Annotated in this window: 37 protein-coding genes and 2 pseudogenes (2 of these 39 only partly in view); 24 read left to right on the plus strand and 15 right to left on the minus strand. The window is 69.3% G+C overall.

Annotated elements, in window-relative coordinates; translation table 11 throughout:
• Window positions 1-2,417: the 3' portion of an Eco57I restriction-modification methylase domain-containing protein gene (locus ACFQ9Z_RS09210; RefSeq protein ID WP_383013265.1), read on the plus strand. 1,912 nt of this gene lie to the left of the window's left edge; the window shows 2,417 of its 4,329 coding nt (coding positions 1,913-4,329); its start codon lies off the left edge, out of view; it ends in the stop codon at window positions 2,415-2,417.
• Between the two features lie 83 nt (window positions 2,418-2,500).
• Here the strand turns inward: ACFQ9Z_RS09210 and ACFQ9Z_RS09215 are convergent, their stop codons facing one another.
• Window positions 2,501-2,707, minus strand: a complete 207-nt coding sequence (locus ACFQ9Z_RS09215) for a DUF397 domain-containing protein (protein WP_383013268.1) — start codon at window positions 2,705-2,707, stop codon at window positions 2,501-2,503.
• Window positions 2,704-3,525, minus strand: a complete 822-nt coding sequence (locus tag ACFQ9Z_RS09220) for a helix-turn-helix transcriptional regulator (RefSeq protein ID WP_383013271.1) — start codon at window positions 3,523-3,525, stop codon at window positions 2,704-2,706. The genes ACFQ9Z_RS09215 and ACFQ9Z_RS09220 overlap by 4 nt, the downstream gene beginning before the upstream one ends.
• A gap of 254 nt (window positions 3,526-3,779) precedes the next feature.
• On the opposite strand from ACFQ9Z_RS09220, the gene ACFQ9Z_RS09225 reads away from it, so the two are divergent.
• Both ACFQ9Z_RS09225 and ACFQ9Z_RS09230 read left to right on the plus strand, forming a co-directional pair.
• A complete protein-coding gene (locus ACFQ9Z_RS09225; protein ID WP_383013274.1) occupies window positions 3,780-4,307 on the plus strand; it encodes an ATP-binding protein in 528 nt (175 codons plus the stop codon).
• A gap of 234 nt (window positions 4,308-4,541) precedes the next feature.
• A pseudogene (locus ACFQ9Z_RS09230) lies at window positions 4,542-4,956 on the plus strand (IS5/IS1182 family transposase); the annotation flags it as partial.
• Between the two features lie 51 nt (window positions 4,957-5,007).
• On the opposite strand, the gene ACFQ9Z_RS09235 reads toward ACFQ9Z_RS09230, so the two are convergent.
• Window positions 5,008-5,811, minus strand: coding sequence for a hypothetical protein (locus ACFQ9Z_RS09235; RefSeq protein WP_383013277.1), 804 nt, complete (start codon window positions 5,809-5,811; stop codon window positions 5,008-5,010).
• Between the two features lie 447 nt (window positions 5,812-6,258).
• Between ACFQ9Z_RS09235 and ACFQ9Z_RS09240 the strand changes: the two genes are divergently transcribed.
• Window positions 6,259-8,163: a hypothetical protein gene (locus tag ACFQ9Z_RS09240; RefSeq protein WP_383013280.1), complete on the plus strand. Its 1,905-nt coding sequence runs from the start codon at window positions 6,259-6,261 to the stop codon at window positions 8,161-8,163.
• 25 nt (window positions 8,164-8,188) lie between these two features.
• Here ACFQ9Z_RS09240 and ACFQ9Z_RS09245 read toward each other — a convergent pair whose 3' ends face one another.
• The 3 genes from ACFQ9Z_RS09245 to ACFQ9Z_RS09255 form a co-directional block, all read right to left on the minus strand.
• Entirely contained in the window at window positions 8,189-8,905 is a 717-nt protein-coding gene (locus ACFQ9Z_RS09245; protein ID WP_383013283.1) for a hypothetical protein, read from the minus strand.
• Between the two features lie 110 nt (window positions 8,906-9,015).
• Complete coding sequence (locus ACFQ9Z_RS09250; RefSeq protein ID WP_383013286.1) at window positions 9,016-11,031, minus strand: serine/threonine-protein kinase; 2,016 nt, start codon at window positions 11,029-11,031, stop codon at window positions 9,016-9,018.
• 177 nt (window positions 11,032-11,208) lie between these two features.
• The gene (locus ACFQ9Z_RS09255; RefSeq protein ID WP_383013289.1) at window positions 11,209-11,577 is read right to left on the minus strand and encodes a hypothetical protein; all 369 of its coding nucleotides are present in this window, start codon (window positions 11,575-11,577) and stop codon (window positions 11,209-11,211) included.
• A gap of 225 nt (window positions 11,578-11,802) precedes the next feature.
• Here ACFQ9Z_RS09255 and ACFQ9Z_RS09260 point away from each other — a divergent pair, with 225 nt between their 5' ends.
• Together ACFQ9Z_RS09260 and ACFQ9Z_RS09265 are read left to right on the plus strand one after the other, a co-directional pair.
• A complete protein-coding gene (locus tag ACFQ9Z_RS09260; RefSeq protein WP_383013292.1) occupies window positions 11,803-12,615 on the plus strand; it encodes a hypothetical protein in 813 nt (270 codons plus the stop codon).
• Window positions 12,599-13,354, plus strand: coding sequence for a hypothetical protein (locus ACFQ9Z_RS09265; RefSeq protein WP_383013295.1), 756 nt, complete (start codon window positions 12,599-12,601; stop codon window positions 13,352-13,354). Before ACFQ9Z_RS09260 ends, ACFQ9Z_RS09265 begins: the two co-directional genes overlap by 17 nt.
• Here the strand turns inward: ACFQ9Z_RS09265 and ACFQ9Z_RS09270 are convergent.
• The 4 genes from ACFQ9Z_RS09270 to ACFQ9Z_RS09285 all read right to left on the minus strand — a co-directional run bounded on the left by ACFQ9Z_RS09270 (window position 13,339) and on the right by ACFQ9Z_RS09285 (window position 20,191).
• Window positions 13,339-16,014, minus strand: a complete 2,676-nt coding sequence (locus ACFQ9Z_RS09270) for an ADP-ribosylglycohydrolase family protein (protein ID WP_383013298.1) — start codon at window positions 16,012-16,014, stop codon at window positions 13,339-13,341. The two genes, ACFQ9Z_RS09265 and ACFQ9Z_RS09270, sit on opposite strands and share 16 nt — an antisense overlap.
• A 131-nt stretch (window positions 16,015-16,145) precedes the next feature.
• The gene (locus tag ACFQ9Z_RS09275) at window positions 16,146-16,988 is read right to left on the minus strand and encodes a hypothetical protein (RefSeq protein ID WP_383013301.1); all 843 of its coding nucleotides are present in this window, start codon (window positions 16,986-16,988) and stop codon (window positions 16,146-16,148) included.
• A 13-nt stretch (window positions 16,989-17,001) separates the two neighbouring features.
• Window positions 17,002-17,601: a hypothetical protein gene (locus ACFQ9Z_RS09280; RefSeq protein ID WP_383013304.1), complete on the minus strand. Its 600-nt coding sequence runs from the start codon at window positions 17,599-17,601 to the stop codon at window positions 17,002-17,004.
• Window positions 17,602-17,644: 43 nt separating this feature from the next.
• Window positions 17,645-20,191 carry a DUF262 domain-containing protein gene (locus ACFQ9Z_RS09285; RefSeq protein WP_383013307.1) on the minus strand — a complete coding sequence of 849 codons (2,547 nt, stop codon included), beginning with the start codon at window positions 20,189-20,191 and terminating at the stop codon, window positions 17,645-17,647.
• Between the two features lie 571 nt (window positions 20,192-20,762).
• Between ACFQ9Z_RS09285 and ACFQ9Z_RS09290 the strand changes: the two genes are divergently transcribed.
• Window positions 20,763-26,681: an AAA domain-containing protein gene (locus ACFQ9Z_RS09290; protein WP_383013310.1), complete on the plus strand. Its 5,919-nt coding sequence runs from the start codon at window positions 20,763-20,765 to the stop codon at window positions 26,679-26,681.
• A gap of 64 nt (window positions 26,682-26,745) precedes the next feature.
• Here the strand turns inward: ACFQ9Z_RS09290 and ACFQ9Z_RS09295 are convergent, their stop codons facing one another.
• On the minus strand, window positions 26,746-28,917 hold the full coding sequence (locus ACFQ9Z_RS09295; RefSeq protein ID WP_383013313.1) for a UvrD-helicase domain-containing protein: 2,172 nt from the start codon (window positions 28,915-28,917) through the stop codon (window positions 26,746-26,748).
• 57 nt (window positions 28,918-28,974) lie between these two features.
• Here ACFQ9Z_RS09295 and drmA point away from each other — a divergent pair, with 57 nt between their 5' ends.
• From drmA to ACFQ9Z_RS09320, 5 genes are all read left to right on the plus strand, one after another.
• Window positions 28,975-32,925: a DISARM system helicase DrmA gene (gene drmA, locus ACFQ9Z_RS09300; RefSeq protein WP_383013316.1), complete on the plus strand. Its 3,951-nt coding sequence runs from the start codon at window positions 28,975-28,977 to the stop codon at window positions 32,923-32,925.
• On the plus strand, window positions 32,922-34,817 hold the full coding sequence (drmB, locus tag ACFQ9Z_RS09305; protein ID WP_383013319.1) for a DrmB family protein: 1,896 nt from the start codon (window positions 32,922-32,924) through the stop codon (window positions 34,815-34,817). The genes drmA and drmB overlap by 4 nt, the downstream gene beginning before the upstream one ends.
• Entirely contained in the window at window positions 34,814-35,578 is a 765-nt protein-coding gene (gene drmC / locus ACFQ9Z_RS09310; RefSeq protein WP_383013322.1) for a DISARM system phospholipase D-like protein DrmC, read from the plus strand. Before drmB ends, drmC begins: the two co-directional genes overlap by 4 nt.
• A 377-nt stretch (window positions 35,579-35,955) precedes the next feature.
• Complete coding sequence (gene fusA / locus ACFQ9Z_RS09315; RefSeq protein ID WP_383013325.1) at window positions 35,956-38,025, plus strand: elongation factor G; 2,070 nt, start codon at window positions 35,956-35,958, stop codon at window positions 38,023-38,025.
• A gap of 318 nt (window positions 38,026-38,343) precedes the next feature.
• Window positions 38,344-39,177 carry a class II glutamine amidotransferase gene (locus ACFQ9Z_RS09320; RefSeq protein WP_383013328.1) on the plus strand — a complete coding sequence of 278 codons (834 nt, stop codon included), beginning with the start codon at window positions 38,344-38,346 and terminating at the stop codon, window positions 39,175-39,177.
• Window positions 39,178-39,264: 87 nt separating this feature from the next.
• On the opposite strand, the gene ACFQ9Z_RS09325 is transcribed toward ACFQ9Z_RS09320, so the two are convergent.
• Window positions 39,265-40,572: an ROK family protein gene (locus tag ACFQ9Z_RS09325; protein WP_383013331.1), complete on the minus strand. Its 1,308-nt coding sequence runs from the start codon at window positions 40,570-40,572 to the stop codon at window positions 39,265-39,267.
• Between the two features lie 196 nt (window positions 40,573-40,768).
• On the opposite strand from ACFQ9Z_RS09325, the gene ACFQ9Z_RS09330 reads away from it, so the two are divergent.
• From ACFQ9Z_RS09330 to ACFQ9Z_RS09380, 11 genes are all read left to right on the plus strand, one after another.
• The gene (locus tag ACFQ9Z_RS09330; protein ID WP_383013334.1) at window positions 40,769-42,085 is read left to right on the plus strand and encodes an ABC transporter substrate-binding protein; all 1,317 of its coding nucleotides are present in this window, start codon (window positions 40,769-40,771) and stop codon (window positions 42,083-42,085) included.
• A gap of 6 nt (window positions 42,086-42,091) precedes the next feature.
• Entirely contained in the window at window positions 42,092-43,078 is a 987-nt protein-coding gene (locus ACFQ9Z_RS09335; RefSeq protein ID WP_383013337.1) for a carbohydrate ABC transporter permease, read from the plus strand.
• A gap of 28 nt (window positions 43,079-43,106) precedes the next feature.
• A complete protein-coding gene (locus ACFQ9Z_RS09340) occupies window positions 43,107-43,946 on the plus strand; it encodes a carbohydrate ABC transporter permease (RefSeq protein WP_383014429.1) in 840 nt (279 codons plus the stop codon).
• Complete coding sequence (locus ACFQ9Z_RS09345) at window positions 43,943-45,340, plus strand: GH1 family beta-glucosidase (protein WP_383013340.1); 1,398 nt, start codon at window positions 43,943-43,945, stop codon at window positions 45,338-45,340. Before ACFQ9Z_RS09340 ends, ACFQ9Z_RS09345 begins: the two co-directional genes overlap by 4 nt.
• Window positions 45,341-45,620: 280 nt before the next feature.
• Window positions 45,621-47,498 (plus strand): discoidin domain-containing protein, encoded by a 1,878-nt coding sequence (locus ACFQ9Z_RS09350; RefSeq protein WP_383013343.1) that lies wholly within the window; start codon window positions 45,621-45,623, stop codon window positions 47,496-47,498.
• Between the two features lie 248 nt (window positions 47,499-47,746).
• On the plus strand, window positions 47,747-49,006 hold the full coding sequence (locus ACFQ9Z_RS09355) for an Ig-like domain-containing protein (RefSeq protein ID WP_383014432.1): 1,260 nt from the start codon (window positions 47,747-47,749) through the stop codon (window positions 49,004-49,006).
• Window positions 49,007-49,238: 232 nt separating this feature from the next.
• Window positions 49,239-49,700 (plus strand): hypothetical protein, encoded by a 462-nt coding sequence (locus ACFQ9Z_RS09360; protein ID WP_383013346.1) that lies wholly within the window; start codon window positions 49,239-49,241, stop codon window positions 49,698-49,700.
• Between the two features lie 11 nt (window positions 49,701-49,711).
• Entirely contained in the window at window positions 49,712-52,021 is a 2,310-nt protein-coding gene (locus ACFQ9Z_RS09365) for a hypothetical protein (RefSeq protein WP_383013349.1), read from the plus strand.
• Window positions 52,018-52,557 carry a hypothetical protein gene (locus ACFQ9Z_RS09370; RefSeq protein WP_383013352.1) on the plus strand — a complete coding sequence of 180 codons (540 nt, stop codon included), beginning with the start codon at window positions 52,018-52,020 and terminating at the stop codon, window positions 52,555-52,557. Before ACFQ9Z_RS09365 ends, ACFQ9Z_RS09370 begins: the two co-directional genes overlap by 4 nt.
• Before the next feature lie 100 nt (window positions 52,558-52,657).
• Window positions 52,658-53,209, plus strand: a complete 552-nt coding sequence (locus tag ACFQ9Z_RS09375; RefSeq protein ID WP_383013355.1) for a hypothetical protein — start codon at window positions 52,658-52,660, stop codon at window positions 53,207-53,209.
• A 26-nt stretch (window positions 53,210-53,235) separates the two neighbouring features.
• Window positions 53,236-53,778 carry a hypothetical protein gene (locus ACFQ9Z_RS09380; protein ID WP_383013358.1) on the plus strand — a complete coding sequence of 181 codons (543 nt, stop codon included), beginning with the start codon at window positions 53,236-53,238 and terminating at the stop codon, window positions 53,776-53,778.
• Between the two features lie 366 nt (window positions 53,779-54,144).
• On the opposite strand, the pseudogene ACFQ9Z_RS09385 reads toward ACFQ9Z_RS09380, so the two are convergent.
• Window positions 54,145-55,197: pseudogene (locus tag ACFQ9Z_RS09385) on the minus strand (McrB family protein); the annotation flags it as partial.
• Here ACFQ9Z_RS09385 and ACFQ9Z_RS09390 point away from each other — a divergent pair.
• A complete protein-coding gene (locus ACFQ9Z_RS09390) occupies window positions 55,195-55,620 on the plus strand; it encodes a tellurium resistance protein (RefSeq protein ID WP_383014489.1) in 426 nt (141 codons plus the stop codon). The pseudogene ACFQ9Z_RS09385 and the gene ACFQ9Z_RS09390 sit on opposite strands and share 3 nt — an antisense overlap.
• A gap of 50 nt (window positions 55,621-55,670) precedes the next feature.
• Here the strand turns inward: ACFQ9Z_RS09390 and ACFQ9Z_RS09395 are convergent, their stop codons facing one another.
• Window positions 55,671-56,912 (minus strand): McrC family protein, encoded by a 1,242-nt coding sequence (locus ACFQ9Z_RS09395; protein WP_383013361.1) that lies wholly within the window; start codon window positions 56,910-56,912, stop codon window positions 55,671-55,673.
• Window positions 56,905-57,671 carry the final stretch of an AAA family ATPase gene (locus ACFQ9Z_RS09400; RefSeq protein ID WP_383013364.1) on the minus strand. Its footprint extends 1,339 nt past the window's final position, so the window shows 767 of its 2,106 coding nt (coding positions 1,340-2,106); its start codon lies off the right edge, out of view; its stop codon occupies window positions 56,905-56,907. Before ACFQ9Z_RS09400 ends, ACFQ9Z_RS09395 begins: the two co-directional genes overlap by 8 nt.

A 57,671-nucleotide genomic window follows, 5' to 3' on the forward strand; every position in this document is an offset into this window, starting at 1 on the left:
ACCTGAAGGTTGCCGACATAGCGATGGGTTCGGCGGCGTTCCTGGTGGCGGCCTGCCGTTACCTGGGCGACCGCCTGATAGAGGCCTGGGAGAACGAGGGCCGCGCGGACGCGATGGTCTACCGGGCGGGTCGCGCCGTGGAGGCCGTGACCGCCGCCGACGCGGAACAGGACCCGGTGGTCGTCGAGGCCCGCCGCCAGATCATCGAGCACTGCTTGTACGGGGTGGACATCAACCCTATGGCGGTGGAGATGGCCAAGCTGTCGCTGTGGCTGGTGTCGATGGACCCGGAGCGGCCGTTCACGTTCCTGGACGACCGCCTGGTGTGCGGCGACTCGCTGCTGGGCGTGCACAGCATGGAGCAGATCCAGGGCGTCCACATGAAGCCGGTGGAGCAGACCGACATCCTGGCCGAGCAGGCCCGGCAGTTGGTGGACCAGCTGACCCGGGAGCGGCTGGCCATTACGGCGATCAAGGGTGTGGACCTGCCGGCGCTGCAGAGGAAGCGGGAGCGTCTGGAGGAGGTCGACCGGCACTCGCGGCGACTGCGGCTGGTGGGTGACCTTATTGCGGGGGCGGCGATTGCCACTTGCGCTTCGGGGCGGGTGCCTTGGTACGCGGAGGAGGGTGGCGAGCGGGTCCGGGACCTGTTTCCGCAGGCGGCGTGGATCGTCCAGCGGATCATGGAGGACGGGGTCGAGGACGACTCCGAGGTGGTGCGGGAGGCTCGGGCCAGGGCGGAAGAGTGGCTGGGGGCTGAGCTGCCGGAGGGGGCGCTGCAGAGGCGGGCAGTGCATTGGCCGTTGGTGTTTCCGGAGGTGTTCTCGCTGAGGGGTGGTTTCGATGCGATCGTGGGGAATCCTCCGTTCCTTGGTGGGAAGAAGCTCACCGGAGCGCTTGGCGACGCATATCGGGAATATCAAGTCGACTATCTGGCCTCCGGCAGAAGAGGAAGTGCTGACCTCGCGGCCTACTTCGAGCTGCGCGCACACGAACTGCTCAACGGGCGGGGGCAAAGTGGTCTGGTCGCCACTAATACCCTCGCTCAGGGGGATACGCGTGAAGTGGGCCTGGATCAGCTTGTCGGACGAGGTGTGAGTATTCGCCGGGCAGTGAAGAGTGAACCATGGCCGTCGAGCTCTGCGGTTCTGGAGTATTGTGCGGTCTGGACCAGTAAGGCGCGCGTAGAAGAAAACGCGGTCTATGTGCTTGGAGGCCTCCCGGTTCCACATGGAATTTCGACCGGACTGAACCCTAGGACCAGGGTGGCGTCGTGGGTGAAGCCGCTTGGAGTGAACAAGGGGATCTGCTTTCAGGGGGCAATTCTCCTCAGTGACAATTTTTCCCTCCCGGAGACTGAAGCCGCCGAATGGATCGCGGAAGATCAACGATACGCTGATGTCCTCTTGTCGTATCTCAACGGCAAGGACTTGAATGGATCCCCTGTGCAGAAGGCCAGTCGATGGGCGATCAACTTCCAGGATTGGCCGGAGTCGCGAGCTCGGGAGTACCCGAGGGCCTTCAATCGCGTTCTTTCGCAGGTCAAGCCTGAGTTTGAGAAGAAGGATCCGAAATCTTATGCCGGCCTGATGGACAGATGGTGGCAGTACTGGCGACCGCGAGGAGATCTGGCGCATGCCATCGGCGGTCTGGACGAATGTGTTGTGATCACTCTCGTCAGCAAGGTGGTGATGCCGGTCTTGGCGCGTGCGAGGCAAGTTTTCGGAAACGTCATCGGTGTGTTTGCCACGGACGACCCCGCCTTTCTCGCCATCCTGAGCAGCTCCCCCCACTACTGGTGGACGATCGACCGAGCTTCCACCCTCGAAACGCGAATCCGTTACACGCCGACCGATGTGTTCGAGACTCTCGTCCGCCCTGCGCCCACGACTCGCCTCCGTACTGCTGGCAGCCGCCTCGACGCATATCGCCGTGACCTCATGCTCGCTCGCGACATGGGACTTACGGACACCTACAACCTGGTTCACGACCCTGACTGCCAGGACGAGGACATCATCGAACTCCGCTGTATCCACGAGGAGATCGACAAGGCAACCGTCGAAGCATACGGCTGGCACGACCTGCTGGACAGCTCCGGCCAGACTCCGCCCGTCGATCCGACGTACAAGACGTACCCGCTCGACCATGACTTCCATGAGAGCGACCAGGGCACGCGCTACACCATCGGTCTACTCGCTCGAACCGAGATCATCGACCGACTGCGCCAGTTGAACCACCAGGCGTACGCCGATGAGGTTCACCTCGGTCTGCACAAGGGCGTGACAGAGAAGAAGGCGCGGGAGAAGCACCCCGATCTACCCCCGCCGTCCCCGGAGGCCATCCGGAAGGGCAAGGAGGAACGGGGCGAGCGAGGTGGTTCGGATTTCGGTGAGGGCGCCGAGGGCGCCCTCTTCTGAGCCGGCGGCATGACAACGGGCTCGCTCGCGACACCCCAAGGGCCGCGAGCGAGCCCGTTATTCCGCTCAAACCCTACTCGGTCCTACTCCACCGCGAGCGCCACGAACGTCGCCCACTCGGTCCGGCCGACTCGCAGCACAGGACTGCCGCCTGCGAGCTTCGAGTCCCTTACGTATACGGCGTCCACACCGGTGGCAGCCTCTACGCAGTTGCCGCCCCCCGAGCCGCTGTAGCTGCTCTTGAACCACCGCAGTTCGTCTACGTCCTCGGCTACCTGCTCCATGCTCATGTCTCTCCAACCAACCGTTCGATGAGCCGCGCAGACTCTACGCCGTTCAGGGCCTGCGTTCGCAGCTTGCCATACCGCATGCCCAAGGCGCTGACCTCTGCGGAGTCGCTGACGAGGCAGCTGGCCTCTTGAGACTCGATGTACCCGAGGCGCCGATGGTCCCGCGTTTCCAGCATCACGAACGGTCCATTCAGTCCGACGTGGAAGCCTGGACGTGCAGGCATGACTTGAACCTCGACGTTGCGCAACCGGCCGACGTCCAGCAGGCGCTGCCACTGTCCGCGCATGACCTCCCTGTCGTCCACGGGGTTTCGCAACGCCTCCTCGCTGATGATGAACGACAGCTCAGCCAGCGGCACCCGTGCCAGAAGCTTCTGCCGACTCAACCGCCCGTCCGTGTGTTGGTCGACGATCTCCTCATTCAGCGGTGGGCAATGCCCGGCGAACACGGCCCGCGCGTACGCCTCTGTCTGCAACAACCCCGGGATCAGCAGCGGCTCATATTCGAACCGGCTCACCACCTCCGCCTCGATCACCGCGAAGTTGCGGAAGAACCGCGGCAGCTTCGCCCGGTCCACCTCGTCCTGGAGTACCTCCAGAACCCCACGCGCCTCCAGCACCCGGTCAGCCGCCACCGTGAACGCCGCCTTCGCCGGCCGTCGTCCCTGTTCGACCGAGGCCACTTGCTCCAGCGAGTATCCGATCGCGTCCCCGAGCTGCTGCTGGTTCAACCCGGCGCGCTTGCGGAGGTGTTGCAGCAATACCCCATACGCCGCCCACACGCCCGGCAGGTCGGGCCCGTCCTCCTTCGCCTTCACCGCCCGCCTGTTCCGCGTATCCCGTACCGTCGTCACACGCCCACGCCCTTCCGTCCCGAAGCAGACCCCGCCCACACCACCGGGGCCATGCCCAACGCGGGCCGAAGAAACTGGGACACGGCCCGGTGCCCGTACAACGGTCGTACAAGCCCCGTACAACTACCGCCTCCCCGCCCCGCCCCCTCCGTACGACGCCCTCGACGTACGGCCGTAACCCCTGGTCACCGGCCCGCTCGCCCCTCCAGGCTGCCCACGTGACACAGCACCGCATCACCGACGAGACACGGTCCGACGCCCCCACCCGCCACCTGACCCTGCGCTTCAGCGGCACCAGACGCGGCGCCCGCCTGGCCCGCCAACTTGCCGTCCAGCAGTTCACCGAGCGGACCGGCCTACCGTACGACTCCGACCCCGCGCAAACCGTCGCCCTCGTGACGGCCGAACTCGCCTCCAACGCGGTCCGACACGGCAGCCTCCCCGGCCGCGACTTCCGCCTGACCCTGCTGCACCTGCCCCAGGCCTTCCGCATCGAGGTGACCGACACCCGCCCGGAACGCCGCCCCAGCCGCAAGAACAGCGAGCCAACGTCACCCGATGCCCCCTCGGGACGCGGACTGCTGCTCGTGGAGGCCTGCGCAGAGCGCTGGGGCTGGGAACACCGGGACGCGTACACAAAGACCGTCTGGGCCACGGTGACGCTCCAACCGCCGTTCCCACCCCAGACCCCAGCGGAAGGACTCGACCGAGCGAGGCCAGCCGGCGCTCGGGCATCACAGACGTAGGGGGAGCAGGTCTGCCACATGTCCCAGAGTGCTGGGATATCTCGGTCGAAGGCCGCGCACGACGGGATCACGGCGCGCCGGTGTCCATGCGCCGTGACTCAGCCCCGCACGTGAGGAGCCTCTGAGTCTTCTCGGTTCGGCCGACGATCGGTGACCGCGGCGGGGCGTGCGGCCAGCCGCAACGCACGACCCTCCCGTGCCGTCGAGGGAGGTGTTCGCCCTCAACCCAATAGCATGGGAGCGTCGTTGAGCCCTCACCCCGCAGCACTCGATCTGCCGCACCCTCTGTGCGAGTGGGTCACCATGCTCGTCGTCACCGGCAAGGCTGGCCGGCGCTGCACGTTTCCGCCGCACCACGTGCGCCGGTCGCCCTTGTACATGCGCCGTCAGGCACCCTCGCCCCTATCGCGACCGACTTCGGAGTCTCTGTCGGCGCCCCACCTGCGTCACCGCGTCGTCGGCCTACTCGCCGACCGCGCCCCGGCCTTGCTGAAGACCCCTGCGCGAAAGCGACCCGGACTCCGCGCTCCTGGACGGCACCCTCGCCGTATGCGACCGCGTCGCGGACAGCCGCGCCGGCGACTCCGCCCAGCACCGCCGGCACGGAGGGACAGTGCAGGTCATCACCGTCCCCACCGGCAAGACGCTGACGTCCGGTGCCAAAGCCGGCCTCAGCCTGGAGAGACAGCACTGGAAAGGCTCACTCTTCGGCGAGGGAATCGTCGACTTCCACGAATTCCGCCTGCACAACCCGGTGCGTCGGCTTCGTCAACTCCAGGCTGGACAGGTGCTTCTTCAGCCTCTTGGCCATGGGAAGGTAGGTCGCGAGAGTGAGCCCGCCGGAAAGAACGGCACCGACGACGGGGATGGCCTTGGAGACGGTCTTCGCGAAGGTCTGCTTCGTCATCTGAACGCCGAGGTAGCCGGCGACCTTTTTCACTATCGGGTAGACGACGCCCTGGGTGAGCGCCTTCTGGGGCAGCTTCTTGGCCACCTGCTTCGACATCGCCCCCGCGACCTTTCCCACGGCGGCGTTCGCCGACTGGGTGCCGAACATCACGCCGAGGAAGAGCGTGAACACTCCCTTGGTCGCGTCGTCGAGGTCGTCGCTGTCACCGGAGAACAGGTCGGGCCAGCTGTAGAGGTAGGCGAGCTTCTGCGCGATACGCAGCATGTGGCCGAAGTACTGGGCCACATCGGCGGGCACGGTGGCGGGGAGGGCCATGAAGCCGGGTATCCCGGCAGCAGCCGAGAGAGCGCTGGCCTTGGTGGTCTCGTAGCCGATTGAGTCGTTGGCCGCTTTGTCCAGAACCTCAAGAGGGATCCCCGCCGCTGCGGGGGTCTCTTCGATTGCCCTGAGGATGTCGTCTTCGGAGCAATAGCGAGCCAGCGCCTTACGGAGGTAGGCCTCCCTATTGATGCGCACGCCCGGCAGCTTCGCCGCACTCACCAGCACTACGGAGAAGCGGGACTCGGGGTTTTCGCTCTCTTTACTCGTGGTCACAGCAAGAACCTACAGTCTCCAGAGGGCTGCCATCTCCCCGTTTCGGTATTCTTGGCCGCGCAGTTGACGCTCCGCTCTGCCTTCCAGTCATCAAGCTGCGTCGGCTCAGTTCAGGCCCTATGTGGGTGACGGGCCGACCGCAACGGGCAGGGCTCCTTGCCGGGGAGTGCCGGTCGGCCGCTTGTTCTGCCGCACTCGACCTCCCGCGTGTGCTCGTTGGGCGGGTCGTGACCCGAGCCGGTGGTGGGACCGGACACTCGGCCCCGCCACCGGCACACCCGCGATCGCGGGGGCGAAAGACGGCGTCAACGTTGGCTCGTCATAGTGAGAGTCTATTGTGAACTGAGTGCAAGCACCAGATACTGGCGACGTTCGTGTCATCAGAGCCCGGCCGGTCCCACACTGCCCGGGCGCTTCCTGCGAGGTCCCGTGCTCGACCACCGTCTCGTGCAGACAGCCGTGATCGGCAGCAGCAGCTCCGACCATCCGGTGATCCTCCCCATGGAAGCCGCGGAGCTGGAAGCCTGGCGCAGGCGCCACCCCCGCTACACCTACTGGTGTGGCTATGAACTCGGCGGCTGCGGCGGCAAGTTGATGGACCGGCTCTACCACGACAAGGTATGTCACTTCGCCCATGTGGCCGGTGGCCCCACCTGCGGCCGTGCTGCCACCGGCGAGTCCAGCGCCGACCACCTGTTCATCAAGCGGGGCCTGCGCGACCTGCTGAGCAAGCAGGGGCAGCGGGGCGATGTGCGGACCCATGACCTGGGTTCGGGACCCGGCGGCGCGGTGGACCTGCACCTGCCCGCTGCCCGCCGCAGGCTCCGTTTCCAGCTAGCGCGCCTCGACTACCGGAGCTGGCGCACGGCGAACCTCGCCCTCAGCGGCGATGCCGACGGGGTCGACTGGCTCTTCGGTACCGACGGCCCACTCACTGAGGAACTCCTCGCCCGCAACGGCTACAGCCTGCGCTTCCGCCTGGAGACCGTGGGCGGTGAGCGTCGCGTGTTCATCGGCACGCGGACCTACGACGAACGATCCGTCCGCTGGAGCCCCCTGGAGGAGTGCCGGATCGGGGAGGCCGGCCTGCTGACACCGCCCGCGGAGGCCATATGCGGGCCGGCCCGGCGTCCGGAGCCGTTCGCGTTTCCCGTGGATGTCTCCATGGTCTTCGCCCTGGACCCGGAATCTCCCGTCCCCAGCGACTCGCAGTTCGCCGCCGAGGGGCGCCGCCTGGTCATGGCGGACGTCAAGCCTCTCGGCAGTCCCATCGTACGAGCGGTGCTGTCCCTGCCGGCCGACAGCGCACTGCCTCCGGCGCAGTACGTCTACCGGGCAGTCGACCGCGCACGTCTACTGGTTCGTGAAGGCGCCGGCGGATGGGCTGTCCACCTGGACCACTTCGTGCGTCTCGACGCACACCAGGCGGCCCGCACGGGCCTGGCCCGGGTCCTCCCCGAAGCCCCTGAGGCGAAGCCGGTCACGGCCCCTCGGGCGCGGCGGACGGTTCAGCAGCCGTCCGTCGCGGCCACGAGGGCACAGCCCCCGGCGGCGGACCAGCAGCGTCGGGCGAAGAAGGGGGTGACGCTCACCCGAGACCAGGCCATCGTCCGTGTCCGCGAACTCCTGAGGGCTGCCGCACCGAGAGGCCGCACACAGCGCTGGTCCGCCCTCGCCGCGCAACTCGGTGAGCCACTCACCAGCATGTCCGCTTCCGAGCGCATCGACTTCCTGGTCGAGGTCGACAGCCCTCTCTGGGACACCAAGGCAGTACTGTCGGTGCTGCTTCGCGACGATGACGGCCTCTTGTCCTGCCTGCCCGCTGTTCTGGAGAAGCTCGGAGTACGGGGTGCCGAGGGCCTGTCGGCCGATTCACCGGCCCTGCGCGCCTGGGCGAATCAGGAGAGGGAACGGGCCATCGCGCTGTACGCGAAGCCGCCCCGCCCCGTGTCGAGCCGACCGCCTGTCACCAGTCCGGTGCGCACGCTGACCGCGCAGCAGTGGAGGGAGGTGGGCGCGTCAATCAGACGCGTCCAACAGCAAAAGACCAAGCAGAACCGGATGAAGGCCCAGGTCCCAACTGCCGAGGAAAGACGGCAGGTCCGTGACTCGGTCGTCCGCATCGAGAACAGGATGTCCGTTCTCGGTAAGGCGTTCAAGGCGAGCAAACAGACACGCCGGACGATGCGCGTCGCCCGCGCGTGGCTGGCCCTCACCGCTCCTGGCGCGGTGATTCTTGTCTACCGCTCGCCGCAGGAGGCACAGGCGCTCAGGAAGAGCGCAGCCGAGCTGCAGGCCGAACTGAACGGAATCATGGTGGAGCTGCTGTCAGTGAAGGACAAGTCCCGGTGATCGCCTCGCAGGCACCCTGAGGACGCTATGCCAGTTGCTTGCCGCGGGCGAACAACGCGGCCTCGATCTGGTCCGGAAGGACGCCTGCTCGCTGGGCTCGCTCGTGGGCGAAGGACAGATACCGGCCGTAGCAGGGTGTTGTCCATCCGCTCGCGCGCCACTTCTCGCCGGTGTCCTCGGCCCGCAGAGCCAGTGCGACGAAGCGGTCCAGTATCAGCGGACGCCATGCCGCCGCGCTCCGCTCGTGACCGGCGAAGTAGAGCACCTTCGTAAAGAATGCCGGGCCCAGATGTTTGATCCGCTGGTCGTTGTTGAAGGCGTAGTACGCCGCGACGGGGCCCTCTTCGCGGAGTGTGCCCAGGGCGGCTTCCAGGCGTGCGTCGATGTCCTCGGCGGAGGCCGCCGCGAAGATGTGAGCGCGACGCGCGACCGACCGGGCCTTGGTTCCCGTGCCCCAGACGAGGGCGGCGGTCAGCAGGTGCCGACGGCCTTCGACGGTGTCCGAGCGGCGGGCGACAGCGAACACCGTGTTGCGGTCGACCCTCCGTCGATCGGCCACCGCAGGGCAGGCGTCGAGTTCCGGCGGCCACCAGTCGGAGCTGGGCAGATGAGTCAGCCAACGAGCCCGGTCGAAAGGGATCGCCTGGCTGAGCACCCCGTCACGGCCGGGCACGGAGAACCCTGGCGGTATGGATTCCGCGTCGGCCGACGCCTGGTGGCAGTCCGCAGCGCTCTTCCGCATGTACTGCTCCTCAGTCACCTGATTGCCGGGTGAATCCTATGCCTCAGTCCCACACGGGCAGCCAAAAACGGCATCTACTGCGAGGTCGAGGGTCAACTCCGGCGTATCGCTCAGGCCGGGCAGGCGGCCCGTGTGGTGGCGTTGCCCCAACGCATCATCAAGTAGTGGTTTCCGCCGATCTGCGCCACGGCGTAGCGCGTGTACGGCCACGTGTCACCCGCGCTCTCCCGTTGGGTCACGAGAGCCCGGCACGCCTCGCCGGCGGCCATGGCCGCCCATGACTCGGCCTTGCCCTCGGTCCACGGTGCGTAGTCGGACCAGACGTACATCACGGAGTTGCCCGGGTTGAAGCCCACCTTGATCTCCGCGTTGCCGAGCACGCGGTCGGTCCCGAGGACCTGGCGCATGGAGTTGCTCCGCTGGATGATCGTTCGCGCGAGGTGGTCCGCGACCCGGATCTCGTCGCCGTCGGTGCTGGGGATCATCGCCTGCCCGAGGCCGTCCTCGTCCGGTGCCCAGTCCTGCGCGTTGCCGTACGCGTCCTGCCCGCCGCCGTCGTCGGCCGCCACCTGGCACTTGGAGTTGGTGACGAAGTCGTCCTGCCAGGTGACCTCGGGGTCCTGGCCCGGTTCCTCCTTCACCATCACGTACCGGCGGTACCGAAGGTCCGGGTGCAGACGCAGTACGACATCCCGCGCCGTCAGGCACATGTTCCTGGCGATCTCCGTCTCCGCGTACATCGCGCCCTGCTCGTCGGAGCTGAGCGTGTACGAGAGGTAGACCTCTCGGCGCGACTCGTGGAAACGCACGGCCTCCGGGGAGAAGTCGGCGCCGTCACTCAGCTCCTGGGCGACGACACCCTCGTCGTGCAGGACCGCGCGCGCCACGTCGTGCTCGCCCGCGCCCTGAGCCGCTCGCGCCTGGCGCCAGCTCTCCGCGGTCGCCTCGTCGCCGCTCGCGGCCCGCTGCTTCGCCGCCGCGCCGCTCTTCACCGTCTTCGCGGACGGTTGCGCCGATCCGGCCGACGAGGACGACGATGCGGAGGCCGCCGCCGACGACGCGTGCGTGTCGGTCTCCGTGTTCCCGGGCAGCAGCGCCGCCACCCCTCCGGCCAGGCCACCGATGACACCCGCCGCGAGGACCAGGCCGCCGACCAGCCGCTTCCTCGACCGCTTCCGGTCCGCGGTCAGGTGCCATGACGGATCGTCCCCGGCCGGCACGTCCCATACGGCCGCGACCATGTCCACGGCCGTCGCCGGTCCCGAGCCGGCGCCCCCCACCTGGGTCGCCTCGGAGGCCAACCGGACCGCGCACTCGTGTGCGGCTTCGGCGGCCGCCGGGCGGTCACCGGGTTCCCGGGACAGCGCCTTCTCCACGATCTCGCGCAGGGCGGTGGGGACGCCGTCCAGATCCGCCTCACCCGACATCACGCGGAAGGCCACCACGTCGGGTGCACCCGCTCCGAACGGCAGCCGCCCGGTGGCCGCGTAGGCCACGAGTGCTCCCCAGGCGAACACGTCGCCCGCCGGGCCCGCGGTGCCCTGACGGTACTGCTCGGGGCTGATCCAGCCGGGGGTACCGGTCATCACCCCGGTCCGGGTGACGCTGGTGCCGTCGGCGGCGTGGGCGATGCCGAAGTCCAGCACACGGGGCCCGGAAGGGGTGAGGAGGACGTTCTGCGGCTTCACGTCGCGGTGCACCACTCCCACGGCGTGAATGGCGGCCAGCGCCTGCGCCGTGGCGGCGGCGAAGGCGTACAGGCTTCCCTCGTCGAGGGGCCCGCGCGCGCTCACATGCTGGTTCAGCGTCGGTCCCGGCACGTAGGCGGTGGCCAGCCACGGCGTCTGCGCGTCCGGATCGGCGGCGAGCAGCGGGACGAGGTGCGGCCCGGTGACCCGGGAGGACAGTTCCACCTCGCGCCTGAACCGGGCCCGAAACTCGGGATCCTGGGCATGCTCGGGGTGGACCACCTTGACCGCCACCCGCATTCCGTCGGAGGTGACTCCGGCGTGGACGGTGCCCATGCCTCCGGCGCCGAGACGGCCGACGATGCGGTACGGGCCTATGCGGGTGGGATCGCCGGGGCGGGCGGGCTGGACTCTTCCACCGGAGCCGTTCTCGCTCACGCACACTTCCTTGAACTGTTGGTCTGCCCCAGCGGGTCAGCGGACTGATGGGAAATCAGAGAAATCGGAGGTCCAAAGACGCGGCGAGCACAGCAGGGGCGGATTCACCGGCGCGGCAGGTCGGCCACGGTGGGCAGGCAGGGCTGTAATGCTTCTGTGTGCTGACGGGGTGAGGGGTCAACGACGGCTGTGATGCGCCGCGAGGGCCCTCAGCTCGTTGACCCAGAGCTCCACGTCGTCGCCGGTGCGTCGATACGGAGCACGGCGGGCCAGTTTGAAGAAGCCGCCGGACGGCATGCGCGTCTCCTGCCGCACCACCAGCGCCGACAGCATGGGCAACGAACCGTCTGGATTGCCGCGAGCGGAGGCGTCTTCCAGCAGGTGAGGCATCGGCCCCTCGTGGGCCGGCACCGGATGGTCGAGCCGCTGGAGTTCATCGCTCAACTGGCCGTACTGCAGGGGCTCCGCCCCCTTACGTGCTCCGTCCCGCAGAATCCCGATGAGAGCGTCCAGCGCCTGTTCGTATGCGTGGCTGCCCTTCCGCATGGGCGGTCCCCTCCCCGTGGGCCATGTGCTGCTGGGCGAGCCTATGCCTCCCGCGCGCCGATGGACAGCCTGAGCGTCGATTCAGGTGGCGAATCGTTGTGAACTCAGCGCACGACAGACCATACTGATGGCCTTTGGCAACGGTTGCCTCGTGGGGGTGGCGGGCTACCCGGTCATCGGGCGACCGAGCAGGTCGTCGCATCAGCAGAGTGGGAGGGCTTGGGCATGGGTGGGAACGACGCCGCCAGAGTGAGGTTCCTCGAGTTGGGGTGCAGTCTCGAAGACGCCGACACTCTGGTTCGTGCGGGCATCGACCCGGACATCGTCGGAACCCGTGCCTGTGACGCCGTTCCCTTCGCCTCCGCTGCCGTCCATCACGGTCTGGCTGACCCCAACGGCTGGCTGGAGGCCGCAGGTGGCGATCCGGACGAAGCATGGAAAGCCTGGGCGATGGACTCCGTGGAGGGTCCTATGGGCGCAGGGGATGACGAGGGTGACGGAGAAGAGTACGACGAGGGCGACGGCGGCTGTCGCGTCTATGGCTGGGTGAGTGCCTACATCAGCAGCGTCGGCCCGGGTGAGTACACCATCGAGCTGTACGACGATCTGGGGCTGCCGGGCAATGCCACCTACGTGGACACTCTGACCTTCTCCCTGCCCGTGACCGCTGTGGCCGGTTCTCCGGGGGACCGGGACGCCTGCGTCATCAAGGCGGCCACCGAAGAACTCGCCGCCTACGGATGCATTCCGGGATCCGATTTCCTCGGCAGGGACGGCAGCTTCAGCGTCCAGGTGCAGGCCAGCGATCGCGCCTTGGAATGGCTCGAGGACCAGCGGTCGGTGGCGGAGAAGCTTGAACTGCTGCTCGCGGGGCTGCACGGTCTGCTGGACGATCCGGCGGCTGTTCGCGCAGGCCGCGACCGGCCCGGCATCGAGGTCATCGCGGAGCCCCGCCCCGGCGGGCCGGGCTCCGGAAGGCGCTCGCACATCGATCGTCGACTGGAACGACCGCGAATTGTTCTTGCAGGAGGTCGCTGACCAGCAGCCTGACCAAGTCCTGATCGAGCGGTATCACGGCGGCTGGGCCAAGCGCCTTGACGGAGCACGCGACCTGAAGCATCCCGGTCTGCGCGGTCTGAAGCATGTGCGGGCGGAGGCGGCGCGGCGCGATGACGAACTGAGCGGCTTCACCGCGCTGTTCCGCTCTCGCCACCAGGTGCATCGTCACCAGGTCCAGGCCGACTGGGCGGAGGAACTCGGCCGCCGGGTGAAGGCGTGGGAGCGGGACATCAGGGCCGTGCGGGAAGAACAGGCCTGCTTTCCCCACCTCAAGCGGTGGGGAAAGCAGCTGTGCGAGGTTCTGCTGAACGATGAGCAGTACCTGGCGGCTCAGACGCCCTCGGCTCAGGACCGTCGGGGCGCGGACCTCGCCCGCAGCATGTTCGGCCCCGACTGCCCCGTGCAGTCCGTCTACATCCGGCGCGCCCTCGCCAAGGCGCGGGCCAGGCGGACCGAACTCCTCCTCGAGCGGCAGCGGGAGCAGTGGAAGGCCGCCGTTCCAGCCTGGGCGGCCCGGCTGGCCGTCTCGGCGGACTTCCAGCAGGGCACGACCGCGGAACGCGCCATGCACGCCAGCAACCTCCTGTACGCGCACGACCCCGCGGCCGACACACCCGAACTCGTCCGCCTGCTGCGCACCGCGGCTGCCGCTCTCCTGCCATCTGATGGCCAGAGGGCCGCCGACAGGGCCGCTGCCGCTGGTCACCACCCGGGATAGCGGTCCCACCAATGCGGGTCCCAGCCGGCGGTGTACTCGCCGCCGCTGGGGGAGTCGGTGAGCTGGGCGACGAGGTCGCGGGCAAGGGTGTCGAGGACCCAGGCCAGTTCGTGGCGGCTGATCAGATCGACGGGCAACGCCTCCGCGCCGTGCAGCGCTCCGAGCAGCGCCCCGGCCACGCAGGCGACCGAGTCGCCGTCCGGCGCTCCGGCGGCGAAGCGCAGCGCGGCGCCCACCTCGGCTCGGTCGGGGAAGGAAGCGGCGACATACAGGCCGCCGAGCAGTGCCGAGGGCGCCGTGGCGTCCGGTGCGAGCCGCGCGAGCCGTCCAGGGTCCGCGGGGTGATCGTCTGCCTGCGAGAGTGCCGCTTCGAGCTGCTCGAGTTCACTGTCGGTCAGGGCGTCGGTGCGGGTGAGGGCGCGGACGCCGTCCCTCAACGCCTGCCGCACCTGCGGTCGCTCGCCGGCCGCGGTCAGGCAGTAGCTGACCAGCACGGCAGCGTGGGCCGCCGCGGAGTGCGCGACCGGGTCGCCGTGGGTGAGGGCGGCGAACTGGCGGGTCTGTCCTGCCCAGTACGCCCGGTCGGTACCGGCGACGGCCACAGCGACAGGCAGGGTACGGGTGAGGGCGTGGCAGCCGCGGCTGGCCGTGGGCCTCTCCACCATGCCGTGCTCCGTCTTGGCCAGGGCGGCCACCGTCGCCGGTGCCGAACCGCGCCGCTCGGCCAGCACGGGAACCTGGGCGAGCCAGCCGTCGGGCTTGTCGTCGGGCCAGGACCACCGCTTCGCCTTCAGCCCCTGCAAGGCCGCCCACCGGCAGTAGGCGTGCCACACCACCCCCTTCGGAGCACATATCCCCTTGTGCTTGCCGCGCACGAAGGCACGGATCACGCCCTCGGTGGTGAAGCAGGCCAGCTGGGTGCTAACTCCTGCCCGCAGCGTGCCGTCGGCCGGCAGCTTGCCCCGAGCGGCGCCCAGCGTGTCACCCAGAGCCAGACCGAGCAGCAACCCGCGCACTCGGGACATCGCTTTCTTCTCCTTCAGGAATTCCCTGGCCCACTTCCGCTCTCCGACCGTGCCCTCCACTCCCTCGTGGCCGGTGGCCCGGTCCTTCTCCCGGCTCCGCGCAGAGCTACCGCCGGAGCGGCTGCCCGCGGCCAGGTCGAGCACCGCATTGAGCAACTCGGGATGCGCCGACAGCTGCCAACCGTGCACCAGTACGTCGCGCAGGTCGCACAGCGCGGTCTCGGCGTCGGCGCCGGTGGCCAGGTGGCTGTAGAGCGCGGCGACGGCTGGTGTGCGGCTCTGTCCGGCAACGCAGTGGAGCAGGACCCGCTTGCCCTCCTGACGCAGTCGCAGTACCTGACGGGCGGCCTGGTCCAGCGCGTAGTGGAGGTTGGCGTTCTCTCCCTCGCTGTCCACCAGCCAGACGCGCAAGTGTTCCACGTCTGCGCCGGCCAGGATCGGGTCGGAGCCGATACGGCACAGAGAGACCACGGCGTCGACCGGGACCGCCTCCGTACCCTGGGCCAGGGCCAGATTGCCCAGCACCACCCCCGCGTCGTGCGGGTGGGGGACAGCGAAGCCGCGGGGGGTGGAGGACGAGACGGGCATGCGCGCGGCAGAGGGCCAGCCCGCGGCGTCGTCGCTCCCGCCGCGGGCGGTGAGCACGGCCAGCCGGACAAGGTCGCCCCCGGTGAGGCCGGGCCAGCCGTGCACGTCCCGCTGCCACTCCAGCGGGATGCCGGAACACCCCCATCGCGCGCCGAGCAGGGCGCCGGCGATCGCCGCGACGGTGTCCGTGTCGGTGCCGGCCCGGACCGCCGCTTCCAGGGCGAGACGTAGGTGCTGCGCGGGGAAGCTTCCCTCGGCGGGGTTCAGCTCGGGGACCGCGGTGCGGGTGACGGCCGACCAGGCGGCCTGCAGAGCATGGATCACCCAGCCGTTGTGGGAGAAGTGGTGCGGTGGGTGGGCCTCCGCCTCGTCCAGCCGCTGCGCCCACACGCCCCGACGCTCCGCGGGGAGGAGGTCCAGGCCGGCGCGGACGCCGTCGAACGTCCCGTCGAGCACCGCGGTGCGGATACCCGAGCACCACAGCACACAGGCGTCGGCGCAGTCGGGGTCCGGGTGGGTGAGCGCGCTGACGGCGACGGCAGCCTCGGCCATCGCGGCGGCATCACCGAGGTGGGCCAGGGCGACGATCCCGGTGCGCATCAGCGAGCCGTTGCCAGCGCTGCGGTCGTTGCCGGCGCTGAAGCGCCGCGCGGCCTCCGCCATCGCCGCACCCGGTGTCTCGGCCCCTCCGTCGACTGCGTTCAGAACAGCACTGGTCTGGGAGCCGACATCAGAGGCCCCCTCGCTCAGCCAGCGTTGGAAGTTGCGGGCGATCGCGTCGAGAGACTGGGACGTACGCAGATCGGCGCCGGTCGCCGCCACCTCAGCGATGCAAGCCTGCATCTGGGTGTCGTCGGAGTACTCGCCGGGCTCGTACGGTCCCAGCCCGCCACCGATCATCTGCGGCTGCTGGTCTGCGCGCAGCGTCGCCTGGAACTCGTACGGCACGCCGAGTGCGTCGCCCACGGCCGCACCGAGCAGCACACCGGCGGCACGATCGGTGCCCCGGGCGTCCAGGCTGGGGTTCGGTATGTTTCTGCTGGACATGGGACTCCGTACGGTCGGCGGCACGTGGCAGGCGCCTAGAAGGCGAACGGCCAGTCAGGATTGATGGGGCGTCAGCTTGGCACGATGACTTCGTTATCGTCAAGTAGACGATAGTTGAAGCTCTCGGCCGGTCAGAGGCCGGCGAAGTCGGGTGCCCAAGTGAGCCGCAGACCGACACTTCCGGCCAGTGCGGCCCAACGGGCCAAGGACGGGGGCCTCTCGAGGACCAGAACCGGAAGTAGAACGGTATTGGGGTGCATACTCCGCAATTGGTGGGCGTAGTCGAGGACTTGTCCAATGCCCAAGCGGATCTGCTGTTCCTCACGTGCTCCGGTCAGGCTCTTGACCTCGGCGACGAACACATCTTCACCGCGAGACCATCCGGCGTCGAACTGGGGGGCGCCGGGAGCGTGGGCACGTGCCTCGACGCCCTGGCGCGACAGGTGCGCGATGAGCGCACCGACTGTCCCTTCGTGTGCGGTCGTCGCCTTGTCGAGACTGCTGAGGTCCAGCGACAGATCACCGGACGGGCGTCGGCCCGTGTGCCGTACGCGCAGAGAGGCGCCGAGAATGCCGCCGCCCTCGGTCGTATCGGCTGCGACGGGACGTACGCGTCCGGCACGCGCCTTTCTCAGCTCCAGGCACGGCGCGGGACGTCCCTTGAGTAACTTGGAGAAGCCGTCCGCGTCCACGACACAGACGTGCCGCCCCCGGCTGCGTTCGGCTTCGGCGTCCACGAGCGTACTGCTGTAGGCGCGACGGTCGTCGGTCACGACCTTGCTGGCCAGATCGCCGTAGACGACGAGGGTGACCTTCCGTGAGAAGTCGGTCTTGGTGACCGCACCTCGCTGCCCGGCTCTCTTGGCGCAGGTGGCTCTGACCGTCCACACGCCGTCGACGAGAACCCGGCCCGTGAAGCAGACCGTGTGGCCCTTGAGTCCGTGCACCGTACCCCTGCATGCCTCGTCCAGCACAGGCATCCCTCCCTCAGTCGTCGTCCGGCGACAGCCAGTCGATGTGCCGCAGTACGGGCACGATCTTGAAGCACGTGAAGGCCACCACAGGTGTCTCGTCATCCGCTGCGGGAAAGAACAAGGCGTGCTGCAGTGGCTTCTCGTGCTGCGGATCGTCGAGGTCCACCAGAGGCAGATTCGGGCGGACGACGGCGGGCCCCAGGCTCACGCCCTCCCGGGCGGTCAGCTCCCGGAGCCGGGTCAGCCCCACCTGGTCGGCGAGATCCGCTGTCGTCAGGGACTTCTTGACCCGCGGCCTGTCCTGGCTGTCCACGTAGGTGGGGAACACCATGATGCGCAGTTCCCCTCGCCGCTCGGTGGTGTAGATCCCCGAGCGCAGCCTGTTGTGCAGGTTGGAGAGGGCTGCGGGCATCTCCGGAACAACCGTGGGCTTGTAGAGCACGACATCCCGCTCGCCGTTCGCCCAGTGGTTGTCATGCACCGTCAGCACGGGCTGTCCGGGCAGCCGTAGCTCCCATTCGATGGCGCTTGCCCGGGAGATCACACCCGAGCAGGTTGCGCCTGTCTTCTCCCTGCGCGCCCCGTCGCTGCGGGCCAGCGCGAGGCCGTTCATTAACCGCACGAGTGATCTCCCCCTACCGGTGTGTCCGACCACATCAGTCCCGCCGAGCCAGATCCAGTGCCGCCACCCCCACGAACCAGTCCAGCACCTCGCAGATCTCGTCACCGTGCTCGGCGAAGACCGTCACCGGGAAGGACGGGCGCAGCTCCAGCTTCGCCTCGGGCAGGTCGACACCGTCGATCTTGTTCAGGCGGTTCAGCAGTTCCCGGCGCTGTTCCGTGTCGTCGAAGGGCGTGCGGGACTTCAGGTGCTGGAAGACCACCTCGACCGTGCCGCTCACCGGGTAGATCGCGACCGGCCAGAGCAGATGGGGGCTGCGGCTCGTCCCTGCGTCCAGCATCGGGAAGCAACTGGTCTCGTCATGACGGCCATAGTTGACGTAACCGCCCTGCCGGCGCCAGAAGTCGAGCGCCCCCATGACACCGGGGCGCGCGTCCGGCCAGTGCTCCTGCAACTGGGTGCGGAAGCGCTCGGCCGCCGCCGCGTCCTCCCCCTCGGGGAGCGCATCGTGCGCGGCGGGCTGTGTCACGTCCTTGCCCAGCAGCGTCGCCAGCTCCGCCGCGGTCAGGCGTTGCGAGCGGTGCGCCCGGCCCCAGGTGTCGAAGCGCACGCCCTCGCTCGTCAACAGCTCCTGCGGCGGCTGCCGGTCGTCGCCGTCCGCCCAGCGGAAGGAAGGGGAGATCTTGCCTTCCGAGGTGAGCACTCGGTAGGCGCCGATCACCGTCGAGTTGCCGCCCAGGTATGCTCCGACGGCCACCGGGTGGCTGCCGATCAGCTCGGCGACGTCGCCGTACGTGGTCCACGTGCCGCTCGGCATCGCCACCAGCGCGGCTCGCAGCTCGGCCCAGCCCGGGGACTCCTCACCGGCCGGCTTGACCCCGCCGATCGGGCCGGGCCACAGGTCCACCGCGCGCTCGGACAGGCGGTCGGCACGCGCCAGGATCTCCGCCTTGCCCCAGCGCTGCGCCGAGGCGATCTCGAGGTTCATGCGCAGGGCGCTGGAGTCGAGGATCTGCTGCTTGCGCTCGAAGGGGTGGTTGGACAGCTTGCCGTTGTCGCCGGTCAGCGTGAGGTTGCCGAGGGTGTGCACCAACAGGTCGTGCAGTTCCTGCGGAGTCTGGTTCGGTTCCGTCTCCTCGGAGAGGAGGTCGAACCACGCCGGAGCGGGTCGCTGCGGCAGGACGTGCTCCACGCTGAGGGACGCCTTGGCGAAGTCCACCGGCTCGGAGGGACGGTAGCTCTCCTCCAGACGGCGGAGGATGTAACTGCGCTGCGGAGGACGGCCGCTCCAGTAGAACGGCTTGGTGCGGATCGCCTCGCGCAGTTCCTCGTCGCTCGGCCAGCGACGGCGACGGCCGGAGAGGAACCGCCGTACCGCCTCGGCGGCGGGCCGGTCGGTCTCCAGCTCCTTCGGGGCCTCCATGAAGATGCGGTTGAGGTTGGTGGTCGGCGTCTGGCAGATCAGGCGCCGCACCAGGTAGGACTCGACGTAGCCGAGCGCCTGCGCCGCGTCGTCCGGAGTCGTCCGGCCGGCCGCGAGCAGGTCCAGCAGGTGCAGTGCGAGCGGGTAGTGCGTCTGGCCACCCCAGGAGGCCAGACGCTCCAGGACCGCGTGCAGGGCGGGGGACTGCTCACGGGCGGGCTCGACGATGCGCAGGAACCTCCCGGCGCGCTCGGCCAGCTGCTCGATCTCGCGCTGCAGCGCGTCCTCGTCGCCGGCCAGCGGCTGGAGTCGTTTCTGCTGTTCCCGGTAGATCTCGCTCTGCTTGGTCTTGTGGTGGCCGCGGACCACCAGGTCGAGCCAGACCAGCAGTTCGAGGTTCTTCGGGCCCAGGCTCTGCTGCATGGGCAGCCACAGTTCCTGGTAGATCCGTTCGCCTCGCTTGGGCAGCAGCATGAAGACGTAGTTGCGCAGCAGGTCGCTCTGGCTGAGCCCGACACCCGTGTTGTTGATCGACTCGAAGATCCGGTAGACGTTGTCACCGGACTCGGCGGTGATCTCCACGATGGACAGCAGATCCTTGAGAGCCGTCTCGACCGTGGCGGTCCATCGCTCGTCGCCCGCCTCATGACCCTCGGCGAGCGCGCCGCGGAAGAACCGGTAGGCGGCCCCGACGTTGTCGCTGCCGCCGGCCTCGGCCCGGGACTGGACGCAGGCGGTGTACGCCTCGCGGTCCGCCTGCGTGGGAAGCAGACGGTAGTGGTCCGCACCCTCGTGGAACTCGTTGACCAGTATCTGGCGGTGCACCCGGTCCACGCCACGCGCGTCACCCGTCTCCTTCAGATGGTCCCGCAGCGCCGTGAAGGCCAGCATCAGAGTGGTCAGCCGCTGCTGCCCGTCCACCACCAGCCATCTCTGCACCCCGCCCGCCTGGATCTGGCCCGGTGCGAGCACCACGGAACCCAGGAAGTGCGGCGCCGCCGCCTCACCGGCCAGGTGCTGTTCGACGAGTTCCCCGACGTCCTCCCACAGCCGCTGGAGCTGTTCTCTGCCCCAGCTGTACGTGCGCTGGTAGAGCGGGACCTGAAACTGCTTGTCACCTTGGACGAGCTTGAGGAAGGTGATCTCCTGGGCGCGCATGCGCTTCCTCTCCTGTGGGCGTTTCCGGCCGGGTGCACCTGCCTGTTCCGTCCATGCCCGGGTTGGCACCGTCCGGTCGGCGACTCTTCGACGAATCTATGCCTTTTCAGGCGTTGTTGTCGGTCGATGTCAAAGCCCTGCGGCTGGAGATGCGCGGCGTGGTCTCGTTGAGCCATCGCGCCGCCAGTCGGGGCGAGACATCGACCACTTGCATGTGCATGGCGCGATCACTTCCCTGCGGGGGCGGGCAGCCCATGCCCACACTGGTGGTACCTGGGCATCATGGCGGCCAAATGTGAACTTAGTCAACACGTCTTGCGTGTCTGGCTGCGGGCCGTGGTGGGGGAGTTGGTGTCGGTACTGCCGCTTGATCGCTTGCCGGTGGCGATGTGTGCCGAGTGAGGCGCAATGCGAGGTGCGGTTGTCAGGGTTGCTGATACTCTCCCGGCGTGTGCTCAGTTCACATATGAGTCGGCGCGTCAGGGGGGCGCCCAGTGGCCGGCTTGGGGGTGACTGAGCGGGATTCACTGAGCGGGCCCCCAGGGGCCCCAGCGGCAGCGGGGTGGGGCGTGTGAGCCAGGACGACATCGGGCTGAGGAACGGCTCGCGGCCGGTCGGTTCGGTTTTCCAGTACGACGACGGCCTGTACGTACGAGTGGACGAGGTCGTGCCGTACGAACTGGCCGACGATGACGACAGTCACGGGTACCGGCCGGGTGACGACCTGGTGCGCTGCACTCTGCACCTCAGCAACGGAACCGGTCGGCCCGTCGACACGGACGGCATCACACTGCTGGTGCGCGGTGGGCCCTTCGGCAAGACCGCTCGAAAGGTGCAGGACTATCGCAGCAACGTGCTCGACGGCGAATTCGAGGGCACCCTGCGTACGGGCCGCAGAGCCTCCGCGACGTGGGCGTACAGCATTCCGGCCGGCACTGCCGGCGATCTGGACATTGAGGTCCGTTTCGCGGCCCCGCACGACCGCGAGAGCGTCACGTTCACCACCGCCGTGGCAACCTCCCTCGGCACTGGCGTGCCCGACACCCGCAGCACACCCGTGATGCATGATCAGTCCGCGTTGTTCGGTGTGCAGCAGCCGTCCCTGTTCACGAGTGAGGACCCCAGGACACCGCCCGTGGTTGACGACATCGCCGGCTTCCCCGGCAGAGCCGGCCAGCACGGCACCGGCTTGGTCCAGCTCAACGCCGTCCCGTCCCAGCCGGCCGGCCAGGAGCGCCGGGTCGCGCCGGCGCATGCGCCGCAACCGTCCGCCGATGAGCTCGACACCACACGGGTCCGGCAGATCTTCCGGTTCCTAGCCGAGGCGGAGGAGTCGAAGACGCGCCCCGTGCGGACCCTGGACGGCGCGGCCGGCACCGTGTGGTTCGACGAACTGCCGGACGACGACGGCATCGAGGTGATGATCGACGGCGTACTCGACGCCGACGAGCCGGCCTGGCTGACCGTCACCCGCCCCGAACGGGAGGACGCGCCGCACCTTGAACCGCTGCTCGCGCCCTGGGTGGACGAGACCCGCATCCGCGACTTCAAGCAGACCCGTGCCCCGCTCCTGCGCCGTCGCATAGAACCCGAGTTTCCCGACTGGACCCAGGGCATCCCGCTCGACAAGACCTACCACGAGCTGGACGAGCATCCTCACCGCGAAAAGATCGAGAAACTCTACGCCACCTGGGAGCAGGATTGGCTCGCGTGGGCAGAGCGGCGCCGCGTGATTGACCCCGTAGTCAGGCTGTACGACCGGCTGCACAAGATGCACGAGGACGCCGCCAACCTCGGTGAGGCCTACGAGCTCGTACTCGGACTGGGCCGACTGACCTGGCAGACGTCCTCGGGGCAGCGGGTGGAACGGCACCTTGTCACCCACCGGGCAACCCTCCGACTCGACCCGTCCACCGGCACGCTCACCGCCGCCCCGGACCCGACCGGCGCCGGCCTCGAGCTCGAGGAGGGCATGCTCGAGGGAGCGCAGCACGTGCCCGGCCCCGTACGGGAGCAGATCGTCGAGGTACTGGAGGGCGCCTCGGACGTCACGGACCCCGAACACCTCGACGCCGTTCACACCGCACTGCGTAGCTGGGTCAACGCCGCGCACAGCGCGGGCAGCTACGCGCCGACCGTGGAGCGTGCCAAACCGCGCAGTCTCGACGTCCCGCAGGTTGGTCTCACCCCCGCACTCGTCCTGCGGGAGCGCAGCCGCCGCTCGACCATGGACGCGCTCAAGGCCATTGCCCGGCAGATCGACGCGGGCGTCCCGCCCACCGCTCTGCTCAGCTACATCGCGGGCCGGGACGGCGCGCTCACCGCAGCGGACCTCGCGGCCGCCGAGGACGACAGCGCCGCGGCCACCGGCGGTGAGATGTACTTCGCGCTGCCCGCCAACGAGGAGCAGCGCACGATCGCAGAACGCCTGCGGGCGAACCGGCTCGTCGTCGTTCAGGGGCCGCCCGGCACCGGCAAGACGCACACCATCGCCAACCTGGTCACGGACCTGCTCGCCCAGGGCAAGCGGGTCCTCATCACCAGTCACACCCCTCGCGCCCTCCGCGTGCTGCGCGACAAACTGCCGGAGTCCATCCGTGACCTGTGCGTCAGCCGCACCGAGGACGGCGCGGCCGCCCAGCGCGAGCTCGAGGCCTCCGTACACAGGATCCTGAGCGAGTACGCGGGTTACGATGCGAAGGCCGCAAAGAAGCAGATCCAGTCGTTGCAGTCGCGCCTTACCAAAGCCCGCACCGCCCAACAGGCCATGCTGCGGGACCTCGCGGTGCTGCGCGAGCAGGAGACCCACCGGTTCGAGGCAGAGATCGGTGACTACAGCGGCAGCCTCCAGGAGATCGCCGAGCGTCTCACCCAGGAGGCACGGCAGTACGAGTGGCTCGGCCCCGTCCCGCAGGAGCAGCCCACGCTGACGGCGGACGACGCCGTGCGCCTGCTGCACTCGACCCGCGCCTACACCCCCCACCACCAAGCCCTCGCCGCTGAGGTGCCAGGCCGCTCCGAACTGCCGGGCCCCAGTGACTTCGAGGAAGCGGTGCGGGTCGTGCGGTCCGCCGAGGACGCGCACGCCGCCGCACGCCAGGACCCGCTCTGCGCGGGGTACGACACGGCCGTGCGGAGCCTGACCGAGTCCGAACAGCAGCGACTGTCCTCGGCGCTCGACGCCTTCGCCACCGCCCGCGCCGCCTCGCTCGCCGCCCCCGCCGGTGACTGGGCCGCGGCACTCCTGAAGCAGGTGACGGAAGGCCAGGACTGGCAGGTACGCAGCCGCCGGGCCGCCGTCGCCGAGGCCCTGGCAGCCGTCGACGCCTCGCTCGCCACGCTGGGCGCGGCCATGGTCAGCGGTCTCGAGCAATACGATCCAGCCACGGCGCTGGCCCAGGCCACAGCGCTGCACGACGGTCTGAGCCAGGGCCAGAAGCTTCGCGGGCCTCTCGGTATCCGCTCGAAGCTGGCGAAGGCGGTCGGCACGTTCGCGGAGACCGTACGGGTCGACGGACGGACCGCGGAGGACGCCGCGACGGCGGCCGTCGTCCTCGCCCGCGTGCAGCTCGAACTGCGTCTGGCGCAGGTCGAGGCCGAGTGGGGCACCATCGCCACCGCCTGGCAAGGGCACGGGCCGCGCCTCGCCCGGCTGCGTCAGGACGCGGAGGTGCTCGACTCGTTGCTCGCCGTCGCCGCCGCGCGCACCGATCTCTTGGCCGCCGCGGCCACCTCGCCGGCGCTCGCGGTCGCCGGCTGGCACGACAAGTCCGTCGAGAACGCGGTACGCGTCCTCCTGCGCGCGGCGACCACACTCCGCGCGGCCGAACAGTCCCGCAAGGTCATCGCGGACAGCGAGGAACTGCTCCGGGTGTGGAGCGACCGGCGCGGCGTCGCACCGGCGGTCGCCCGCGCCCTCGAAGCCGTGCGCCACCGTGACACCGACGGCTACCGCTCGTTCAGCGACGAAATGACGGAGGTGCGCGAGGCCGCCCGGCTGCGTGCCGAACAGGACACGGCGCTGAGTCGTGTCCGTGAGGCCTTCCCGGCGCTCGCCGACCGCATCACCGACACCCACGAGGACACCGTCTGGGATACCAGGCTGCCCTCACTCAGCGACGCATGGGCCTGGTCCGCGTGGCGTGATCGCATGGAGCGGCTCACCGACCCCGATGCCGAACGCGCCCTGCGTAAGCGACTGACGGAGGCCGACGACGAAGCGCGCATCGTGCTCGCCCGACTCGCCGCCGCCCGCGCCTGGCATCGCTGCCTCGGACTGCTCACCGGCGACCAGTCCCGCGCGCTCAGCGCCTACCAGCAGGCCGCCCGACGCGTCAAGGGCAAGTACCAGCACCGCTACCGGCGCGACGCCCAGGCAGCCCTGCGCAAGGCACAGACGGCCGTTCCGGCCTGGATCATGCCGCTGCACCAGGTCGCCGAGACCGTACCCATGGACCGGCCCGGCATGTTCGACGTCGTCATAGTCGACGAAGCCAGCCAGTCCGGTCTGGAGGCCATGCTGCTGAGCTGGCTCGCCGACCGGATGGTCGTGGTGGGCGACAGCAAGCAGGTCAGCCCGTCCAATGTGGGCCTCAAGCAGGACGAGTACTTCCACCTCAGGGACCGCCTGCTCACCGCGCTGGAACCGGACGTGCGCAGCCTGTTCGGCCCCGACTCCAGCTTCTTCGACCTCACCGAGGCGCTGTCGGCAGGCCGCGGCACGCTCATGCTCAAGGAGCACTTCCGGTGCATGCCGGAGATCATCTCCTTCTCCAACGAGCTCTGCTACAACCGCAATCTGCTGCCCCTGCGGCAGTACGGTGCCGATCGACTGCCCCCGGTTCGCACCGTGCACGTCGAGAACGGGGAAGCGCTCGGTGCCAATTCGCGGCTGGCCAACCTTGCCGAGGCCGAGGCACTCGTCGACGCGGTCGTGCGCTGCTGTGCCGACCCCGCCTATGACGGAAAGACCATGGGCGTCATCAGCCTGCGCGCCAGCAAGGCACATCTGGTGGAACTGGAGAACCTGCTCGCCGAGCGCCTCGACTACGAGCAGCGCGAGGAACGGCGCATCCGGGTCGGTGATGCCGAGGACTTCCAGGGCGACGAACGCCACATCATGTTCGTCTCCTGCCTCAACTCGGCTACGTCCGCCGCCGGAACGGTCCCGGGCGGCTTCAACGGCAAGACCTATGAGCAGCGGATCAACGTGGCGGCATCCAGGGCCCAGGACCAGGTGTGGGTGTTCCACAGCGCACGGGTCGAGCAATTCCACGAGAACGACCTGCGCCGGCGCTGGCTCGATCACCTCACCCGGCCCACGGAGGAGGACACGGCCGCGTTCGAGGGCGAGGTCCTGCCCGACGTGCGGCACGAGGCGTTCGACAGTCTGTTCCAGCAGCAGGTGTACCTGGAGCTGACGTCGCGGGACTATCGGGTCCGGCCGGGATACAGGGTGGGTCGCCACACGATCGACCTGGTCGTGGAGGGGGGTACGCGCCGGCTCGCTGTCGCCTGCGACGGTGACGCCTTCACCGAGGGTGAGAACGCCTCAACGGCGGCGGCCCGCCAGCGCGACCTGGAACGGGTCGACTGGACGTTCGTCCGGATCCGCGGCAGCCGTTTCCACCTCGACCGTGAGCAGGCGCTGGCACCACTGTGGGCCGAGTTGGAACGGCTGGGCATCGAGCCGGTCGGGGAGGAAACGCAAGAGCCGTGCACCGCGGTCGGCGTCGAACACACAGGCGGGACGGAAACGGTCGGCGAGGGCTTCACGATCGAGCAGCCGATCGACCCCGGCGACGAGACGAGCCTTGTGGGAGCGGCGACCGAGAGGGCTCACCTGTCCGGTGGTGAGCACCTGGCGAAGCCTGCGGACCCGCGCGAGTCGCTGCGCGGCCCGGTCGGGGAAGCGACGGCCATGACAACGCAACCACGCACGCCGCCGTCGGAAACCGCGGCCGCCGCCGTACGCTCCGCCGGCATGACCCGGACGGCCGATCTCGAGGGGCGGCAGACACCGGCGCGGGGACCGCTGGCGGTCCGGGGGATCCCTGCCGCGGCCTTCCAGCGACTCGTCCGAGAGGTGCAGCAGTTGCGGGCGGCCATCGACGCTCCCGACGAGATACCTGACGGCGCGGACGCGGCCCAACTTGTTTTCCTCAAGAAGACCCTTGCCGACCAGCGCGACCGGCGCACGAAGCGCCTCACCTTCGTACGCACCTTCCTCGACGCCGTCAACGTCGAGCGGGAGGCAGCCACCCCGGACGTCGTGATACCGGGCGCGCTGCTGGTCCTGGAGTTCGACGGTGAGGTCGATGACGACACCCTGTACACCATCGCCGAACTGCCCACCGAGGAGGCGGACATCGTCTCTCCGTCGTCTCCCCTCGGGCACGCGCTGATGTGGCAGCCCGCAGGACGTGAGATCTCGTACGACGCGTCCAAGGGCAGGACGCGCAAGGTGGTGGTCCGGGACATCCGGGTCTGAGTACATGCAAGAGCCGGCCCTGTCGCCCGCACCGCATGGTGCGGGCGACAGGGCCCTCTGCGGCTCAGTCGGCGACCGGGTCCAGCAGGCGGCTGCGCTCTCCGCTCCAGGAGAGCGCCAGCGCGTCACGCGCCCTCGTACAGGCCACGAACAGCAGACAGTGCTCGGCCAGCAGATCGGAACGGTGTTGTACGGCGTCCTCGTCGGCGGGCGTCACCTGCGGAGCGAAGGGAAGGACACTCGACGTGACGCCCAGCACGGCCACGCAGCGAAATTCCAGTCCCTTCATCGCGTGCATCGTCGCGACCCGCACGCCCGACACCCCGGGGCCCGGGTCGTCCTTGACCGCGACCGCCGGGACGCCCTCCCGGCGCAGCCGGGCGATGACGGCGTCGACCAGGGTGTTGAACCGGGCGCACACCGCCACCTCGGACGGCTTGACCCCGTCTTGCTCCACCCAGACCCGGACCTGTTCCACGAGTGCGCGCAGCTCGTCGTCCTGGCTTGCATAGCCCCGGGCCACCGGCACGCGGCCGTGCAGTTCGGACCGGTAGCCACGCAGCGAGTCGCGGCCGCCGTCATCGTCGTCGTCCTCCCCGAGCCGGCCCACCGGCTGACCGTCGAGAAGCGAAGCCGACCAGCGCAGAATCTCCTCGGTGCTGCGGTAGTTGATGCGCAGCCGGGACGTACGCCCACGCACGTCGATACCCAACGAGCGAAGGGAGACCCGGGAGTCGTAGATGCGCTGATGCGGATCGCCGACGATGAACAGGTCGTCGGACTGCGGGGCGACGCAGGCCCGCAGTACCCGCCACTGGGCCGGGTGCAGATCCTGCGCCTCGTCCACCACGACGTGACGGTAACGCGGTCCATGATCGGTCAGGATCCGGGCGGCTTGGTCGCACAGCATGGTGTATGTCGCGGAGTCGCGGGACGCCAGGTCCCCGGTGAACCGTTCGATCACCCGCCACAGCCGCGCCCGTTGCACCCGACCCACCTGGGTGCCGCGCCCTCTGCGCACACACCGCAGGTACTCCTCGGGCGTCCGCAGGCCCTGAGCCAGAACGACACCTCGGAACTCCTGCGAGAGGAAGCGCTCGGACCACGGCAGGTCCTCGCGCGCGGCGGCGCGCGTCCAGGCACTCTTCTCGGCCGCCGCCGACAGCGGCTTCGGCGAGGTCCCCCGCGCTTCGCGTATGACCCGGGCGGCCAGCGAGTCCACGGTCGTGACGTCAACACGTTCCAGGAGGTGCGCGTCGGTGTCGCCGAGCAGGAGGGCCAGGCTGTCGCGTAGGGCGGCCGCCATGGCGTTGGTGAAGGTGGTGAGCAGGATGCGCTCGCCCTCGCGTCCGGTGCGCAGCAGGTGCCGTACCCGGTGAAGTGCGACGACCGTCTTCCCCGTGCCGGGGCCACCCGTCACCTGGGCCGGTCCGTTGAAGCCGGGGTGGTATGCGTACCGGCGCTGTGCGGGGTGCAGGAAGACGCGCCAGCGGGTGAAATCCTCAGTGAGGATGCGTTCCAGCTCACCGGGGCCGGTGACCTCCACAATGCGGTTGGGGGTGTTGAGGATCGCCTCGCTGAGGGTGACGGCCGGCCGGTCCTGCGCCGTGCGCACCGTCTGACCGCGCGGAGCGATCAGCTGCTCCCAGACATCCTCGGGCGAGTAGTCGGCCGCCAGATACTCCAACACCTCGTACTGGTCGGCGGGCATCATCGGCGGCGCCATGACGGTCAGGTCGTCGGTGGTGACGCATACGCGTGCCAGCCGCAGAACCTGCTCGTCGATGCCCAGGTCGCGCAGCACGGTGTCGGAGTGCTCGGAGAAGAGGCGTGCCGGGGTCTGGTCCGCCTTCGTCTCGAAATAGGTCTCCATCTGCTCGAGCGCCTCGATATTGCGCACTTCCAAACCGCCTGTGGCGCCGTTGACCGAGTACGCCCGCTTGCACGCCCAGTTGATCGCCTCGTCGTGCGGAGCGACTCTCAACAGCGTGTACAGCTCGCTCCCGTCGTCCGGGGCGAGCAGGACGCCTCGGTAGAACCGGGTGATCCGGATCGTACGGATCCGGGGGTCGCGCGCCCCTTCGAGCTTCTCCAGGTGCATCCCCTTGCTGGCATGGAGCTGATGCACGGTCAGGCTCCGGAACATCTGGATGGCATCGTTGACCTCCTTCTGGACCGGTCTCTGCAGGGAGATCAAATCCGCAACGAAGTCGTCGGAGAGGGCGAGACGGGGCATGGGCGTCCTCGGGGCGCGGTGGGCGGTGAGCGAGCAACAGCGTAGAGAGTGATCGGGGTGCTGAGCGAGAGAGCCCCTCGATCATTGTGTGAACTCAGTCAACGCTCTATATTTTGCGGTGTTGTCACGACCTCGGCGTACCCGTGTTTCAACGGCCCGTCCGAAAGGACCCACCGCATGCCGGCCCAGCCTGTCCAGGCCGCTGTCCCGCACCCGCTGGACGAAGTCCCCCAGACGTTCCGCGCGGGAGACTCCTATGCGGTCCGGGACGCCCTGGTGACATACATCCGCCGGGATTTGCTGGGCCCTTGGGACGGAGAGACGGAGACCCTGCCGAGCGCCTCCTCGGGGCCACGCGACCGGTACCTCGTGGGCATGCTCGGTCCACGTCCCCAGGCGGTCACCGCTGACCGGATCGCCCGTGCGGCTGCCCAGAGCGCGGACGGTGAGTCGGGCGACGAGCAGGAAGGGGACGACAGTGAGCTGCAGGACCGGCTGAGCCCCCAAGCCGCCGGGCACATATGGGCGTCGTCCATGGGACTGTCCTTCACCGTCCCGGCCTCCGTTGGCACGCTCAGCGCCGTGGTCCGCTGGGGCCGCTACACGCAGTCGCAAGAAGGCACCGACCGAGGGACGACCCGCAGGGTCTGGTCGCGTGAGCCCGTGGAACTGCTTGTGGACATCGATGTGACCGGGGGCGCTGACCGAGTCGTCGAACTCGACGGCGACGCCGTGGTGCTCGACGTCCAAGTACGTCGGCACACCGGCAGCACGGGAGCCGAGGATCTGCGCATAGTCGAGCTGGCCCTGGTGAACAGGCAACCGGACAGCCGGGAAGCCCGTGACGCCCACTGGCTGTTCCAGACCGAGATCGACGTCACCGCGTTCCCCGACGACCAGGCTGCCGTCTTCCTACCGGTCGATGATCCTCTCGATCCCGCGGGCCGCGCCAACACACCCGAGGAGCCGGAGGAGCGGCGGCTGCGACTGCTCTACCGGGACAGCCTCAGCCACGCCAAGGGGCGCAACGTGGCCGTGCACGCACACGTCCGCTCCGGTGAGCGCAACGCCCACAAGCTGACCACGGTCTGGCTGCCGGAGTACGACGTGCGGGCCACTACCGCGCCGTCGCTGCGGGAACAAGAACTGCTCCAGGGTCTCGAGCTGGGTATGGACGAACTGGCCGAGCTCGCCGTGCCCAGCCGCCGGACGGAACTCAGCGCGGTCCTGGCCCCGTTGGCCGACGGGTACGGGACCTGGCTGGAACAGCAGCGCTGTGCCGCACGCTCGCTCCCCGACGACCTGCGGGCATCGGCCGAGGTGGCAATCGAGCAGGCGCTGGAGATCTGTGACCGCATCACACTTGGCATAGACAGGCTCGTGGCCGACGAGACTGCCCTGACGGCCTTCCGGTTCGCCAACCGGGCCATGGCCCTGCAGCGACGCAACACCGCGATCGCGGCCGCCCGCGCCGGCCGCGAGAACGACCCCGTCTCCTACCGGGAGGCCCAGGACGAGATCCACCGCAGGGGCAAAGCGGCGGCCAGCTGGCGCCCCTTCCAGCTGGCCTTCGTCCTGCTGAACATCGCCTCCCTCACCCAACCCGGACATCCGCACCGCGGCACCGGCCGCTCAGCACTCGTGGACCTGCTGTTCTTCCCGACCGGTGGTGGCAAGACCGAGGCCTATCTGGGCCTGGCCGCCTACACCTTCGCGCTGCGACGTCTGCAGGGCACGATCGGCTCGGGAACCGAGGCCCGCAGTGGCGAAGCGGGCGTCGGTGTCCTCATGCGCTACACCCTGCGGCTACTGACCGCTCAGCAGTTCCAGCGCGCGGCCGCTCTGGTGAGTGCCTGCGAGGTGCTGCGGCGCGAAGAGTTCGCAGAGGACCGGCGCTGGGGCTCGACTCCGTTCCGCATCGGGCTCTGGGTGGGCACCTCTGTCTCGCCGAACTGGTTCGAGGAGGCGAAGGAACAGATCGCCGAGGCCAAGGAGAACGCCAGCGACAAGCACGCTCGCGTCCTCCAGGTCCTCACCTGCCCGTGGTGCGGCAGCGGACTGACCGCCCGCTCGAACATGGAGTACGACGAAGGACGCCGCCGCGTCCTTGTGTACTGCCCACGCGGGGAGGGGGACGACCGCTGTCCCTTCTCCCGCCGCGACGCGCTCGGTGAGGGAATCCCCGTGCTCACCGTCGACGAGGAGATCTACCGGCTGGCCCCCTCGCTGCTGATCGCCACCGTGGACAAGTTCGCCCAGCTTCCCTGGAACGGTTACGCGGGCCTGCTGTTCGGCAGGGTCACCGAACTTTGTCCTCGGCACGGATACCGTCATGAGGATCTGGACGCGAGGACCGGGTGCGGTGCCCGACACCATGCGAGGGCCGGCCTGCCCGCCGTCACAGCTCAGCCTGTGACCCGCCTGCGGCCACCGGACCTGATCATCCAGGATGAGCTCCACCTGATCTCCGGAGCCCTCGGCACCACCGTGGGCCTCTTCGAAGCCGCTGTCGACCAGCTCTGCACGTGGACCTTGACCGACGCTCACGGACAACGCCAGGAGACCGGTCCCAAGATCGTCGCATCCACGGCCACCACCAAGCGGGCCGCCGACCAGGTGCGAGGCGTTTTCGGCCGCGAGGTCGCCGTTTTTCCGCCCCAGGTTCTGGACGTCGGTGACACGTTCTTCTCCCGTCAGGTGGAGCTGAGCCGCGAGAACCCGGGCCGCCGTTACCTGGGTGTCTGCGCCCACGGCACGCGGCTCAAAGCGGCCGAGATCCGCGTGGCGGAGATCCTGCTGCTCGCCGGGCAGCAGCTCTTCGACGACTACGGCAGGCCGGCGGACCCCTACATGACCCTCGTCGGATACTTCAACGCCACCCGCGAACTCGCCGGCATGCGGCGGTACATGGATGACGACATCACCACCCGGGTGCGGGCCAACGGCAGTCGCAAGGGGCAGGACACGCTGTCCGACCGCATCGTGAGCAAAGCGGGGATGCTCAGCATCCAGGAGCTGACCTCACGCATCTCGTCGGCCGACATCGGCGCTGCCCTGAAGCGCCTGGAGCTGGAGTTCGACCCCGAACGCGACACCTCCGTGCGCCGGCGGGCCCTCCTGAAGGAATACGCGGCCGCGATGAGGGAGAAGCGGGAACCCCGCGCCTCCATGACGCCGACCATGCGGCAGGCGGTCGACGTCGTCCTGGCGACCTCCATGCTGCAGGTGGGTGTCGACGTCTCCCGCTTCGGCCTGATGCTGGTCGTGGGCCAGCCCAAGAACACCGCCGAGTACATCCAGGCCTCTTCACGAGTCGGCCGTGATGCTGCGCGCCCGGGCCTGGTGGTGACCCTCTACAACTGGTCGCGACCCCGTGACCTCGCGCACTACGAGGATTTCGAGCACTACCACGAGACGTTCTACCGCCAGGTCGAAGCCCTTTCCGTCACCCCGTACACCCGTCGCGCCCTTGACAGGGGCGTGGCCGCCACGTACGTGGCCGCGCTGCGGCATGCTGCCCATGACACGTCCCGCAATCTCGACGCACACCAGGTCGACCTCGACGGGCCGCTCGCGCAGGACGTCGAGCGGAGGCTTCTGGAGCGAGCCGAACGGGTAGGACGCGACCAGGCCCGCCAGTACCTGAGCGAACGGCTGGACCGGCTGAAGGACGAGTGGCGCCGTAAGCGCGACGAGAGCAGCTCGGCCCTCGGCTACCGTAAGGAGAAACGCAAGACGACCGTGGTGAACGGATTGCTGAGGCGGGCGGACGGATCCCGGTGGACCGAGCTCACCGTGGGCATGTCGATGCGTGAGACGGAGAACGAGATCAACCTGCTCCTGCCCGGCGGCGGGGCGTTCCTGGAAGAGCCGTCGGGTGGCGGCCCCGATTGGGCTTTCGGCACGTCCGCGACCGAGTCCCAGACCGACCCCGACACGGTGTCCACCGTCGACAGTGACGAATACGGGCCCGTCGCGTCCGACACGGGCAGGAAGGGACAGCGATGAGCACTCATGGTTCCAACCGCAGGGTCGGTGCCGTGCGCCCCAGCCACCTCATGTTCACCGCAGGTGTCGGAGCCCTGGTCGACCTGCCCAACTTCTCGGTCCTCATCAGGGGTATCGACTCCTGGAGTCACTCCGGTGTCACCGACTACGACATCGACGAACCCCGGCTCCGCGCCGCCGTGAACCGCTCCCTCCAGCGCTATGGACGCGGACAGGTGGAGCAGCTGCGTGCCGCTCCCTGGCTCGAAGGCGCCGACACAGACCCCAAGAGCTGGGCGGCTCAGGGAGTCGGAGTTCCCGTCACGCCCTTCCCTCAGTGGCTGCGCTGCACCGCGTGCAACGTGCTCGCGGCCATCGATTCCGGTGAGTTCGCGTTCGTCAACTCCAACCCACGGACACCGCACGAGGCCAAGTTCGTCCACGACTGCAAGCGCGGAAAGCCGCTCGCCGTGGCCGCCCGCTTCACCCTGGTCTGCACCGCCGGCCACCTGGACGAATTCCCGTACACCGCATACGTCCATCACGGCCAGGCCTGTGCCAAGACGCCACGCCCGAAGCTGCGCATGAAGGACCACGGCGGCAACCAGGCCGCCAACGTCACCATCGAATGCGTGGCCTGTGGCGTGAAGCGCAACATCCGGGAAGCCATGGGCGAGCGGGGCCGTCGCAACCTGCCTTCCTGCAGAGGTCGGCACCCGCACCTCGGCACCTACGAGCCGAACGGCTGCGAGCGCGAGCCGGTCCTGATGGTGGCCGGAGCCTCGAACCAGTGGTTCCCGCTCACCCTCAGCGCTCTCGCCCTGCCCAAGGCACAGGGCGGCGACATCGACAAGCTCCTCGACGACCACTGGCCCGATCTCGAACTCATCGAGGACTTGACCCAGTTCACCTTCATGTCGCGGATGCCCAAGTTCGCCTTCCTCAAGGAGTTCGACGCCGAGGAGGTGGTTGCTGGGATCACGGCGCGCAAGAACGGGGTGGCCGGGTCGGCTCCGTCCGCACCCGACGTCCAGGCCGACCTCTTCGGGCCCGAATGGGAGGCGCTGTCCGGACCCGTTCCCGTACCGAGCGACGACTTCGCCCTGCGGCGAATCCCGGTGCCGAGCCGCCTGAACGACTTCTTCGCCGACATCCGACAGGTCGAGCGGCTCCGCGAGGCGCGGGCGTTGATCGGGTTCACTCGTCTCGACGCGCCCGACCCGGAGTCGCCGGAGATCGCCACGCGTGTGGACCTGTCCCGCGGGGCCCGGAACTGGGTGCCGGCCAGTGAGGTTCGCGGCGAGGGCATCTTCCTGCGTGTGCGGGACGGCTTGATGGCCGAGTGGGTCGCTCGTATGGATAAGTGTCCGCAGATGGAGGCGCACCGAGAGGCGTACGCACGGTTCCGCGCCAACCGGAGATCGGATCGCAAGACCAGCGACTTCGATCCCTACTACGGCTGGCCAGGGGCACGGTACATCGCCCTGCACACGCTCTCCCACCTGCTGATCCGCACCATCGCTCTGGAGTGTGGCTACAACTCCGCCTCGCTCGCCGAACGGATTTACGCGGGTGACGACCGGAACCCGAGGACCGGCATCCTCATCTACACCGCGGTTCCTGACTCCGAAGGCACGCTGGGTGGTCTCGTATCGCTCGCCGAGGAACGTGAATTCGACAGGATCGTGCGCCGCTCTCTGGCAGATGCCGGGCACTGCTCGGCCGACCCTCTGTGCGCCGAGCGCCTGCCACACGATCCGGCCGACTTCCTCCACGGAGCCGCGTGCCACGTCTGCCTGTTCGTGTCGGAAACCACGTGTGAACGAGGCAACCGGTTCCTGGACCGTCGTTTTCTCGTCCCACTGGCCGGGGACAAGGACCCGGTGCTGACACCGGTAGGCCTGCTGCCGTGAGCAGGCCCTCGTTCGAGGCCGCCGCCGAGGCGGCGGTCGCAACCCTTGGTCTCTCGCGGAGCAAGGACCTGGTCGGGCTGCTCGCTCAGGGCCGCTCCCGCGAGCGCATACTCACGCACCTGGCGACACCGGGCATCGGCGAGGTCGTGGCTCGCCTGTGTGACGCGATGATCTCCGAGTCGGTGCCCTCGGCCGACGCAGCCGCCTACATCCGTGGCTATGTCGCCGCCCGGCAGCAGGCCCGGGAGAGCGTGGGAGTGCGCACGGTGTGGAGCGGGCCCTCGACGCCGGCCGTGCCCGTTCGGGCCACCGCCCAGGTGCTCGTCGAGGTCATCAAGGAGGCACGGCACGAACTACTGGCCATGACGTACGCGGCTCGCCCCTACGCCGTTCTGACGCGGGCCCTGACCGAAGCCGCGCGGAGAGGGGTGCGGATTCACGTCGTGGTCGAGACCCTGGCGGGGGCCGGCGGGCTCCTTTCCGGGAAGGAGCCCGCCGACGCATTCGCCGCCGTACCTGGATTACAGCTCTGGTCCTGGGCCAGGGGCGCGGACCGGGAAGGGCGCTCACGCCAGCACGCCAAGCTGGCCGTCGCAGACCGCCGCACGCTGTTCGTCGGCAGCGCCAACCTGACAGAGTCCGCCGCCCGGCGTAACATCGAGGCGGGCGTGCTCGTGACCGGTGGGGAAGCACCACGACGGGCGGCAGAGCACATAGTCGAGCTGCAACGACTGGACGTTCTCAGGCCGTTCCACCCTTGAAGGGCTGGGCTGCCGGACTGCTGCGCACCGAATATTCGCTACTCGCCGCCCAGCGACTTCCCTAGACTCGACCCGCACCGCGCGCCCCACCGACACGTCGGCGGCGCGCTGCGTCCGTCCACTGAACCGTGACCACCGAGGGGAGCCCGGCCGTGCGTGACCGTACCGCCGTCGTCGTTCCCCCGTCGCGGTCCGAGGTGATCCTGGTGTCCTCGTCCGTCCGGTGCCCGCTGCGCGGCCGGCACCGGATGCCCGCGACGACCCACTGACCCGGTTCACGAACTCTGCTTCTGATCAGGAGAGTTCACCGGTCCCCGTGTCTCCCCGTCCGGGAAATCGCGCTGCCCCTTTCCTGATCCGCAGAAAGGCCACGGGCCGTGCGCACCAACCTCAGCACCCTCGCCGTCGTCCGCAACCTCGGCATCCTCGCCCACGTCGACGCCGGCAAGACCACCGTCACCGAGCGCATCCTGTTCACCACGGGCACCACCCACAAGCGTGGCGAGGTGCACGACGGCACCACCGTCACCGACTTCGACCCGCAGGAACGCGACCGCGGTATCACCATCTTCGCCGCCGCCGTGAGCTGTGCCTGGGACGGTCACCGTGTCAACCTCATCGACACTCCCGGCCACGTCGACTTCGCCGACGAGGTCGAGCGTTCGCTGCGCGTCCTCGACGGGGCGATCGCCGTGTTCGACGCCGTCGCCGGGGTCGAGCCGCAGAGCGAGTCGGTGTGGCGGCAGGCCGACCGGCACGGCGTCCCGCGGATCGCCTTCGTCAACAAGCTCGACCGCGCCGGCGCCGACCTGGACCGGGCCGTCGGCTCGATCCGGGAGCGGCTCCATCCGGCCCCGCTCGTCGTCCAGTTGCCGATCGGGGTGGAGGACGGCTTCACCGGTGTGGTGGACCTGGTGCGGATGCGCTCCCTGGTGTGGGCCGACGGCGAGAGCACGGCCGAGGAGGGGCCGGTACCGGACGCGCTGCGCGAGGAGGCGCTGCGCCGGCGCCGTTCGCTGGAGGAGGCGGTCGCGGAACTGCACCCGGCCGCGCTGGAGGAGTTCTGCGACCTCGGCACGCTCTGCGCCGGGACCCTCGCCGCCGCGCTGCGCGACCTCACCCGCACCGGTGACGGCGTGGTCGTCCTGTGCGGCTCCGCCTACCGCAACCGCGGTATCGAGCCGCTGCTGGACGCGGTGGTGGCCTATCTGCCGTCGCCGCTGGACGTGCCCGCCGTACGCGGAGTGCACGAGGGCGCCGAGCAGCGGAGGGCCGCCGATCCAGAAGCGCCGTTCGCCGCCCTCGCGTTCAAGGTGAACGCGGGCGGCACCGGCCGCCTCACCTACGTACGCGTCTACTCGGGCGCCGTCGAGAAGGGGGACACCCTGTGGGACCCGGCCACCGGCCGCACCGAGCGGGTGGCGCGGATCCTCAGGGTCATGGCGGACCGGCACGCCGGCCTGGACCGGGCGGTCGCCGGTGACATCGTCGCGCTGGCGGGACCGAAGTGGGCGCGGCCCGGTTCGACCCTGTGCGATCCGGGCGCCCCGCTGCTGCTGGAACCGGCCGTGCCCGCCGAGCCGGTGGTGTCCGTGGCCGTGGAGGCGCGGCGCGCCACGGACACCGGACGGCTGGCGGCGGCGCTGGCGCGGCTGGCGGAGGAGGACCCCTCGCTGGTGGTGCGCACCGACGGCGAGACCGGGCAGACGGTGCTGTCCGGGATGGGTGAACTGCACCTGGAGGTGGCGGTGGAGAAGGTCCGGCGCGACGGCGGCCCCGAGGTCTCGGTGGGCCGTCCGAGGGTCGCGCACCGGGAGACCGTCGTGCGCGGCGTGAGCGGGCACGTCCACCGGCACGTCAAACAGGACGGCGGCGCGGGCCAGTTCGCCCATGTCGTCCTGGATGTCGAGCCGCTCGGGGGCGAAGTGGGCGCCGTCGGATTCGAGTTCCGGTCCGCCGTGGTCGGCGGGCGGGTGCCGCGGGAGTACGTGCGCGCGGTCGAGGCCGGCTGCCGGGACGCCCTGGCCGAGGGGCCGCTCGGCGGGTACCCGGTGACCGGGCTGCGGGTCACCCTGACCGACGGCTCCACCCATGTGAAGGACTCCTCCGAGACGGCGTTCCGAACCGCAGGCCGGCTGGGGCTGCGCGCGGCGCTGAGCGCCTGTGCTACGGCCGTGCTGGAACCGGTCGCCGAGGTCGCGGTCACCGTGCCCGAGGACGCGGTCGGCGGAGTCCTCGGCGACCTCGCGGCACGGCGCGGCCGGGTCACCGGATCGGAGGCGCGGGGCGGCGTGGCGGTGCTCACCGCCACCGTGCCGCTGGCCGAGCTGTTCGGCTACGCGACTCGCCTGCGCAGCCGCACCCAGGGCCGGGGCACCTTCACCTCCAGGCCGGCCGGATACGCACCGGCACCGGCACCGGCACCGGCGACGGTCCAGGGCCGGTAGACGCCGCCGGCCGGCCCCCCAGCCGCACCCGGGCCGCACCACGCACGACGGACAAGCGTGGTGCGGCCTGCCCGGTCGCGGCGAAGGACCTGGTACGGCGGCCGAACCGAACGCGGAATCACCCGTGCCGGGCGATGCGGCCGCCCTCCGAGCCGGGTGAGGTGGAGGATGGACACCCCTGGCCCGGCTGCCCAAAAGGGAAGGCGTGAGACGCGGATGACCGAGGACACGGCACGAGGCACGGCACACGGCACGGGGCAGGACACGCGACCAGGATCGACGCGCCACGGCCGCGACCCGGTACGGAGGGCGTGAGTCATGTGCCGCTGGCTCGCCTACTCCGGAACGCCCCTTCTCCTCGAAGAGGTCCTGTACCGGCCGAAACACTCCCTGATCGACCAGAGCCTGCACGCCAAGATGGGCGTCGAGACGACAAACGGCGACGGCTTCGGCATCGGCTGGTACCAGGAGCACGCGCGTACGCCCGCCGTGTTCCACGACGTGGGCCCGGCCTGGAGCAACCGGAACCTGCGGGAGATCGCGGGACACGTCCGCGCACCGCTGTTCTTCGCGCACGTGCGGGCGTCCACCGGTACGCCGGTCCAGCAGACCAACTGCCACCCCTTCCGTCACGACCGCTGGATCTGGATGCACAACGGCGCCATCGCCGGCTTCCACGTACTGCGCCGGCCCCTCCTCCTGGCCGTCGACCCGGCCTTCTTCCCGTCGATCGAGGGCAGCACGGACTCCGAGGTGATGTTCTACCTCGCCCTCACGTTCGGCCTGGCCGACGACCCGGCCGGTGGTGTCGCCCGCATGGCCGGGTTCGTCGAGAAGCTCGCCCGGGAGCACGGGGTCGCGTCACCGTTGCAGATGACGATCGCGGTGGCCGACGGGCGGGACCTCCTGGCCTTCCGTTACGCCAGTGCGGGCACGCCCAGATCGCTCTACTACAGCAGCAGGGTCGAGGACCTGCGGGCGCTGCACCCGGACACCGACTTCCTGCGCGGCGTGTCCGACGAGGCCCGCCTGGTGGTGTCGGAGCCCCTGGGCGACCTGCCCGGCGCCTGGAACGAGGTGCCGGCGAACAGCTACGGAGTCGTCCGGGAAGGCCACGACCGCCTTCGGGAGTTCCGGCCCGAGACGCCCTGACGGTCATCCACGCCGTACCGCCCACCCGTCCCGTACGCGTACTCACCCCTTACGCCCACCTGTCCCATACGCGCACCCCACGCTGCCTCACACCAGTCGCCCGTCCAGCGCCGCCCGCCACGCCGGTGTCGGCGCGGGGCGGGTGGCGGGCCGTGGGCGGTGGCCGCCGCGGGCGAAGAAGGCGGCCAGCGGAAGGACCGCCGCGCCCACGGTGACCGCGTCCGGGCCGAGCAGGCCCAGTTCGACGCCGACCCGGCCCGCCGGGAAGCGCATGGCCTGCGCGAGGGCGTGCTCGCGTACCCGGTCCAGGAACGCGCCACCCAGTTGGAGGCCCGCCCAGCCGCCGATCAGCAGGCGTTCGGGCTGGAAGAGGTTGATCAGGTCGGACAGGCCCGCGCCCAGGTACTCGGCGGTCTCGGCGAGCACGGCAGCCGCCACCGGATCGGATGCGCGGCCGCCGGCGGGGCGGGCCGCGGCGAGCAGTTCGGTCAGCGCCGTCTCCTCGTCCGCGCCGTCCGAGGGGCGGCCGCCCGCCTCCCGCCACCGGGCCACCAGCGCCTCGGCGCCCGCGTAAGCCTCCAGGCAGCCCCGCGCCCCGCACCGGCACCGGCGCCCCCCGACCCGTACCGTCAGGTGCCCCCACTCCACCGCCCGTCCCTGGGCCGCCTCCTCGGTGACGACGCACGCGCCGACGCCCGAACCGAACAGCACCACCACGGCGTTGCGGGCCCCGCGCCCGGCGCCGAACCACATCTCCGCCTGGCCCAGGGTCTTGGCGCCGTTGTCGATGAAGTACGGCATCTCCGGTGGCACCCCCGGCGGCAGTCGGCCGGTCCCGGAACGCCGGAGCAGCCGTTCCAGCGGGACGGCGTCCCAGCCGATCGTCTGCCCGTGGACGACCGCGCCCTCGCCCTCCGTCCGCTCGATGATGCCGGGCACTCCGATGCCCACGCCGAGCAGTTCACCGGCGGTCCGCGCGCCCGCGCCGAGCACCTCGGCGACGCCCTCGTGGACATGGCCGACGACGGCGTCGACGTCGTAGCCACGCCGCCCCAACGGACGCTCGGCGCGCGCCAGTTCGCGCAGCCCCAGGTCGAAGAGCTCGACCCGTACCCGGGTCTCGCCGACGTCGACCCCGACGAGGCACCCGCTGCCGGGCCGTACCCGCAGCAGCCGGCGGGGCCGGCCCGCTTCGGAGCCGACGCTGCCCGCCTCCTCGACCAGGCCGTCGGCCAGCAGCTCGGAGACGACGTTGCTGACGGAGCCCGAACTCAGCCCGGTCGCCGGGACCAGCGCCTGCCGGCTCATCGGCCCATCGAAATACAACCGTTGCAGAACGGCGCCCCGGCTCTCCCGCCGCAGGTCACGCACCGTACGGCCGCTCAGCCCTGCCACCCGACCTCCCTGGTCCGCGCGCGAATTGGGCCCGCCGGACCGGATACCGCTGCCGGATCCCTTGACGAGCGTTTCTCTTGAGGTTTAACTCACATCCTAAATTAAGCCATGAGGGGCTTCGGAAGCCGAACGGGGTGTCGGTTGTCCGTGATCAGCCCCGAGGGGTATCGACTCCCGGAAAGGGACACCAGGAGCCATGCGCAGCATCCGAGCCGCGGCCGTAGGCGCCGTCACCATGTCTCTCGCCCTCGCGGCTACGGCCTGCGGAGGCGGTTCGTCGAGCGGCGGCGGGTCCAACGACTCGCCGAAGACGCTCACCTACTGGGCCTCCAACCAGGGCGCCAGCATCGCGATCGACAAGAAGGTCCTGCAGCCCGAACTCGACAAGTTCCAGCAGCAGACCGGCATCAAGGTGAAGCTGGAGGTCGTGCCCTGGTCCGACCTGCTCAACCGGATCCTCACCGCCACCACCTCCGGCCAGGGCCCGGACGTGCTGAACATCGGCAACACCTGGAGCGCCTCCCTGCAGGCGACCGGCGCGCTGCTGCCGTGGGACGCGAAGAACTTCGGCAAGATCGGCGGCAAGGACCGGTTCGTCGACTCCGCGCTCGGCTCGACCGGCGTGCAGGGCAAGGACCCGGCCGCGGTGCCCCTGTACTCGATGGCGTACGCCCTCTACTACAACAAGCAGATCTTCGCCGACGCCGGCATCTCCAAGCCCCCGGCCACCTGGGACGAGCTGGTCGCCGACGGCAAGAAGATCAAGGCGAAGGGCAAGTCGCCGCTCGGCGCCGAGGGCGCCAACGTCTCGGAGAACATCCACCACGTCTTCGTGTTCGCCAAGCAGCACGGCGCCGACTTCTTCACCGCCGACGGCAAGCCCGACTTCACCAACCCCAAGGTGGTCGAGGCGGTCAAGCAGTACGTCGACCTGATGGCCAAGGACAAGGTCATCCCGACCGGCGACGCCGAGTACGCGCAGAACCAGTCGGTCAGCGACTTCGCCAAGGGCAAGCAGGCCATGCTGCTGTGGCAGTCCGCGGCCTCCAACCTCAAGTCGCAGGGCATGAGCGAGGACGCCTACGGCATCGCCCCGGTCCCCGTGCAGTCCGGCGCCCCCGGCGCCGGCGCGCAGACCAACTCCATGGTCGCAGGCATCAACATCGCCGTGTTCAAGAACAGCCACAACCTCGACGGCGCCACGAAGTTCGTGAAGTTCATGACCAGCGACGCCGAGCAGAAGATCCTCAACACGGCCTACACCTCCATCCCGCCGGTCAAGGGAGCCCAGGCGGACGCGGCCTTCAACTCGCCCTCCAACGCGGTGCTCAAGAGCACCCTCGCCACCAGTGCGGCCGCGCTGCCGCAGGTCGCCTCGGAGTCGCAGTTCGAGACCGCGGTCGGCACGGCCGTCAAGGACCTGTTCGCCGACGCCGCCGCGGGTCGCGCGGTGACCACCGACTCCGTCAAGGCGAAGCTGGAGAAGGCCCAGCAGCAGATGCCGGCGGCGTGACCCGACATGACCTCCACCGCTCTGAAGGAGCCGGTGCGTCAGACGTCCCCCGGTGCGGCGCGCGAACCCCGCCGCCGCACCGGGCGGATCCGCCGCATCGGACTGCCGTACCTGCTGCTCCTGCCCGCCCTGCTGCTCGAACTCCTCGTGCACCTGGTGCCGATGGTCATCGGCATCGTGATGAGCTTCAAGGAGCTCACCCAGTTCTACATCCGCGACTGGGGCGGCGCCCCGTGGTCCGGCCTCGGCAACTACAAGGTGTCGGTCGACTTCGACGCGCCCGTCGGCGAGGCGCTGCTGCACTCGTTCTTCGTCACCGTCGGCTTCACCCTGCTCTCGGTCGGGCTGTGCTGGCTGATCGGCACCGCCGCCGCCGTGTTCATGCAGGACACCTTCCGCGGCCGCGGGCTGCTGCGCGCCCTGTTCCTGGTGCCGTACGCGCTGCCCGTCTACGCGGCCGTCATCACTTGGGTGTTCATGTTCCAGCACGACAACGGCCTGGTGAACCACGTGCTGCACGACCAGCTCCACCTCACCGACAAGCCGTCGTTCTGGCTCATCGGCGACAACAGCTTCTACGCCCTGCTGACCGTCTCGGTGTGGAAGGGCTGGCCGTTCGCCTTCCTCATCGTGATGGCCGGCCTGCAGAACATCCCCGCGGAGCTGTACGAGGCGGCCGCCCTGGACGGGGCCGGGATGTGGCAGCAGATCCGCCGCATCACCCTGCCGTCGCTGCGGCCGGTCAACCAGGTGCTGGTCCTGGTGCTGTTCCTGTGGACGTTCAACGACTTCAACACGCCGTACGTGCTGTTCGGCAAGGCCGCCCCGGAGGCCGCCGACCTGATCTCCGTGCACATCTACCAGGCCTCGTTCGTCACCTGGAACTTCGGCACCGGATCCGCCATGTCCGTCCTGCTGCTGCTCTTCCTGCTGGTCGTGACCGGCGCCTACCTGCTGTTCACCTCACGCGGACGGAGGGCCGCCGATGTCTAGCCCCCGCACAGCGACGCCCGGCTCCCCGATGTCACCGCCCCGTTCCTTCCTGTGGACGCGGCGCGTCTTCCTCACCCTGCTCACCGGCTTCGTCCTGCTGCCGGTGTACGTGATGGTCTCCAGCTCGCTCAAGCCGCTCGCCGACGTCACCGGCGAGTTCCGCTGGCTGCCCAGCGAGCTGACCGTCCGCCCGTACATCGACATCTGGTCCACCGTCCCGCTCGCGAAGTACTTCGTGAACTCCCTGATCGTGGCGGGCGCGGCGACCGTCTGCTCGGTGGTCATCGCGGTCTTCGCGGCCTACGCGGTCAGCCGCTACGACTTCCGCGGCAAACGCGTCTTCACGGTCACCGTCCTGTCCACCCAGATGTTCCCCGGCATCCTCTTCCTGCTCCCGCTGTTCCTGATCTACGTCAACATCGGCAACGCCACCGGCATCGCCCTGTTCGGCTCCCGGGGCGGCCTGATCCTGACGTACCTCACCTTCTCCCTGCCGTTCTCCATCTGGATGCTGATCGGGTACTTCGACTCGGTCCCGCGCGACCTGGACGAGGCCGCGCTGGTCGACGGCTGCGGCCCGCTGAAGGCGCTGCTCAGGATCGTGGTGCCGGCGGCGATCCCCGGCATCGTCGCGGTCGCCGTCTACGCGTTCATGACCGCGTGGGGAGAGGTGCTCTTCGCGTCCGTGATGACCAACGACACCACCCGCACCCTCGCCGTCGGCCTCCAGGGCTACTCCACCCTCAACGACGTCTACTGGAACCAGATCATGGCCGCCTCGCTGGTCGTCAGCGTGCCCGTGGTGGCCGGATTCCTCCTCCTGCAGCGCTATCTCGTCGCCGGTCTGACGGCGGGCGCCGTCAAATGACCACCCTCCCGCATCACGAAGGGACTCCCGTGTCCGAACGCATCGACCTCGCCGCACTCCCGCACGACTTCCTCTGGGGCACGGCCACAGCGGCCTACCAGATCGAGGGGGCCGTCGCCGAGGACGGCCGGTCACCCTCGATCTGGGACACCTTCTCGCACACCCCCGGGAAGATCGCGAACGACGACAACGGCGACGTCGCCTGCGACCACTACCACCGCTGGCGCGAGGACATCGGCCTGATGCGCCGGCTCGGCACCAACGCCTACCGTCTGTCCGTCGCCTGGCCACGGGTGATCCCCGGCGGCACCGGCGCCGTCAACCCCAAGGGCCTCGCCTTCTACGACGAGTTGGTGGACGCCCTGCTGGAAGCGGGCATCACCCCGGCCGTCACCCTCTACCATTGGGACCTGCCCCAGGCGCTCCAGGACCGCGGCGGCTGGCCGGAGCGGGACACCGCCCTGGCGTTCGCCGAGTACGCCTCGGCCGTCGCCGAACGCCTCGGCGACCGCGTCAAGCTCTGGGCCACCCTCAACGAGCCCTCCTGCTCCGCCTGGATCGGACACCTGGAGGGCACCATGGCCCCCGGCTGGACCGACCTGACCGCCGCCGTCCGCGCCTCCTACCACCTGCTCCTCGGCCACGGCCTGGCCACCCACGCGATCCGCGCCGCCGTCCCCGGCGCGCAGGTCGGCATCGTCAACAACCTCTCCACCGTCTTCCCCGCCACCGACCGACCCGAGGACCTGGCGGCCGCCCGCCGCCACGACGGCCACGTCAACCGCTGGTGGCTCGACCCGGTGCACGGCCGCGGCTTCCCCGCCGACATGGTCGAGACGTACGGCGTCGAACTCCCCGAGCAGCCCGGCGACATGGAGACCATCGCGGCCCCGCTGGACTGGCTGGGCCTGAACTACTACTTCCCGGCCTACGTCGCCGACGACCCCGACGGCCCGGCGCCGCAGATCCGTTCGGTCCGCCGCGACGGCGTCCCGCGCACCGGCATGGACTGGGAGATCGACGCCGGCGGCATCGAGACCCTGCTGCTGCGCCTCACCGAGGAGTACGGCGCCCGGCGGATCTACGTCACCGAGAACGGCTCGGCCTACCCGGACGTGGTCCGTCCCGACGGCACCGTGGACGACCCAGAGCGCCAGGAGTACCTGGAGCGGCACCTCGCCGCCTGCGCCTCCGCCGCCCGCAAGGGCGCCCCGCTGGCCGGCTACTTCGCCTGGTCGCTGCTGGACAACTTCGAGTGGGCGTACGGCTACGACAAGCGCTTCGGCCTGGTCCACGTCGACTACCGCACCCAGGTGCGCACGATCAAGGGCAGCGGGCACCGGTACGCGGACATCGTCCGCGTCCACCGCGGCCAGACCCGCCGGGCCGCCTGAGACCGCTCGGTACGCCGGGCCGCCTGAGAGCCCCGGCAGGCCGGGCCGCCGCCAGGCCGCCCGGCACGCAAGGCCGTGTGCGGCCCCTGTACGGGGCCGCCTGCGGCGCCCTCGTACGCCGGGCCGTCTGAGTCCGGCCCGGACGACCGGTGGGCGCGGGTGCGGGAGCCCGCCCCCACCGGTTCGCGCCACCCGCTTCCCCGTGAACCAGAAGCCCAGGACTGTCATGCACGCGCCATAAACCGCACCGCCGGATCCCCACCCCACTGAGGAGAGCCGCATGCCATCCCGTATCCCGCGCACCCTGGTCGCCGCTGCCCTGTCCACCGCGGCCCTGCTGACCTCCGGCCCGCTCCTGGCCGCCCCCGCGCACGCCGCCCCGGCGGCCGCCGCCTGGGACACCGACCGCGCGGCCGCCGCGTACGCCGTGAACCCGGCCGCCGTCACCGCCTCCGGCAGCGAGAACGCCGGCACCGCCCCCGGCCGCGCCTTCGACGGCGACGGCGCCACCCGCTGGTCCAGCGACTTCGCCGACGACGCCTGGATCCGCGTGGACCTCGGCACCACCGTCCGCGTCGACCGGGTCGTCCTGGACTGGGAGGCCGCCTACGGCAAGCGCTACGTCCTGGAGGTCTCCAGGAACGGCACCGACTGGATCCCCTTCTACACGGAGACCGACGGCACGGGCGGCTCCGTCACCGCCCACACCTACCCGCAGGAGGTCACCGGCCGCTACGTCCGCCTGCGCGGCCTGGAGCGCGCCACGCCCTACGGCTACTCCCTCTGGAACTTCCGGGTCTACGGCGGCGAACCCGCCCCCGCCTCGGCGACCCGCACCAACCTCGCCCTGAACCACCCGGCGTACTCCGACTACTACCAGCACGCGGGCAACTCGCCGGCGTTCGTCACGGACGGCGGCTGGCCGGCCGACCTGAAGGCCGACAGCACCCGCTGGTCGAGCGACTGGAACGCGGACCGCTGGGTGTCGGTGGACCTCGGCGCGCCGTCGACGATCGACACCGTGGACCTCTACTGGGAGGCCGCGTACGCGGTCGACTACCTGCTCCAGGTCTCGGACGACAACCGCACCTGGCGCACGGTCTACGAGCCGTCGGCCGCGGACATCGCCGCACGCAGGGCGAACGTGAAGTCCCCCGCCGACGCGACGGGCCTGCACGACACGGTGAGACTCCCCTCCCCGGTCACCGGCCGCTACGTCCGCATGCTCGGCAAGGAACGCCGCTCGTTCTACAACCCGGCCCCCGCGACGGCCCAGTTCGGCTACTCCCTCTACGAGTTCCAGGTCTGGGGCACCGGCGGCTCCGCCTCCGCCGCCTACCCGGCGCTCCCGGCCGACCAGCAGGGCGGCTACCGCACCACCTTCTTCGACGACTTCACCGGCGCCGCCCTCGACCGCTCCAAGTGGCGGGTCGTGCGCACCGGCACGGAGATGGGCCCGGTGAACGGCGAGTCCCAGGCCTACGTCGACTCCCCGGACAACATCCAGACCCGCGACGGCAGCCTGCTCCTGAAGGCCAGGTACTGCAAGGGCTGCACGAAGGCGGGCGGCGGCACCTACGACTTCACCTCGGGCCGCATCGACACCAACACGCACTTCGACTTCACGTACGGCAAGGTCAGCGCCCGTATGAAGCTGCCGGTCGGCGACGGCTTCTGGCCCGCATTCTGGCTGCTCGGCAGCAACGTCGACGACCCGTCCGTCTCCTGGCCGGCCTCGGGCGAGACCGACATCATGGAGAACATCGGCTACGGCGACTGGACCAGCTCGGCCCTGCACGGCCCCGGCTACTCGGCGGACGGCAACATCGGCGCCCGCCAGACCTACCCGGGCGGCGGCACCGCGGACCAGTGGCACACCTACGCCGTGGAATGGACCCCGACGGCGATGCGTTTCTACGTCGACGACCGCCTGGTCCAGCAGACGACGCGCAACAAGCTGGAGTCGACCCGCGGCCAGTGGGTCTACGACCACAACCAGTACGTCATCCTCAACCTCGCTCTGGGCGGCGCCTACCCGGCCGGCTGGAACAAGGTGACCAGCCCCTACTGGGGCCTGCCGCAGTCCAGCGTGGACCGGATCGCGGGCGGGGGAGTGCAGGCCGAGGTGGACTGGGTGCGGGTGGAACAGAAGGGCTAGTCCCCGCGGCGGAGGCGGAGGCGGCCCGCTTTCGAGGGTCTCGCCGCTCGCCGCCCGGCCCTCGGACAGGGCCGGGCGGCGCGCTCGACGGCGGGTGGCCTTCGCCACAGTATGCCCATTTTGGATGGATGAGTGCGTATAAGTGGTTCAAAGGGAGGTTGGGCACCTCATGTGGCCAGCCCCCAGAGATTCGAAGACCAAGGGCATGGGAGAAGCGTTTGATTACGGCGCGTAAACGACGGACCAAGCTGGTGGCTGCGGCCGGCGTACTCGGCGGCGTACTCGCAGTCACCGCCCTCGGCGGCACCAGCAGCGCCGCGACCGGCGGCAACGGCGCCGGGGACACCACGCAGACCCAGTCCCAGGCGGGCCGGCCGACCGCGCAGGCGACCGGGCAGCCGACCCCGCAGGCGACCGGGCAGCCGACCGCCCAGGACGCCTCCGACGCCCGAATAACGATCACGCCCGGTCAGGGCGCCCACAACGTGGGGACCAAGGACCCCGTCAAGGTCACCGTCAGCAACGGCAAGCTCACCAGGGTGACCATGACCGCCGTCGCGACCGGCGCCGAGATGCCGGGCACCCTGTCCGCGGACGGCACGTCCTGGAAGCCGGACGGCGGCCTGCAGCGGGCCACGGTGTACCAGATCGCCGCCGAGGCCGACGATGCCCAGGGCCGCGCGGCCACCGGCAACGCGACGATCACCACGGTCTCCCCGGCCAACGACTTCCTCGGGCACGTCGGCCCCCAGAACGGCTCGACCGTCGGCGTGGGCATGCCGGTGACGGTCACCTTCGACAAGGCGATCGCCGACAAGGCCGCCGTGGAGTCCAAGATCCAGGTCAGCTCCAGCAGCGGCCAGCGCGTCGTCGGCCACTGGATGAACGACGGCCGTCTGGACTTCCGCCCCGAGACCTACTGGAAGCCCGGCTCCACCGTCACGGTCAGGCAGAACCTCCAGGGCGTCCTGAGGACGGTCACCTTCAAGATCGGCCGGAGCCAGGTCAGCACGGTCGACGCCAGGACGAAGCAGATGACCGTCGTACGGGACGGCAAGACGATCAAGAACATCCCGATCTCGTCCGGCAGCGCCGAGCACCCGACGTACAACGGCCAGATGGTCATCTCCGAGAAGTTCCGGCACATCCGGATGAACGCCGCGAGCGTCAACCTCACGGAGAAGGACGGCAAGCCCTCGTACAACATCGCGGCCGTGCCCCACGCCATGCGCCTGACCGACTCGGGCACCTTCATCCACGGCAACTACTGGGGTGCCGACTCGGTCTTCGGCAAGGTCAACACCAGCCACGGCTGCGTGGGCCTCAAGGACGTCAAGGGCGGCGGCGACGGCAAGCAGCCCGCCGCGTGGTTCTTCGACAACTCGATGACCGGTGACGTCGTGATCGTCAAGAACTCCCAGGACAAGACGACGCTGGCCCCGGACAACGGCCTCAGCGACTGGAACATGCCCTGGAGCGAGTGGGTCGCGGGCGGCGCGGCCAGCTGACGCCAGGCCGTGTGACCCGCCCCTGATCGTCAACCCCCACCGCCAGGCGGCGGCCGACCTCGTGTCGGCCGTCGCCTGCGTCGTTCTCCCGGCCCCCGGGTACGGCCGCGTCTGCCGGAAATCTTCACAGCCGACATGTGGCGCACAACGGACCTGACGCGGCCCTGCCCCGGCCGGGATTGCTAATTTGACCGGGCACCGGATCGTCCGCAAGGGGGAAGGGGATCCTGTCATGGCATGGGACGAGTGGGAGCATCTCAAGGCCCAGGCGGCCGGGCGGGGGCAGACCCACATGCGGCTCAACCACGTGCCGCCGGACGGCGGTGGCGGCGCGGGTTCCGGGGACCTTGTGGTGTACCAGGACGATCTCGGCGCCGTGGGCCACGAGGCGAGCATCCTCTACGACGACGTGAAGAGCCAGGCCGACATCGCCGGCACCGGCAACGGCTCGACGGCGCAGGCCGCCGCCGACCTGAAGTCGCACGGCTTCCAGACCGGCAGCGCCCTGGAGACGACCGTCGAGATGTGGACGTCCCAGGTCAAGGCCGTCCTGCAGGCCTGCGCGCACATCTCCGACCACCTGGACTACACCCGGAAGCGGCACGCGGAGGACGACGCCAAGATCGGTACCGTGCTCCGCGGCAGCGACGGCTCCGCCACGTCCGTGTCCCAGCTCAACGAGTACTTCAAGTAGGGGGACCGCCGATGGCTCTCACCTTCACGGACCTCGTCGAGGCCGACCTCGGCAAGCTCGCGAACGCCGTCTCGGACTGGAAGAAGGCCGTCGACGGCCTGAAGAAGTCGGCGGAGAACGCTCGCACCGGGATGCAGGGCAAGTCGGACTCCGCGCGGTGGGCCGGCGTCAACGCCGCGGTGACGAGGGAGTTCGTGGCCAAGACGGCCAAGGAGATATCCGACCTCCACACCGAGGCCAACAGCATCTACCAGGTCCTCGACGACGGACACACCGAACTCGACTCCCTGCAGCAGCAGATGAAGACCGCCGTCCACGACGACGCACCGGCCCTCGGCATCCGGGTCGAGGACATCGGCGGCGGAAGGGTCCGCTGCTTCTTCCCGCACGTGCGCGGCGACACCGACGAGCGCACCCAGGACGAGCTGGACAAGCGGCAGGAGCTGGAGGACCGGATCAACCGGATCCTCGCCCACGCCGCCGAGATCGACGCCTCGGTCGCCCGCGCACTGGCCAAGAGCCATGGCGGCGACCCGTTCGACGCGGGCCACGCCAAGTACGAGTCCCTCAACGACGCCGAGGCCGAGCGCGCCGTCGAACTGGCCCGCAAGGGCGACAAGATGTCCGACGCGGAGCTACGCGAACTCAACGAGCTCCTGCGCTTCAACTCGGCCGAGGAGGCCGGGGAGTTCGCCACCGAGTTCTACCAGGGACTCGGCGGGCCGGAGAAGACCCTCCAGTTCTACGCCGCGATGTCGATCGACGGCACCGACGGCGACGCGACCAAGACCCGGCTCGACGCGGTACGGGACCTGCAGAAGGTCATGGGCTACACGCTCGCCAACGCCACGGACCCCGACCACAAGTACCACCTGCCCGACGACTGGGGCGCACAGTTCCGGCGCCTTGGCACCCAGCGGATCGGCTGGCAACCGGGCCAGTGGAACAAGCCGTACGGCTACCAGGTGCTCGGCGGCCTCCTCCGCTACGGCGACTACGACCCCCGGTTCATCAACCCCATCGCGGAGCACATCACCCAGCTCCACAAGAAGGACCCGTACTTCTTCCTGTCCAATAAGCCTGCGGGCAGCCCGGACACATACGGTTTCAACCCTTCCGGCAAGCTCGGTTCGGGCAACGACCCTTTGAACAGCGTCCTGGAGGCGCTCGGCCACAGTCCCGAAGCCGCGGAGAAGTTCTTCACCGGAACGCCGACTGCGTACAACGAAGACGGGACGGCGAAGAAGGGCGGTGACCCCGGCTTCACCTCGTACCTCGACCTCTTCACCGACAAGGACTTCGAGTGGACGGTCGATACGAACGCGGCGAACGTCCTGGCCGACGAGGACAAGACCAAGGCGGCCCTGACCTTCGGCCCTGAGGCACTCGGCCACGCACTGGAGGCGGCGACCACCGGCCGACCGTACGACGGCGACGCCTCCGCCGCTGCAGTTCAGCACACCGACGCGCAAGCGCATCTCGTGAGCGACATCGTCAACAAGTTCGGAGGCGACCCGGAACTCATCCGGCACAACGAGAACGGGGATCTGGACGGAGAGGAGACAGGTCCGCTGTACGGGCTGCGTGGAAGCCTCGGCGACATCACCGCCGAGTACATGGGCGACTTCCAGCGAGCCATGTACGACGAGGACCCCAGCAGCGATCTCTTCCCGTCGTTCGGCGCCGCAGCCGACCTCGACGCGAACAACGTCACCCGCTTCCTGGGTGAGGTGGGGCAGGACCCCGACGCCTATGCCGCCATCACCACCGCACAGCAGACGTACACGACCGACGTCGTGGACCACGTCATCAACGACCCCACCCACTCGACGGCATCGCTGGACGGGCGTGTGGGTGCGGCCGTCGCCCCCGGTTCGGCGATCGCCGGCATTATGAGCGACGCCCGGGCTCATGCGATCTACCAGTACCACACTGCTTCCGACACGGAATTCAACGAGGCTGCGGCCGAGAAGCAGAAGTGGGTGAACCGCATCCTGGGCATGGGTCTGGAGAAGGTCGGTGAGCGCGTCCCCATCGCCGGTGCCCCTCTCGAATGGGCCTCGGAGGACATCCAGGAATCCATCATGAAGAGCATCGAGCAGGACACTTCGACCGAGGCTGAGGCGCAGGCCGGCTCGGACTACAGCAGCGGTCGTGCGGCAGCTCTGGACTCCGCCCGGTCCGCCGTCGATCATGCTCTGCTGAACAACAACACCATCGACCCCGACACCGCCGACGATCTCAGAAGAGCCGCGCGCACATCGGCGGCTCTCAGCCACTCCGACGGCGCGCAGTGGAAATCGGAGAGTAGCAAGCATTGAGATCCTCGTCGCATGTCAGATTCGGCATCCTGCTCCTCGTCGCTGCGGTGACGGTGGTCGGCTGTTCTTCGGAGACGCACGGGCAGGACTTCACCGTTCCGAAGGCCCTCTGCGGGGTATCCGTACCGGCCGGTGCGCTGGCACAGCTCCTGCCTCAATCAGGTGAGCGGCTCACTGTGGAGCGTCGTGGAAGCCTCGACGACGGCTCCGCCCTGTGCGGTGTCAAGGTCGACGAGGACACGGTGCTGCAAGTGAGCGGAGAACGTATCAACGCCGGTGAGTCGGCGCGGCACATCCTGCGCAGCCGCCTTCTGGTCCAGGAACAGAAGTCCGCGAACGGCAACTCGATCGCCTATGTCGATCATGCGGCCGTGTCCGTGATCCAGTGCCGTGGCGCCGATGTCGAGGAGGAGGACGTCAGCACCTTCGTCAAGGTGCTGAAGCCCGCTCGCCCGAATGAGTCGGCGATGAAGGAGCTGATCCAGGGATACACGGCATCGCTGAAGAAGCAGCAAGTGTGCAAGCGGGCCTCTTGAACAGCGACCACGGCGGCCGGGTGGGAGGTCCGGGAGGTCCGGAAAATGGGGCAGCCGGTTCGGACCCTGGTCGGCTGCGGCGGCCGTCGGAGTGCTCGCCGTGGCCTGTGTGGTGGCGTGGCAGTTGTGGCCGTCCGAGGATTCCGACGTCGCGGTGCCGGCGCGCGTCTGCGACGAGGCCCTTCCCGGAGCAGATGTCGCGGCCCTGCTGCCGGAAAAGGGCAAGCAGTTCACGCAGTGGCACACCGGTGTCCTCAACCCGGAGCATCCGTACGCCCGGAAGGCGCCCGGCACCTGCAAGGTGTACGGCGGCGGCGAGGCCGTGAGGATCGAGCACAGCCTGTACGCCAAGGCGGACTACACCATGGAGGACGTGGCCCGCGACGCGAGTGCGCCGGGCGCCACCCGGATCACGCTCGGGGAGGCCGAGGGTTTCCACAAGGGGGACACCACCTCCCTCTTCGCCGACTGCTCCGCCGGGCAGGACAAGGCCGTGGTGGAGGTCGACATCACGTACCGGAAGACCTCCGACCCGGCGGTGATCCAGAAGATGGCCTCGCTCGCCGCCGACACCCTGCGGCTGGAGGCCCGGAAACTGTGGGACTGCGCCGGCGCGGACAGCCTGCCGGCCGGGACGCCGCGGGTCGGCTGAGCGGGGATGTCGGAAGGCGGCGAAGGTTGAAGTCCTCCTGGTGCGTCGCGCGTGGCATGTTGCTGCTCTGCGTCGCCGCGGTCACGGTCGTGGGATGTACTGCACAGGAGCCGGACCACCGGTTCATCGTGCCGAAGGCCCTCTGCGGAGTGACCGTTCCGACCGATGCGCTCTCTCAACTCCTGCCTGCCTCCGGCGAACGGCTCACTGTGGAGCACACCGGAAGTCTCGACGACGGTTCAGCGGTATGCGGTGTCGAAGTCGACGAAGCCACGGTGCTGCAGGTGAGCGGCGAACGCATCGACCCCGGCGACTCGGCGCGGCACATCCTGCGAAGCCGGCTCATGATGCAGCCGGAGAAGTCCGCGCAGGACGGTTCCATCGCGTATGCCGAGAGCGCCGCCGTGTCGCTGATCAAGTGCCGCGGTGCGCACGCCGAGGAGGACATCAGCACCCTGATCAAGGTGCTGGAGCCCGGTCGCCCGGACGAGCCGGCGATGAAGGACCTGATTCTGGGCTACACGGCTTCACTGAAGGGACAGCGACCGTGCGAGCCTTCCGAAGGCTGACCATGGCGGCTGGGTGGAGCGGTGTTTCCTGGGCCGCAGGACCGTGGCATCGATGCGCAGCCGCCCGTCACATCTCGTAGATCTGGCTTTCCGCTGAGTTATGTCGTTGACTCTGTCAACGACTTTGTTACGCGCTACCGGCGGAGACAGTGCGCCTGGCGCGGGCCCTGGCCGATGGTGGGAACGCCGGCGAGGTGGTGAACGCCCGAGCGGAACGTTTCACCGACTCCGTCCGTCGGGCTGGATCGGACCAGGCCACCTCCCCGCGCATCGTCCGGGCCGTCCGGCACTTCGCGGGCAACGTGACACCCGGCGCCACCGTCTTCGACCCAGCCTGCGGTATCGGCACTCTGCTGCTCGCGGTCGGACCCCCAGATTCGGAGGCAGGGCGAAGCCGTCGCCCGAGTAGGTAAGCCGGACCGACTTGTTCCGGTACTCCAGCAGGAAGTACAGCTCCCCGAAGACCTTCGCCAGGTTGGCCCGATTGATCTCGTCAATGATCAGGAAGTGCGGGATATGCCGGTTGCCCTCACGAGAGGCGAGGTCGGCCAGCTCGCGCAGTGGCCCGGCGGTGAGCCGGAAGGCGACCTCCCGGGTCTGCGGGTCCTCCTGGGGCCGGAATCCCTCGAAGAAGTCCTGGTAGGCGTATGAGGGATGGAACTGCACCAGCTTGACCTGCTCGGGACCGCCGCCGAGGAACTCGGCGAGCTTCAGGGCGAGATAGGTCTTGCCGGTGCCGGGCGGCCCGTAGAACACCGGCTGCCGTTCGTCCCAGAGCAGATCACGGTCCTCACGCAGCCAGTCCGCGTCGTGCACGAGGAGCTCGGTGGCCAGCTCGTCCGTCGGCTCGGGCAGTTCGAGCTCGCGGCGGGCGGCCACCACCTGTATCTCCTCGGTGGGGTCGCGGTCCATGGCCTCGACTTCCTCGGCCAGTTCCTGGTCACTGATGCCGAGCCCGTCCACCAGGGCATGGACGGAGGACAGGTCGACCACGTCGTGCTGGACCGAGAGCTTCTGCTGCAGTTCCTCCGGCAGTTCGTCGTACGGCTAGCCGTACGGCTGCCATTCCACCGGTCGCTGCAGATTGGAACGCCGGCCATCGGGCTCGTTCTGCTCTGCCCCACCGGTGATCTCGCCGAAGTACAGTCGGCCACCGGAGATGGTGCAGACTGTGTCACCGGGCTTCATCCGGGACAGGAACGCGTGGACCTCTTCCGCCAGTTGCTGCTTCTGGCTGTACGTGGCGGTGGATTCGTAGTCCTCCTGGATCAGAATGCGCAGCTGATCCTTGCTGATGCCCTGCTCCACACCTTGGCGCAGCCGCGAGGCAGCGAGAGTGACGCGTCCCTCGGGTAGCCACATCCGCTGTACGAGGTCGAGCCCGCTCACGTTCGAACCGCGAACCAGCCAGGGGCGGTGCAGCCTCTCGGTCAGGAGTGGGGGAGCCTGGACGCCTGGCCCTACGTCAGCATCGACGAGGACGACCGGACGGGCGAGACCTCCGACGGGGAGACCCTCCGGATCAGCCTCGAAAAGCGCCGCAAGTTCAAGAAACTCCTTGTCTACGTGTACATCTACGAGGGCGCGGCCGACTTCCGCAAGCTCGGAGGTGTCGTCACCGTGAGCGCACCGAGCGGCATCTGGCGCATCCACCTCGACGACTCCCCGGCCGGTGCCACGGCGTGTGCCATCGCGCTGCTGACCCCGGGGCAGGACACACTCGAACTCCGACGCGAGGTCCGCTGGTTCACCGCGCAACCGTGGCTGTCGAACCAGCAGCTGATCGACCAGGCATACGGCTTCGGGATCGAGTGGGTCCCGGGCAGCAAGCCGCCGTTGTGAGCCGGTGCCGGCCCGACGTGGGTTCTGGCCGAGCGGCCGCAGCAGCCACCTCACGGCAGCGCGGCGCGTATCCACGCGCTCGCCTGCTCCGGTGGGGCGTGTGTGTCGATGCCGAGCACGTGGATCACGCCCAGGCCGCGTTGAGGGCTCCCGATCCGTAGGGTGCGGCGGACGAACTCGCCCGGCTGGGGATGGACGATGACCGCGCTCGGCGCGTCGGCGGGGGTGTAGCCCGCGCTGTAGGTCAGGAGCTGGTGAATGTCGCCCGCGCTCACGCCGTGGCGGTCGTAGCGCTTGTACTTGGCGTCGATGGGCAGCAGGGCGTGCTGGTCCGTGCCGGGGGCGGGCAGGCTGAGCAGAAGGTCGGGGCGGAACGTCGAGGTGCTGCCGAGGTCGCCGCGGACGGTGATGCCGGTCCCTCCGTTACTGGGGACCGGGCGGCCTCCGCGCGGCACTGCTGCCTCGGTGGCGAGCCGCCGGACGACGGCTTCCCAGAGCGCGGGCATGGCCAGTAGGAGGCCGCCTGCCGTGGTGCCGTCGTCGGTTAGCAGGTCGGTCACGCCTCCGCCGCGCAACAGCAGGCGGGCCCACGTGTGGGCGGGCCGGTAGCGGGCGTTGAGGCGCGTGTACTGAGTGCGTTCGAGTGCGCGCAATGCGGCGGCCGGCGTGCCGGGACGCGGGAACGCGTCGGCCGCGTCATGCAAACCGCGGGCGAGTCTGGAGTCGGTCGTCAGACTGAGCGCGGCCTTCAATGCCGTTCCCAGGGTGCGATTGTCCCATATGTCCGCCTCTCTGTCGAAGGTACGGACATGCAATTGATCCAGTTGCCCGAAGCGGCGGGTGACCTGCGCGGCGACGTCCAGGCGCCCGCGCAGCACCGGTTCAAGGCTCTGACGAGGGACGTAGTCCCTACGTAGCCCCTCCCGCAGAAGCATCTCGCACTCCTCCAGCAGCGCGGCGGCCACGAGGTCGGCATAGCCGTCAGGGGAGGTGGACCAGCGCCTGGCCGCCGCCGGGACAGCGGTGTGGAGCGCGTAGGCGAGCCAGGCCATGAGCTGCTCGCCCGGGATCGCGAACTTCGGTCTGATGACCAGCCGCACGCGGTCCAAGGTCAGTACGCCGACTGTGGCCTCGGCCTTGAGCCGCCACCCCGCGCGGGCCGTTGTCAGGGTCAGACAGCCGCGTGCCTGCAGGGCATACAGCCGATCGAGGTCGTGAGCGGTGAGCTGGTCTGGACCCAGCTCGGCTGACTCGTACTCGCCGAGCCGGACCTCGGGGCGGCGGTCAGGCATCAGGGCCCGTCGTGTCGCTCGTGAATTCGGTGGCCAGCGCGTCGGCGAGGTCCTGGGGGGACATGAGCACGGGCCGTCCGGTGTCCTGGTCGACCAGGCCGCCGAGGATGCGGTGCAGCAGGTCGGCGCGGCCGAGGCAGTAGTCCTCCAGGAGCGGCACCACCTCGTGGTGAAAGGCGGCGGCCAGATCCTCCTCGGTGGCGATCGGCTCCCCGTCGCGCATCAGGTAGGCGTGCCCTATCTGGTGATCGGAGTCGAGGTGGTGAGCGATACGGCCGTTGAGGGACTCGAAGAAGGCCGCCAGGTCGAGCGGGCCGACGGTTCCCGACACGGCGTCCGGGTCGGGACCCACGGGCAGGAAGGCGAAGCGGCGGCGCACCGCGGCGTCCAGGTGGCTGATGCTCCGGTCCGCCGTGTTCATCGTGCCGATGATGCGGACGTTCGGCGGCACGGAGAAGCTGCGCTTGCTGACCGGCAGGTCGACGGGCAGGTTCCGCTTGTCGAGTTCGAGGAGAGTGATCAGTTCACCGAAGATCCTCGGCAGGTCGCCGCGGTTGATCTCGTCGATGATCAGGAGGAAGTCCTGGTCGGGATTGCCGGCGGCTCGGCTGCAGAGCGTGTGGAACAAGCCGTCCGTGAGGCCGAGGGTGAGCCCGGAGCCCTTGGCGTCAAGGTCCGGTTTGAAGCCCTCAACGAAGTCCTCGTACCCGTACGACGGGTGGAACGTGACCAGCCTGATCCGGTCGCCGCTCAGCACCT

Source organism: Streptomyces sp. NPDC056580, assembly GCF_042793175.1.
Taxonomy (GTDB): Bacteria; Actinomycetota; Actinomycetes; order Streptomycetales; family Streptomycetaceae; genus Streptomyces.

Bases quoted from the DNA above. Each gene is read 5' to 3' on its own strand.
- ACFQ9Z_RS09395 (WP_383013361.1), bottom strand. From the start codon at position 56,912: ATGCCTGACCGCCGCCCCGAGGTCCGGCTCGGCGAGTACGAGTCAGCC.
- ACFQ9Z_RS09255 (WP_383013289.1), bottom strand. From the start codon at position 11,577: ATGCGGAAGGGCAGCCACGCATACGAACAGGCGCTGGACGCTCTCATC.
- ACFQ9Z_RS09340 (WP_383014429.1), top strand. From the start codon at position 43,107: ATGTCACCGCCCCGTTCCTTCCTGTGGACGCGGCGCGTCTTCCTCACC.
- ACFQ9Z_RS09335 (WP_383013337.1), top strand. From the start codon at position 42,092: ATGACCTCCACCGCTCTGAAGGAGCCGGTGCGTCAGACGTCCCCCGGT.
- ACFQ9Z_RS09320 (WP_383013328.1), top strand. From the start codon at position 38,344: ATGTGCCGCTGGCTCGCCTACTCCGGAACGCCCCTTCTCCTCGAAGAG.
- ACFQ9Z_RS09260 (WP_383013292.1), top strand. From the start codon at position 11,803: ATGGGTGGGAACGACGCCGCCAGAGTGAGGTTCCTCGAGTTGGGGTGC.
- ACFQ9Z_RS09330 (WP_383013334.1), top strand. From the start codon at position 40,769: ATGCGCAGCATCCGAGCCGCGGCCGTAGGCGCCGTCACCATGTCTCTC.
- ACFQ9Z_RS09365 (WP_383013349.1), top strand. From the start codon at position 49,712: ATGGCTCTCACCTTCACGGACCTCGTCGAGGCCGACCTCGGCAAGCTC.
- ACFQ9Z_RS09270 (WP_383013298.1), bottom strand. From the start codon at position 16,014: ATGTCCAGCAGAAACATACCGAACCCCAGCCTGGACGCCCGGGGCACC.
- ACFQ9Z_RS09345 (WP_383013340.1), top strand. From the start codon at position 43,943: ATGACCACCCTCCCGCATCACGAAGGGACTCCCGTGTCCGAACGCATC.
- ACFQ9Z_RS09360 (WP_383013346.1), top strand. From the start codon at position 49,239: ATGGCATGGGACGAGTGGGAGCATCTCAAGGCCCAGGCGGCCGGGCGG.
- drmB (WP_383013319.1), top strand. From the start codon at position 32,922: ATGAGCACTCATGGTTCCAACCGCAGGGTCGGTGCCGTGCGCCCCAGC.
- ACFQ9Z_RS09280 (WP_383013304.1), bottom strand. From the start codon at position 17,601: ATGAACGGCCTCGCGCTGGCCCGCAGCGACGGGGCGCGCAGGGAGAAG.
- ACFQ9Z_RS09285 (WP_383013307.1), bottom strand. From the start codon at position 20,191: ATGCGCGCCCAGGAGATCACCTTCCTCAAGCTCGTCCAAGGTGACAAG.
- ACFQ9Z_RS09245 (WP_383013283.1), bottom strand. From the start codon at position 8,905: ATGCGGAAGAGCGCTGCGGACTGCCACCAGGCGTCGGCCGACGCGGAA.
- ACFQ9Z_RS09295 (WP_383013313.1), bottom strand. From the start codon at position 28,917: ATGCCCCGTCTCGCCCTCTCCGACGACTTCGTTGCGGATTTGATCTCC.
- ACFQ9Z_RS09215 (WP_383013268.1), bottom strand. From the start codon at position 2,707: ATGAGCATGGAGCAGGTAGCCGAGGACGTAGACGAACTGCGGTGGTTC.
- ACFQ9Z_RS09350 (WP_383013343.1), top strand. From the start codon at position 45,621: ATGCCATCCCGTATCCCGCGCACCCTGGTCGCCGCTGCCCTGTCCACC.